This is a genomic window from Sinorhizobium sp. B11, assembly GCA_039725955.1.
Taxonomy (GTDB): domain Bacteria; phylum Pseudomonadota; class Alphaproteobacteria; order Rhizobiales; family Rhizobiaceae; genus Rhizobium.
This window is the reverse complement of the sequence record CP091034.1, coordinates 1-57,671: the sequence shown is the minus strand read 5'-3', so window position 1 is coordinate 57,671 and position 57,671 is coordinate 1. Positions and strand designations below refer to the sequence as shown.

Below are 57,671 nucleotides of genomic sequence, written 5' to 3'. Positions count from 1 at the left end.
CCTGACATCGCCGCTGCTCAGCGCCAATGCTGCGCGCGTCGTATTGCCCGTCATGAAGGATACGAAGTCGCCGGTCAGAAGCAGGCCGGTCGCATCCGTCATGCCAGCCAGAAAGGAAATCGAGCCGACCAGCGCCAGTCCGGTCGCGGTCCTGCGGGTTCTGATGATGCGGCGACGTCTTGCTCGTGTCATGGTCCGGGTCCGGGAGGCGCCGAATCGGCCGGCGTCAACGATGGATATGAAAACCCGTTTCCAGCTGTTGGCAAACCGGCAACTGAACAATCCTGACAGATGTCAGTTATGCTGACCTAAAATGCTTTTTGAAGTGCAATCTGGAAAGATTTGGTGGAGCTAAGCGGGATCGAACCGCTGACCTCTTGCATGCCATGCAAGCGCTCTCCCAGCTGAGCTATAGCCCCATCAAGATGGTCCGGTCTGGCCGGTCCTGGGATACTCCGGAGGGCGTTTCCTCTGGAGTGGCGGCTTCTTACTTGCGGTTTTCGCAGATGGCAAGCCTAAAAAATCCGGCCCGGAATATTTTTGTCATCCGGGCCGGTATTCGTTCGATCAGACTTCGTCTTCGTCGCCGGTGACGCCGATGATGTCGCTCATGTCGTCATCTTCGTCATCTTCGTCGGCTTCGAGGAAGGTATCGTCGTCATCGCCTTCGATTTCGACATCGTCATCGCCCATATCGGGGATGTCGTCGCCGCCGGAATTGTCATCGGCGTCCTCGAGCGAAACCAGTTCGACTTCGGTGTTTTCGGTATCGACCTCGGCAACCTCGTCCTCATCCTGAACTTCGGCGACTGCCGAGGTTTCTTCGAAGAAGGACAGGGGGTAAGATTTACCGGTATAAGGAGAAACGATCGGGTCCCGGTTCAGATCGTAGAACTTCTTGCCGGTTTCCGGATCGGTGCGCTTGGTTCCAAGTTCCGCTTTCGCCACTATAAGCCTCGTGAGAATGGCCGAATGCAAGATTCGGCAAATGCCGTCAAACCGGCGTTCTATTCGGAATTTATAAGCCGGTCCCCTTAATCGGTACGGCTTCCCGTGTCAAAGCTAAACTTCACGGGGGGCCTCAGGCTTTCGCCCAGCCTGCCGGATGACCGCTCGGCAAGTTTGTGCTAACCAACCGCGATTGCCGCAAGGCCGACCGGAAAGACATACCGGCACCAAGCCGTGAGTGGCGCGAATATATCGCCTTTGCAAGGGATTAACCCATGTCGCAGGGTTCCGCATCGAAGCCGGCCATCGCCCGCAAATCCTCCGGGCTTTCCGGAACCGTCCGTATTCCCGGCGACAGGTCGATCTCGCCTCGCGCACTGATACTCGGCGGACTGGCATCGGGCGAAACGCGTATTACCGGGCTCCTCGAAAGCGAGGATGTGCTTAATATTGCGAAGGTGATACAGGCCATGGGTGCCGTGATCCGCAAGGAGGGCGACACGTGGATCATCAACGGGACAGGCAACGGCGCATTGCTTGCGCCGGAGATTCCGCTCGATTTTGGCAGTTCCGGCACTGCCGTACGCCTGATCATGGGCCTTGCCGGCGTCTATGATTTCGACACCGTCTTTACCGGCGACGCCTCGCTTTCCCGGCAGCCGATGGGCCGCGTGCTTGATCCGTTACGCCGCATGGGTGTTCAGGTGAAGTCAGTTGAGGGCGATCGCCTGCCGGTTATGCTGCGTGGGCCGGAAACGCCATCCCCGATCCACCACACCCTGCCCCTCGCCTCCGCGCAGGCGAAGTCGGCGATACTGCTGGCCGGCCTCAACATTCCGGGTGTGACGACGGTTATCGAACCGGCGATCACGCGTGACCATACGGAAAAGATGTTGGCCGGCTTCGGCGCAGAACTGTCCGCTGAGACCGACAAGGAGGGCACTCGGACGGTTCGAATGCAGGGACGCGGCAGGCTGATCGGCCAGAAGATCGATGTACCGGGCGATCCCTCCTCCGCCGCTTTCCCGCTGGTGGCGGCTTTGCTGGTGCCAGGCTCCGACATCGTCATTTCCAATGTACTGATGAACCCGATGCGGGCAGCACTGATCCTGACACTGCGGGAGATGCGTGCAGATATCGAGATCCTCAATCTGCGGGTTTCGGGCGGCGAGGATGTGGCGGATTTGCGGGTGCGTCATTCCGAACTGACCGGAACCACCGTTCCAGCCGAGCGGACGCCATCGATGATGGACGACTATCCTGTTCTTGCTGTCGCCGCCGGCTTCGCCAAGGGCCGGACGGTCATGAATGGGCTGCAGGAACTGCGGATCAACGAGCCGGAGCGGCTCTCAATCATTGCGGAAGGGCTTAAGCTCAACGGCGTCGATTGCGAGGAAGGCCTGGACTGGCTTGCGGTCACCGGCCGGCCGGACGGAAAGGGGCTCGGCAATGCAGGCCTTGTGCCGGTCTCTACGCATCTCGACCATCGCGTCGCCATGAGTTTCCTTGTCATGGGATTGGCTTCGGAGCATCCTGTCAGTATCGATGACAGCAGCATGATTGCGGCCCGCTTTCCGCAGTTCATGGATCTGATGAAAAGCCTTGGGGCAGAGATCGAACGGGCCTGACATGTACCAGCCACCGCATTTTCGCGAGGATGATCTCAATGTGCAGCATGCGCTTATCCGCGCACATCCGCTTGGCCTGCTGATCATGGCGGGCGCCTCCGGTCTGATTGCCAATTCGGTGCCATTCCATCTTGATGCTGAGGCTTCCGGCAAAGGAACCTTGCGGCTGCATCTGGCGCGCGCGAACGGTCAGTGGCGCGATATCGCCGCCGGTACACCCATACTTGCCGTCTTCCAGGGGGTCGATTCCTATATCACGCCGTCCTGGTACCAGACCAAGACCGAGACCGGCAAAGTGGTTCCGACCTGGAACTATGCGGTCGTGCAGGCGCGCGGGCCTGCACGGGTGATCGAAGATGCCGCCTGGCTCCTGGCGCAGATCAACGCGCTCACCGGTCAGCAGGAGGGCCTGCGTGAAAAGCCGTGGGCCGTCAGCGATGCACCTGACGATTTCGTCCGTGCGCAACTGAAAGGCATTGTCGGCATCGAAATCGAAATCGCCGAGATCGACGGTAAATGGAAAGTCAGCCAGAATCGGCCGGTTGCCGACCGCGAAGGTGTTGCCAAGGGCCTCACCGAAATGGCAGAGCAGGCCGAAATGCAGGAACTGGTGCGCCGCTATGGCGGCCTTGGCACGGAATGACGTCATGACGGACAGTTTCATCATCGCCATCGACGGTCCGGCCGCGGCGGGCAAGGGCACGCTTTCGCGAGGGATCGCCGAGCAATACGGCTTCCATCACCTCGATACAGGTCTGACCTACAGGGCGACGGCCAAGGCGCTCATCGATGCCGGACTGCCACTTGATGACGAGACTGTCGCCGAAAAGATGGCACGTGAGGTTGAACTCGCCGGACTGGATCGCGATATATTGTCGAGACACGAGATCGGTGAGGCCGCATCGAAAATTGCTGTCATGCCGGCAGTGCGCCGGGCGCTGGTCGAGGCGCAAAGGCGGTTTTCTAAGAAGGTGCCAGGAACGGTTCTCGACGGGCGCGATATCGGCACCGTCGTCTGCCCTGCGGCACCTGTGAAACTCTATGTGACGGCATCGCCGGAAGTGCGCGCAAGACGCCGCTACGACGAGATTATCGGCAAGGGGGGTACAGCAGATTTCGACGCAATCTTCGAGGACGTCAAACGACGCGACGATCGCGACATGAACAGGGCGGACAGCCCGATGAAGCCGGCCGTCGATGCGCACTTGCTTGACACGTCGGAAATGAGTATAGAGGCCGCGTTTCAAGCTGCTCAGTCGATTATCGACGCCGCCTTGAGCCGAAATGCCTAAATCAAGCGGTTTCCGTGTTCGTGCGCGGGACGCTCATGCGAAAGCAAGCCTGAAATTCCGTCCAAGCGCCGGATTGCCTTCTTGAAAGAGGGCGGACTGGGTTCAGGCCCATTCAACTCGAACCAACCGGCGCATACGTGAGCCTTGACGCTATCGAAGGCCACGCAGGAGATTTTATGTCAGTAGCAACTCCCTCTCGCGAGGATTTCGCGGCCCTTCTCGAAGAGTCCTTTGCCAAGAATGATCTGGCTGAAGGCTATGTTACCAAGGGCATCGTCACGGGCATCGAAAAGGATGTCGCCGTTGTTGACGTCGGCCTGAAGGTCGAAGGCCGCATCGCGCTCAAGGAATTCGGCGCCCGCGCCAAGGACGGCCAGCTCAAGGTTGGCGATGAAGTCGAAGTTTACGTCGAGCGTATCGAAAACGCGCTCGGTGAAGCCGTTCTGTCGCGCGAGAAGGCTCGCCGCGAAGAAAGCTGGGTCAAGCTCGAAGCCAAGTTCGAAGCTGGCGAGCGTGTCGAAGGCGTTATCTTCAACCAGGTCAAGGGCGGCTTCACGGTCGATCTCGACGGTGCGATCGCCTTCCTGCCGCGTTCTCAGGTCGATATCCGCCCGATCCGCGACGTTACCCCGCTGATGCACAACCCGCAGCCCTTCGAAATCCTCAAGATGGACAAGCGTCGCGGCAACATCGTGGTTTCGCGCCGTACGGTTCTGGAGGAATCCCGTGCCGAACAGCGTTCTGAAATCGTTCAGAACCTCGAAGAAGGCCAGGTTGTTGACGGCGTCGTCAAGAACATCACCGATTACGGTGCGTTCGTTGACCTCGGCGGCATCGACGGCCTGCTGCACGTCACCGACATGGCATGGCGCCGTGTGAACCATCCGTCGGAAATCCTGAACATCGGCCAGCAGGTCAAGGTTCAGATCATCCGCATCAACCAGGAAACCCACCGCATCTCGCTCGGCATGAAGCAGCTCGAGTCCGATCCGTGGGATGGCATCCAGGCCAAGTATCCGGAAGGCAAGAAGATTTCCGGTACCGTTACGAACATCACCGACTACGGTGCGTTCGTCGAGCTGGAGCCGGGCATCGAAGGCCTGATCCACATCTCGGAAATGTCCTGGACCAAGAAGAACGTTCACCCCGGCAAGATCCTGTCCACGAGCCAGGAAGTCGAAGTCGTCGTTCTCGAAGTCGATCCGTCCAAGCGCCGTATTTCGCTCGGCCTCAAGCAGACGCTGGAAAACCCGTGGGCAGCATTCGCCCGCAGCCATCCGGCTGGCACTGAAGTCGAAGGCGAAGTCAAGAACAAGACCGAATTCGGCCTGTTCATCGGGCTCGACGGCGATGTTGACGGCATGGTGCACCTCTCCGACCTCGACTGGAACCGTCCGGGCGAACAGGTCATCGAGGAGTTCAACAAGGGCGACGTCGTCAAGGCTGTCGTTCTCGACGTCGACGTCGAAAAGGAACGCATCTCGCTCGGCATCAAGCAGCTCGGCAAGGATGCAGTTGGCGAAGCCGCTGCTTCCGGCGACCTGCGCAAGAACGCTGTCGTTTCGTGCGAAGTCATCGCTGTCAACGACGGTGGTATCGAAGTGAAGCTCGTCAACCACGAGGACATCACTTCCTTCATCCGTCGCGCCGACCTCGCTCGCGATCGCGACGAGCAGCGTCCGGAACGCTTCTCGGTCGGCCAGACCGTTGATGCCCGCGTTACCAACTTCTCCAAGAAGGACCGCAAGATCATGCTGTCCATCAAGGCTCTGGAAATCGCGGAAGAGAAGGAAGCCGTTGCTCAGTTCGGTTCGTCCGACTCCGGCGCTTCCCTCGGCGACATTCTCGGCGCGGCTCTGAAGAACCGCGGCGGCGAATAATCCTTCGCTGATCCATTGAAATGAAGAACCCGCCGGAGCAATCCGGCGGGTTCTTTCGTTTTGGGAGGTTTCTTAAATTCCTTGCTCCCACGCAAAATCGTCAGGCGCTTTGCTGGAATTGCTCCGGATTACTCCCAGCCGACCATGCGCTGGTAAAGAGCATAGACCGGGTCAGCGACGGTTGCCGGTGCAGTCGACGGATCGGGATCGAACATCTTAGGCTGGCGCCGCTCCTCACGCGGGGCTTCCCCTTCCTCGGCCTGCTGCGCTTCACCGCCCTGACCGGATTGCGCCTCCTGCTGTTGCTGCTGATCCTGAGAGCCGTCATTTTCATGTTGCCTATGAGGCGGCTCATCGGCCTTGGTTGCCTTATATTCGTCGCGAGCGAACTGGTAGGGCGTCTGGGCGTAGGGCAGACCGTCCGGCATACGTGCCGCGAGCGGGACATAGGAGGGCGGCTCGACAATGGCGCCGGGCACCGGCATCTGAGGCTGTGCGGCAATCTCGCGAACCGGACGCGCCGCTTGGGCCGCAACGGCGATTTCCGCCTGGGACGGGCGAGAAGCCTGTGCAACTTGGGCGGAAGCAGGCTCGACGACGTCTTCCGGGGTTGTGCGAACCAGGCTCTCTTTCGCCTCACTGATGACGGCCTCGTCCAGCATGGCATCGATTTCGACGGCGGCTTCGACAGGTGTATCCGCCAACAGGGCAGTTGCCTCCTGCTCGCGGATGATCGTTGCGATCATCTGTGAAACCTGCTCGGTCATGGAACTGGCGATGCCGGTCCAGTTGCGCGGGATAACCGGGTCAGCCCTGGCGGAGATTGTCTGCTGCTCGGCAGCGGGTCCGGCCTGTTCCGGTTCGACCGCTTCCCCATCCACGGATGCGGCCGGGGCTTCTTCTGTCTCTGCCTGCGCGGCTGCCTGCGGTGAAGCTTCATGCGCCGCTGTCGCGGACTGACTGCCGGTCTGCCGATCTTCAGCAGTCAGATCGGTTGTCACGACAGCGGCTGCCTCGGCCGGAGCGATTTCATCGGCAGGAGGCATTGTTGCAGTTTCAGCCGGCTTTGCTGCAGACGGACGTGTAGCGGGGAGGTTTTCTTCCTGAAGCCTGATTTCCGGCCGCTGCTCGATCCGCGGCGGTGCGGCATCGTTCTGGCGATAGGAGCGGACCACGGCACGGGCTGCGAGATCCCTGTCCTTGTAGTTGATCATCTCGACATAGGTGATGACACGGGTCGCCTCCGGCCCGGTGGGGTCCCTGAGGGCAGCGGCGATCATTTTCAGCGGCAAGCTATGTCCGTCATCGGAAAGCTGGCGCTCGACCGCGTCGATCTGGGCATCGGGCATGCGACGGATGGCATCGGCGACACGGGTGGCAAAAGCCTGATCGGATTCGCCTTCACCGCGTTGCAGCGCGATGGTGCGCCCTGTTGCATTGATGATGTCGAGAAGTGCTTCAATCATGCGCTGGCGCGCGGCGATGAGCAGAATATTGAGCTTGCCGGCAATCGCGGCATTCAGATCGGCCGCTTCAACTGCATTTACCGGGGTGGGGGCGACCACCGAACGGCCGAGGCCACCGGCAACGATTGCCGCCGTCTGACCCTGAGAAGAAAGGCTTGCATTGGACGCTGAACGAATGGGAGACAACACAGGCACGCTCCTTTCGCAAAGTGGCTATGAAAGCAGGTCGTACAACGAGACCGCGCTCATCCGGCCCCGTGCATCCCGGCAGATCCTCCTGTCCGCATCGGCGCGTTTTGCACCGTCGAATGCATAAAAATTGAAGAGAATGTTAGTGAAAATATCTTAACGAACGGCTAACGGCCGCAAACGCCAGTCTACGGCCGTGCGCGCATGTCCGATTAAAGGCCGATGTCAGCTATGGGCGAAGATGTCTGCCTCTTCCCAGCCGAGAAGATCGAGCTTGGCGCGCGTCGGCAGGAATTCGAAGCAGGCCGTCGCGTGCTCGAGGCGGCCGTCGCGAATCAGGCGCTCGTTCAGCTTGTCGCGCAGCGCATGCAGATAGAGGACATCAGAGGCGGCATATTCGAGCTGCGCCTGCGAGAGCGTTTCGGCAGCCCAATCGGAGGATTGCTGTGTCTTGGAGATATCGACATCGAGCATCTCCTTGAGATTGTCCTTCAGGCCGTGGCGATCCGTGTAGGTGCGGATGAGGCGCGAAGCGATCTTCGTACAGAAGACCGGCGTAGTGGTGACGCCGAACGTGTGGAAGAGCACGGCGATATCGAAACGGCCATAATGAAAGATCTTCTGGCGCGACGGATCGGCAAGCAGCGCGACGAGGTTCGGCGCTTCCTTCTGACCGGCCGCTATGCGGATCACATCGGCAGAACCGTCGCCCGGCGAAAGCTGTACGACGCAGAGGCGGTCCCGGCGCGGCACGAGACCGAGCGTTTCGGTATCGATCGCGATCGCGCCGGTGTAACGGGCGGCGTCCGCCGCGGAAATATCGCCTTGGTGATAACGGATGATGGCCGCCATGGGATGTCTCTCGTTCAGCTTCGTCTTTCCGGGCTATATCGCAAAGGCGGGAAGCGCGAAACCGCTTTCCTTCTGCAGGTCGGCCATCGGCTCCGCTGCGCTGCCCGCTCAGTAGTGCGGCGGTTTGGTGATTGCCGGCGCTTCCAGCGATTGTTCCTCCAGGCTCAAAAACCGCTCGGTCAATCGATCGAGCTTGGCGCGCGTCTGCTCCATCACTTTCCATTGTTCGGCAAGCTGATCGGAAAGCTCATCAATCGTCTTTGCCTGATGGGCCAGCATTTCTTCCAGCTTCGTGATGCGGGCTGCCTCGTCGGACATCGGTTTTCTCCGGGGAAATCAGGTGGCATTCCAAAGCCCAAATAGGCCGAAGCGTCAATGGTTTCGAGGCCTCACGAAAACGATTCCGAAATGAACCATTTGGTTACTAAAAGCCCTTGCCGCATTCCGTCTTGTGGGGTAGGCCCTTATCCCATCAGGGAGGATAACTGATGGATGTAGGCAATGGCTTTCTTCATCCGGACCGGCTCTTTCCCGCCGATCCGGCAACGCGGACAATAGCACGCGATCTCTACGAGACCGTACGCGCCCTTCCGATCGTCAGCCCGCACGGGCATACCGAACCATCCTGGTTCGCAGACGACAAGGCCTTCGAAGACGCCGCTTCGCTGCTCGTCATTCCCGACCACTATCTCTTCCGCATGCTGCACAGCACCGGCACCAAACTCGATGAGCTCGGTGTGCCACGACTCGACGGCAAACCGGTGGCGAGCGGCCGGGATATCTGGCGTGCTTTCGCCGCCAAATATCATCTTTTCCGCGGAACGCCGTCGAGCCTTTGGGTCGACCATGCCATGTCGGCCGTGCTCGGCTGCACCGAGCCGCTGACGGCTGAGAATGCCGATGCGCTCTACGATCATATCAATGCGCAGCTGAAACTTCCGGAGTTCAGGCCGCGGGCGCTACACCAGCGCTTCGCCATCGAGACGATCGCCACAACCGAAGGCGCGCTCGACCCGCTTCCGCACCATCAGAAGATGGCGACCGACGGCTGGATCGGCAAAGTGCGCACCACTTACCGACCGGACAGCGTCACCGATCCCGATGCCATCGGCTTCCGCGACAATCTCATCAAGTTCGGTGAGATCACCGGCTGCGACATCACCAAGTGGGATGGGCTGATCGAGGCGCACCGCAAGCGGCGCGCCTATTTCCGCCAGTTCGGCGCAACGGCGACCGATCATGGCGTGCCGACGGCCTTTACTGCCGATCTGCCGCTTGCCGAAAAGCAGGCGCTGCTCGACAAGGCGCTGAGGGGTCCCCTTTCGGCCGCCGATGCAGAGCTTTTCCGCGGCCAGATGATGACGGAAATGGCTGGGCTCTCGGCCGAAGATGGCATGGTGATGCAGATCCATGCCGGTTCGCGCCGCAACACGGACCGTGAACTTTTCGAAACCCGTGGACCGAATATGGGCGCCGATATTCCGACGCGCACGGACTGGGTCGGCGGCCTCAATGCCCTGCTTTCGAAATACGGCCATGCGCCTGGCCTGCGCATCCTGCTCTTCACGCTCGACGAGACGACCTATGCCCGCGAGCTTGCGCCGATGGCCGGCCACTGGGCCTGCCTGATGATCGGGCCGCCCTGGTGGTTCCACGACAGCCCGCTCGGCATTCGTCGTTATCTCGACCAGGTCGTCGAGACGGCCGGTTTCGCCAATCTTGCCGGCTTCAACGACGATACGCGCGCGCTCCTGTCGATCCCCGCCCGTCACGATGTCTGGCGCCGCGAGATTTGCCGCTTCCTGGCGCAGCTTGCGGTCGAGCATCGGATTTCCAAAAAGGAAGCCGAGACCGTGGCGCGCGAACTCTCCTATGATAATGCGAAGAAGGCCTACAAACTGTGAGCGACAGATTACAGAACGTGACCGGCCTTGCGCCGACGGCGAAGCTTCCTGCCTATGACAGGAATGCGCTAAAGGCCGGCATCCTGCATCTCGGTCCCGGTGCCTTCTTCCGTGCGCATTTCGCGCCTTTCACGGACGGCGCGCTGGCAGCCGCCGGCGGCGACTGGGGCATCGAGGTGGCGAGCCTGCGCACCCCCGATGTCGCGGATAACCTCTCCGCCCAGAACGGGCTCTATACCGTGCTGATCCGTGATACATCGGGCACGACGGCTCATGTTATCGGCTCGATCCTGGGGGCACATGTGGCGCCCCGCGATCCGGCAGGCCTGCTGACACGGCTCGAAGATCCTGAAATCCGCATCGTCAGCATGACGGTGACGGAAAAGGCCTATGGTTTCGATCCGGCAACGGGAGGGCTTGACCTCAAGCATCCCGATATTGTCGCCGACCTCGCCAACCGGCATGCGCCGCGTGGCGTCATCGGCTATCTCGTCGAGGGTCTGAGGCGGCGCCGGGAGAAGGGTATCGCTCCCTTTACGCCGCTCAGCTGCGACAACCTGCCGAGCAATGGTGCGGTGCTGAAGCGTCTGGTGCTGGAATATACCGCCCGCATCGATGCGGATCTGCATCGATGGATCGAGGCGAATGTGCCTTTCCCTTCGACGATGGTCGACCGCATTACGCCGGCAAGCACCGATGAGACCTATGCCGATGCCAAGCGGCTGACGGGCCGCACAGACCTGGCGGCAATCGAGACGGAGCCCTTTACCCAGTGGGTGATCGAGGACCACTTCGTCAACGGCCGTCCGGCGTGGGAAAAGGTTCATGGCGCGCTGATGGTCGAGGAAGTCTCGGCCTATGAGAAGATGAAGCTGCGTATGCTGAACGGCGCGCATTCGCTCCTCGCCTATCTCGGCTATATAGCAGGCTATGAATTTGTCCGCGACGTCATGGATGATGCAGGATTGGCGGCACTGGCACGCCGGCACATGAGTGCGGCGGCGGCGACCCTGGATCCGGTACCCGGCATCGATCTCGATGCCTATGCGAACGAATTGATAGCACGCTTTGCAAACAAGGCGATCGCCCACCGTACCTATCAGATCGCCATGGACGGCACACAGAAACTGCCGCAGCGCCTGCTGGAACCGGCAACGGAAGCGCTTGCCAAGGGTAGCAAAGCGGAGACCTATGCGATCGCCGTTGCGGCCTGGATGCGCTATGCGACGGGTCTCGATCGGAATGGCGAGCGTTATGAGTTGCGTGACCCTCGCGCCGGGGAGATTGCGGCTTTGATCGCCGATGTGCCGCGCAACGGCGCGGCGGTCTCGGCTGCACTGTTCAAGCTACCAGGCCTATTTCCGAAGGCGCTGACCGGGAACATCGCCTGGACGGAGGACGTGGCGAACAAGCTGGAGATTCTTATCCAGGACAATAGGCTGCCCCTTTATTGAAGCACTTCGCGCCGTTCTCATCCCGTGGCTGCCACGGGATGAGAAAGCGTCAAGGGAAGCCGGTTCTCGCCGCAGTCGTCCAAATCGCGTCGTCATCCCGAGGTTTCGCTTGCCGAGCTTTAGGTCTTTGCTTTTACGCACTTCGTCATCGCAAAACCGCTGCGCACTTTGGCGCGACATGCTTTAGGCCTTGATCCGCTTCATTTCGGGGTCATAGAGCGGCTTTAGCGAAACCTTGCAGGGCACGCGTTCGCGCGCGACATCCAGCTCATAGACGCCGGAGAGGACAAAATCCTCCGTTACGCCATCGCTATGACGCACATAGCCGTAACCGATTGGCTTACCGATGGTATAACCGAAGCCGCCACTGGAAAGCCAGCCGACGCGCTGTCCGTCACGGTAGATGGTTTCACGGCCAAGCAGCACGATATCGGGATCATCGGGCACAAAGCAGGCGAGCATCTTCTTCACACCGCTTTCGAGCTGCCGCTCGATCGCCGCCCGCCCCTTGAAAGGCGTGGTCTTGCGTGTCTTCACCGCCCAGCCGAGCCCAGCTTCAATGGGCGTGTGATCAGGACCGATGTCAGAACCCCAGGCGCGATAGCCCTTTTCCAGACGGCAGCTCTCGATCGCGCGATAGCCGGCGTTGACGAGGCCGAACTGCCCGTCTGCGGCCATCAGCGCATCATAAACGGTCGTCGCGTATTCGATCGGCACATGCAGTTCGTAGCCGAGTTCGCCGACATAGGTAATGCGCAACGCCCGCACAGGGCAGCCGGCAATGCCGATGGTCTTGACCCGACCGAAGGGGAAGCCAGCGTTGGAGGTGTCACTTGTCGTGACCCTTTCCAGGATGGTGCGGGAATTCGGGCCCATCAGCGAGAGCACGGTATAGGCGGAAGTGACATCGACGAGTTCGGCGTGGAGGCCATCGGGAATGCTGCGCGAGATCCAGTCGAAATCGTGCGTGGCGAAGCCGGTGCCGGTGACAATGTAATATTCGTTTTCGGCAATGCGCGCGCAGGTCACGTCGCATTCGATGCCGCCCTTGTCGTTCAGCATTTGCGTGTAGATCAGTGATCCCACAGGCTTTGAGACATCGTTGGCAGCAATCCATGACAGTGCCGTGTCGGCATCCCTGCCCTTCAGCACGAATTTGGCAAAGGAGGTCTGGTCGAAGATGACGGCTGCTTCGCGCACCGCCTTGTGCTCGCGGCCGACGGCCTCAAACCAGTTCTGGCGGCCATATGTGTAGATATCCTTCGGCTCTTCATTGGCGAAGAGATCGGCAAACCAGTTCGGCCGCTCCCAGCCGAGTTTTTCGCCGAAGCAGGCGCCCTGCGCCTTCAGCCGTTCATAAAGCGGCGACTTGCGGCAGGGACGGCCACTTGAGTATTCCTCGAAGGGAAAGGCCAGGGTGTAGTGTTTGCCATAGGCCTCCAGGGTTCTCGTGCGAACCCAGTCCGTGTCGAAATGCGGGCGGCCGAAGCGGCGGATATCGACCGGCCAGAGGTCGTAGGGCGGCTCGCCCTTCGTTACCCATTCGGCAAGCGCCATGCCGGCGCCACCGGCAGACGCGATGCCGAAGGCGTTGAAGCCGGCACCGACGAAGAAATTCTTCAGTTCCGGTGCTTCGCCGAGGATGAAGTTGCCATCGGGCGTAAAACTCTCCGGGCCGTTCAGAAGCTGCTTGATGCCCGCGTTTTCAAGAGCGGGCACGCGACCGAGCGCCTGCTCCATGATCTGTTCGAAGTGATCGAAATTGCTGTCGAGCAGCGTGTAGTGGAAACCTTCGGGTATGCCGTCCATAGCCCAGCCGATAGGATTCGGCTCATAGCCGCCCATGACCATGCCGCCGACCTCTTCCTTGTAATAGGTGAGGCGATCAGGATCGCGCAGCGTCGGGAGATTGGAAGGCACACCGAAGGATTCGGTGATGATGTATTGATGTTCGACGGAGACGAGCGGCACGTTGACGCCGAAGCGGGTGGCGAAACTGCGGGTCCATTGGCCAGCGCAGACCACGACACGCTCGCATTCGATACGGCCTTGTGCGGTGATGACGGCGCGGATCCTGCCCTTGTCGATTTCGAGATCGAGTACTTCTGTGTCCTCGAAGATCGAGACACCGGCCATGCGAGCGCCTTTTGCCAGCGCCTGGGTAATGTCGGAGGGATTGGCCTGGCCATCCGTCGGCAGATAGGCGGCGCCGACAAGATCGTCTGTCGTCATCAGCGGCCAGAGATCAAAAGCCTCTTGCGGATTCAGAAGATGCATTTCGAGGCCGAAGGACTGGGCCGTCGTCGCCTGACGCTTGACCTCGATCCAGCGCTCCTCGTTACAGGCAAGCCGCAGGCCGCCATTCATCTTCCAGCCGGTGCCGAGGCCGGTCTCGGCTTCGAGCTTCTTGTAGAGGTCGACGGAATATCCCAGAAGCTGGGTGATATTGGCGCTGGTACGCAATTGCCCGACGAGGCCGGCGGCGTGGAATGTCGTGCCGGAGGTCAATTTCTTGCGCTCCAGCAGCACCGTGTCGGTCCAGCCGAGTTTGGCCAGATGATAGGCGGTCGAGCAGCCGATGATGCCGCCGCCGATGACCACGGCCTTTGCCGTCTTCGGTAATTCCTTCGTCATTCAATGATCCTGTTCAAATGCCCGATAGGCGCGCTCAAAACGTGCACGATTTTCGGCGGTATAGGTGGCGTAGTCGAAATCGATGGTCGAATGGATCTCGGAGATCATGCTCCAGAGCGTCTCGCGCAGCAGCGAGGCGCATTTCATGGCCTGGTAGCGGCGGCTCAAATCATCCGTCAGCGGCCGATCGAAATAGGTTTCCAGCATCATGCGCTCCGCCTCTTCAGAAAACTCACTGTTGGACGCAAGACCGCCGAGATCGAACAGCGGCGTATTGAAGCCGGCATAATCCCAGTCGATCAGCCAAAGCCGTCTGCCATCGTCGAGGAAGTTGGCGGCGAGCAGGTCGTTGTGACCGAAGGCAATCTCGAAGGGGCCCGCGGCTTCTTCGAGACGCTCGGCTTTGGCAAGCAGCTCGTCCAGCAGCGGTGCATAAGGACTGCCGGCAGCCTTCAAGTTTGCGATGTAATCGCGGATCACATGGAAAACCCAAAAGATCAGCGCCTGACCGCGAAAATGGCGGGCCATGTCGCGGTGGCAGGCGCGGATCAGTGGAATGAGACGGGCAAGCGTTTCGGGCTTCCTGACATCATCGGGCGACAGTGGTTTGGCATCAATGAAATCGAGAACCAGCACGCCTGGCGCATGATGGATAACGGCAGGCGAGATGCCGGCCGCATGGCCTGCACGGCTTGCCGCAAGCTCGTTCTGCCTGTTGATGTGGTGGACCGGGATATCGTCGCCCAGGCGGACAACGCGACGCTGCGCGCCATCTCTCACCAGATAGTTCCGGTTGGTGAGGCCGCCGGTGATCGGGACTATGTCGATCGGACCTTGCCAAATGCCAAGCGCATGGATCCTCTCTTCAGGCGTCACGCCTATCCCCCTCGTCACCCTCAAGGAAATGATGGGCTTGAGAGGGATCGGCTGTCAAGCGGCGGCTTTTTCAGATCGTCTTGCCGCTGGCGTCGAAAACGTGACAGCGGGCGGGATCGAAGGATGCCTTCACATTGGTGCCGCGCTCGACCTTCTGCTGACCATCAAGCGCTATGGTTAGCGCCTGGTTGTCCGGCGTCGTTGCGTAGAGCATGGTGGCGCCACCGAGATTTTCGACGAGATCGACATTGACGGTCGAGAGCACGGTGCCGCCTTCCGTCACGGCAAGATGTTCTGGGCGGATGCCGAAGGTAACGTCCTGGCCCGGCTGACCGGCAAGCCGACGGCCGAGCTGGATGGAGCTGCCGCAGACGTTAATCGTCGAGCCGGTGTCGGTGACACTTTCGATCCTGGCATTGAGGAAGTTCATCTTCGGGCTGCCGATAAAGCCGGCGACGAAACGGTTGGCGGGATTGTTGTAGAGGTCGAGAGGGGCGCCAACCTGCTCGATCCGACCGGAATTCAGGACGACGATCTTGTCGGCCATCGTCATGGCTTCCACCTGGTCGTGGGTGACGTAGATCATCGTGTTGCCGAGGCTGCGGTGCAGGCGGGAAATCTCCACGCGCATCTGGACGCGCAGTTCAGCATCGAGGTTGGACAGCGGCTCGTCGAAGAGGAAGATGCGCGGCTCACGCACGATGGCACGGCCGATTGCAACACGCTGGCGCTGGCCACCCGAGAGTGCCTTCGGCTTCCGTTCGAGCAGCTTCTCGATCTGCAGGATCTGCGCGGCGCGGCGTACTTTCGGTTCGATTTCCGCCCGCTTGTAGCCTGCGGTTTCGAGACCGAAGGCAAGGTTCTTGTAGACCGACATATGCGGATAGAGCGCATAGGACTGGAAGACCATGGCGATGCCGCGCTTGGCGGGCGTCACCTCGTTCATGCGCTCGTTGTCGAGCAGCAGCGCACCACCGGAGATTTCCTCGAGGCCGGCGATCATGCGCAGCAGCGTGGACTTGCCGCAGCCAGACGGGCCGACGAAGACCGCGAACTCACCGGGATCGATCGTCAGGTCGATGCCGTGGATGACGTCGAGCTGCCCATAGCGCTTCTCGACCTTCTGAAGAACGACACTCGTTGCCATGTTCCGAAATCCCCTCTTATTTGGTTCTTGCACGCCAGTCGGCGTATTTCGGGCTGTCAGGACCGATCGGCAGGGCAACATCGGCGCCGCTGTCGGAAGATTGGTAGATGGCCGTGACCAGCTCCAGCGCGCGCCTTGCATCCGCGCTCGTCACCGGAAGCGGTCCCTTGCCCATCAGATAATCGTGGAAGCGCAGCATCTGCGTGTTGAAGCGCAGCGGTACGGGCTGCCAGTCAGCGATGACGGCATCGATCTTCGCCTGAACTTCGTCATCGGCAGCAATAATCTGCCAAGGATCCTGGCCGGGCGCATAGGCCTCGTGATTGCTCTCGAATGTGATGTTTTCGAAGTGAAGCCTGAGCCGGCTGATCTCGTTCTGCGAGCCGAGCGTGCAGGACAACGAAACGAAGGCGCCGTTCTGCATCTCCAGGCTGATGGAGGCGCAGTCTTCGACCTCGATCTCGTTGACGCGGGTCGCCACGCGGCCGAAGACGCGGGTTGCCGGACCGGCGAGATAAAAGAGCATGTCGTGCAAATGGAGCGCATGGGTGACGAGTACGCCACCGAGTTCGGTAGCCCATTTGCCGCGCCAGGGTACTGCGTAATATTCCGGCTTGCGGCGCCAGAAGGTCTCGACCGAGCCCATATAGAATTTACCGGCAAGCCCGGCATCGATGATGCGCTTTGCCTTCTCGACACCATCGCCGTAGCGATATTGGAAGATCGGCATCAACGTGCCTCTGGCGGTCTTCTCGGCAGCGATGATTTCGTCGACCCCGGCGAGCGAACCGGTGAGCGGCTTCTCGCAAACGACATGCTTGCCGGCGGCAAGTGCGGCAATGACCTGTTCCTTGTGGATGCCCGGCGGCGTGCAGATATCGATGATGTCGATGCCGTCATCGGCAAGCAGCTCGTCGAAGGAGGTCGTGCGCCGTTCGATGCCGAATTCGTCGCCGATCGTCCTCAGGCGATCTTCGTTCAGGTCGCAGATCGCTACGACCTTGAACTTGTCCGGATGCGGCAGATACCCCTCGACGATATGGGAGCGGCCGATACCGCAGCCGATGATCGCGACTGTCTTGATGCTCATGTCACTTTATCCTGTCTGGCTTTTCCGCCCGATCCATCAACGCTTCATGCCAGTCGTGGCGATGCCCTCGATCAGCAGGCGCTGGAAGAACAGGAAGAAGAAGAACACGGGCACGAGCGTGAGCGTCGACATGGCGAACAATCCGCCCCAGTCCGATGCGCTGGTGGAGTCCACGAAAGTGCGCAGGCCGAGCTGGATTGTGTAGGTGTTCATGTCGTTGAGGTAGATCAGCGGACCGAAGAAATCGTCCCAGGTCCAGATGAAGGAGAAGATGGCAGCTGTGGCCAGAACCGGCAGCGACAGCGGCAGCATGATCTTCCAGTAGATGCGCCAGGCGCTGCAGCCATCCATCATCGCGGCTTCATCGAGTTCGCGCGGGATGCCGCGGAAGAACTGCACCATCAGGAAGATGAAGAAGGCGTCGCTTGCCAGGAACTTTGGCACGACCAGCGGCAGGATGGTGTTGACCCAGCCGAGATCAAGGAAGAGCACATATTGCGGGATCAGCGTCACGTGATAGGGGATCATCAGCGTGCCGAGCATGATCGCGAACCAGAAGTTCCGGCCGGCAAAACGCAGTCGCGCGAAGGCGAATGCGGTCAGCGAACAGGCAATGACGTTGCCAGCGACAACCAGCAGCGAGATGACGAGCGAATTCCAGAAGAAGCGGCCGAAGCTGATGTCGAGGCCGGTCCAGCCGCGCACGTAGGACGAAAAATCGACCGAGGACGGAATGAGCGAGGTCGACGAGAAGATCTCGTTTTCCGGTCTGACCGATGCCGACACCATCCACAGCAGCGGATAGAGCATCAGGAGCGAGGCGGCGATCAGCAGCGCGTGGATGACGAGCGTTGCCGGCAGGCTGCGTTTGGTAATGTCCGATGGCGGCCTGGCCGCGGTGACGGAAGCGGTCATCTCAGTCATCGTAGTGTACCCAATAGCGCGAGGTCAGGAAGGAGAAGGCCGTAAAGATCGCGATGATCACCACGAGGATCCAGGCGAGCGCCGAGGCATAGCCCATGCGGAAATTGCCGAAAGCTTCCTGATAGAGATAGAGCGTATAAAACAGCGTCGAATTGATCGGGCCACCCGTGCCGCCGGATATGATGAAGGCCGGCGTGAAGGCCTTGAAGGCGTCGATCGTCTGGACGACAGCATTGAAGAAGATCACGGGCGTCAGCAGCGGCAGGGTGATCTTGTAGAACTGGCGGAATTTCGATGCACCGTCGAGGCTTGCAGCCTCATACATATCCTGCGGGATCTGGCGCAGGCCGGCCAGGAAAATGATCATAGGCGAGCCGAACTGCCAGACGGAGAGTGCGACCAGCGTGTAGATCGAATAGCTCGGATGCGAAATCCAGCTCGGGCCGACGATACCGAAATGCGAAAGCGCGGCGTTGACGAGACCGTCGCTGGCGAAAAGCTGGCGCCACAATACGGCGATCGCCACGCTGCCGCCAAGAAGGGACGGAAGGTAGAAGATCGCGCGGTAGATCGGCAGGCCGCGCAAGCCCCGGTTCAGGGCAAGCGCAACAAGAAGCGCAAAAGTCAACTTGAAGGGCACCGACAAGACGACATAGGTCAATGTGACGGACATGGCCGATGCAAATTTCGGATCGGCCGTCGCGATGCGCACGTAATTTGCGGCTCCCACCCAACCCGGCGCCCTCAACATGTCGAAGTCGGTGAAGGAGAGGTAGAGCGAAATCAGGGCCGGGCCGAGTGTCAGGCCAAAAAAGCCTATCAGCCACGGAAGCAGAAAGAGATAGCCGGGAGCATTGGCATTCCACAGCCGCCGGAGGCGTCCGTCAGCCCGTACTCCCTGATATCTTTCCACGGTTACCGCCCCTGCGGACGTGCGCATCGCATTGGTCATATAAGATCAACCCCGCGCGAGAATTCGCGTGATTTCATCCACGAGCTGTTTACCGGCATCAGCCGGGGTAAGTTGGCCGAAAGCGACCTGCTCCGAGATAGTGCGGAGCACGACCTGGCCTTCGCCGGCGCCGGTTGGCGGCGGGGGCGGAAGCGGGCCTGCGAGATCGCCGAGACCGCTGACATATTCGAGCGGGACCTTGCCGGTTTCATCGAGCGTGCCGGCAACGACGTCACGCATCGCCTTCGATTCCGGAATACCGCGCTCAACATCGAGGATCTTGGCAGCATCGGGGTTCTTGACGAAGAAGTTGACGTAGTCGACAGCCTGATCGATCGCCTTGGACTGGGCGGAAACCGAGAAGAACATCGAAGGCTTGCGGTAGTGTCCACCCTTCGAGTCCGGCTTGATCCTCATATAGTTGCTGAGCATAAGCTTGTCCTTGACCATCGCCTGATAGCCAACGAACTGGTTGGAGTGGGCGTAGTCGCAGGCAGCCTTGCCGACGGTCAGCGGGCTGGTGTCGATCGTATCCTTGTAGAGCGCCTGAATGTCCGGCGTTACGCAGGCGCCGGCCTCACGGAACTTGGCCCACATGTCGAACCATTCGGACGCATCCTCGGCACCGAAGGCAATCTTCGAATCCGTCGTGTAGAGCGCCTTTCCGCGCTGGCGCAGGTAGTTTTCGAAGAGCGGCTCGCCGCCACTGCCATCGGCAAAGCCGAAATAGCCCTTGCGCTTGCCGGCCTTGGTGATTTCAGCACCGATCTTGCCGAATTCTTCCCAGGTCGTCTTGTTGGTCGGCACATCGATGCCGGCTTCCTTGAAGGCAACCGTGTTGATGACGGTCGCTGCCGAGTTCGCGCCGAGGCTGACACCATAGAAATGGCCGTCGACCTTGCCGCCTTCGATCTGCGCCGGATCGAAATCATCGAGCTGCAGCTTCGAGGGCATATAGGATTCCAGCGGAGCAAGAGCGCCGCGTCGGGCATATTCGACGATGTAGCGATAATCCATCTGGATGACGTCAGGGGCGTTGCGGCCGGCCACCTGCGTAGCGAGGCGCGGCCAGTAATCGGCCCATCCGAGGAATTCGCCGGTGATGGCAACACCGCTGTTTTTCGTCTTGAAAAGGTCTGAGACCTTGTTGGTGCGGTCAGCGCGCGGCTGAGAGCCCCACCAGATGAGACGCAAGCGGTTTTCCTGGGCAAAAGCGCTGTTTCCGAGCGCCGAAAGCGAAAGGAGCGTTGCTCCGCCCGCCATGAAATTACGTCTGCTTACACGAAAAGACATATTGGTTTCCTCCTCCCAACAGGAAGCGCCTCCACACGCTTCCGAATTAGCTATCTTGCAACAAATAACTAATTGGTTACAAGTTATGTTCAAAGTCTTCGGGCTGTCAAGCGGTGTTGGTGACCCGATTGCGCCGACCAATTCGGGTTTTTACATTCTCCCGCTTAAGCCTTATGAGCGCAACATGGGGAAGATAGGGGAAATCGTATGAACGACACAGGGGAGAGCGCAAAAAAGAAGATCAAGCGTCCATCCACCGAACGAACCGCCCAACGCGATCCGGAGCGCACACGTGCGGCCATTCTTGAAGCCGCCACACGGGAATTTGCCGAAAACGGCATGGGCGGCGCGCGGGTCGATTCCATTGCCGAGCGCGCCGGCACCAACAAGCGTATGCTCTACCATTATTTCGGCGACAAGGAGCAGCTCTATCTTCGCGTCCTCGAAGAAGCCTATGTCAGCATCCGCACCGCCGAGCGCGCCCTGAACATCGGCACGCGCAGCCCTGAGGAAGGCATTGGGGAACTCGCCCTCTTCACTTGGCGCTACTTCCTGCAGCATCCGGAGTTCCTCAGCCTGCTCGGCACGGAAAATCTGCACCGCGCCCGCTGGCTGCGCCAGTCCGTGCGGCTGAAGGAACTGCACTCGCACCTGATCGGCGAGCTTTCGCAGGTCCTGGAAGAGGGCAAAAAGGCTGGCGTCTTCATCGAGACCGCCGATCCGCTGCATGTCTATCTGACAATCGCCTCACTTGGCTATTTCTACCTTTCAAACCAGTACACACTTTCGACGATCTTCGGCCGCGATCTCATCACGCCAGCGAGTCTCGAGACCTGGGAACGCCACATCGTTCACGTCACGCTCGCTTCGATAAAGCGCTGATTTTCAAAAAACCGAATTGGCTATTGACAGCAATATTCCTCTTCTGCCATCAAGTAACTGTTTAGTTACCGGCTCGGGAGGGCCGGGCCTGACTGCCCGCTCCCGACGCATAAAAGCTTCCAGGGAGGAAAAAGTGGCACGTTTGGGGATCATTTTGCACGGCGTTACCGGCCGTATGGGTTACAACCAGCACCTCGTTCGTTCGATCCTCGCCTTTCGCGATCAGGGCGGCATCACGCTGAAATCAGGCGAGAAACTGGAAATCGATCCGATCATCGTCGGCCGCAACGGCGCGAAGATGGAGGAGCTTGCCCGCAAGCATAACATCAAGCGCTGGTCGACCGATCTTGATGCTGCGCTCGCCAATCCCGATGACGCCATCTTCTTCGATGCCGGAACGACGCTGATGCGTGCAGAGCTGCTGTCCAAGGCGCTCGATGCCGGCAAGCACGTCTATTGCGAAAAGCCCATCTCCGACGACCTGCAGGTTGCGATCGACCTAGCCCGCAAGGCGCGTGCCTCCGGCCTCAAGCACGGCGTGGTGCAGGACAAGCTCTTCCTGCCCGGCCTGCGCAAGCTTGCGCTGCTGCGCGATTCCGGCTTCTTCGGCAAGATCCTCTCTGTGCGCGGCGAATTCGGCTACTGGGTCTTCGAAGGGGACTGGGGCGTGCCGGCCCAGCGCCCGTCCTGGAACTACCGCAAGGCCGATGGCGGCGGCATCATCCTCGATATGCTGTGCCACTGGCGCTATGTGCTCGATAATCTCTTCGGCGAGGTGAAGGCCGTTTCCTGCCTGGGTGCAACCCATATTCCCACCCGTATCGATGAACAGGGCAAGCCCTACAACTGCGATACCGATGATGCAGCCTATGCGACCTTCGAGCTGGAAGGCGGCGCGATCGCGCAGGTCAATTCATCCTGGGCCGTGCGTGTTCGCCGCGATGACCTCGTGACCTTCCAGGTGGACGGCACGCATGGCTCGGCCGTTGCCGGGCTGACGAAATGCTGGAGCCAGCATCGCGTCAATACGCCAAAGCCTGTCTGGAACCCCGACCAGCCGCAGACGATCGACTTCTACAAGACCTGGGACGAAGTGCCGGATACGCAGGTCTTCGACAATGGCTTCAAGGCGCAGTGGGAAATGTTCATCCGTCACGTGGTCGAAGACGCTCCGTGGCCCTATGGCCTGGAAGCCGGCGCCAAGGGCGTTCAGCTTGCAGAACTCGGCCTGAAATCCTGGGCCGAGCGCCGCTGGCTCGATGTCCCCGCCCTGGAGTTTTGAGCCGTGACGACGATCAATCTTCCTCTCGACGGCAAGATCGCTCCTTATACGCTGACCGGCACGCCGATCGAACTCAAGAAGCGGGACGCCAAGAGCTTCCCGCGCATCGCTTTTGCCGCGGCCCATGTCGTCGCCGATCCGCTGGCCGACAACGATCCCTGGTTGACGCCGGCGATCGACTGGGAACGCACCCTCGCCTTCCGCCATCGCCTCTGGGATCTCGGTCTCGGCGTTGCCGAAGCTATGGATACGGCGCAGCGCGGCATGGGGCTTGGCTGGCCGGAGGCCCGCGAGCTTATCCGCCGCGCACTTGGCGAAGCCGCCTCCCGCAAGGACGCGCTGATTGCCTGTGGCGCCGGTACCGACCATCTGACGCCCGGCCCCGACGTGACGATCGACACGATCATCCGGGCTTACGAGGAACAGCTCGAGACGGTGGAAGCCGTCGGCGGTCGCATCATCCTCATGGCAAGCCGTGCCCTAGCCGCGGCAGCCAAGGGGCCGGACGATTATATCAAGGTCTATGACCGCATTCTTCGCCAGGTGAAGGAACCCGTCGTCATCCACTGGCTCGGCGAAATGTTCGACCCGGCGCTGGCCGGCTATTGGGGCAATGGCGACCACATGAAGGCCATGGAAACCTGCCTGCAGGCAATTGAAGCCAATGCCGCCAAAGTCGACGGCATCAAGATCTCGCTTCTTTCCAAGGAGAAGGAAGTGACGATGCGCCGGCAGCTGCCGAAGGGCGTGCGCATGTATACTGGCGACGACTTCAACTACGCCGAACTGATCGCCGGCGATGAGCATGGCCATTCGGACGCGCTGCTCGGCATTTTCGACGCCATCGCACCTGCGGCTTCGGCCGCACTCGACGCGCTTGGCCGCAAGAGTAACCACGAATTCTTCGACCTGCTCGAGCCGACCGTTCCGCTGTCGCGCCACATCTTCAAGGCACCGACACGCTTCTACAAGACCGGCGTCGTCTTCCTCGCCTATCTCAACGGTCTGCAGGACCATTTCACGATGATCGGCGGCCAGCAGAGCACACGTTCGCTCACGCATCTGGCGGAGCTTTTCCGCCTTGCCGACAAGGCCCGGGTTCTTGCCGATCCGGACCTTGCAACTGATCGCATGAAGCAGGTGCTTGCCGTTCACGGCGTTCATTGAGCGCCGGCGCGGCAATGGGAGGGGAATGACATGCAGATCGAAGGACTTTCGATCAACCTTGCGACGATCCGCGAGCAATGCGGCTTCGCCGAAGCCGTCGATATCTGCCTGAAACACGGCATCACCTCGATCGCACCCTGGCGCGATCAGGTTGCCAAGGCCGGCCTCGACGAGGCTGTGCGGATCGTCAAATCGAACGGGATCAAATTGACGGGGCTCTGCCGCGGCGGCTTCTTTCCGGCGGCAAACGAGGCGGACTGGCAGAAAAACCTGGACGACAACCGACGTGCCATCGACGAGGCGGCAGCCTTTTCGGCCGATTGCCTCGTGCTCGTCGTCGGCGGATTGCCGGGCAGTTCGAAGGATATCGTCGCGGCGCGCCAGATGGTGTTCGACGGCATTGCCGCCGTGTTGCCGCATGCTCAGGCTGCGGGCGTGAAGCTCGCAATCGAGCCGCTGCATCCGATGTATGCCGCCGACCGCGCCTGCGTGAACACGCTTGGCCAGGCGCTCGATATGTGCGAGCAACTCGGCCAGGATGTCGGCGTCGCCGTCGATGTCTATCACGTCTGGTGGGATCCCGATCTTGCCAACCAGATTGCCCGCGCCGGACGGATGAAGCGCATCTTTGCGCACCATATCTGTGATTGGCTGGTGCCGACCAAGGACATGCTGCTCGACCGCGGCATGATGGGCGATGGCGTTATCGATCTCAAAGGCATAAGACGGATGGTGGAGGCCGCCGGCTTCTTCGGCGCACAGGAGGTCGAAATCTTCTCCGCTGAAAACTGGTGGAAGCGCCCTGCCGACGAGGTGATCGCCACCTGCGTCGAGCGGTTCAGGAGCTGCTGCCAGATCTAGTTTTAAAATCCAATCCGTTTCATCACGTATGAAGGAGGAATCATTCGATGGAGAAACGCCGTTTTGCCCTGATCGGCACCGGTAACCGCGGCACCACGATGTGGGGCAAGGATCTGCTTTCCGGCTGGCGCGAGCATGTCGACCTGACTGCGATTGTCGAGAAGAATTCGCTGCGCGGCGAGCGCGCCCGCACCATGATCGGCAGCAACGCGCCGCTTTATGAAAACATCGATGCGATGCTGGCAGAGCAGAAGCCGGATCTGGCGATCGTTTGCACGCCGGATCATACACATGACGATATCATCGTGCGGGCGCTGGAATCCGGCATTGACGTGATCACCGAAAAGCCGATGACGACGTCGGTGGAAAAGATTCGCCGGATTCTGTATGCCGAAAAGCGCACCGGCCGCCGGGTCGACGTTTCCTTCAACTATCGCTATGCCCCGACGGCTGCAAAGATCAAGGAACTCCTGAATTCCGGCGAGATCGGCCGTGTTACCTCAGTCGATTTTCACTGGTACCTCAACACCAAGCACGGCGCCGACTATTTCCGCCGCTGGCATGCCTATACGGAAAATTCCGGCAGCCTCTTCGTTCACAAGGCGACGCACCATTTCGACCTTCTGAACTGGTACCTGGACAGCGACCCCGATGCCGTAACCTCCTTTGCCGACCTGCAGAATTATGGCCGCAAGGGACCTTTCCGCGGCCCGCGCTGCAAGCTCTGTCCGCACAGCCATGAATGCGATTACTATCTCGATCTCGAAAAGGATCCCTTCCTCGACACGCTTTACGAGGATCCCTCGAAGATCGACGGCTATTTCCGCGACGGCTGTGTCTTTCGCGAGGATATCGACATTCCCGATACGATGGTCGTTTCCATTCGCTACCGGAACAACGTTCACGTCTCCTATTCGTTGAACACGTTCCAACCGATCGAAGGTCATCATCTGGCCTTTAACGGCACAAAGGGACGCATCGAGATTCGCCAGTATGAGGCGCAGCCCTGGGAAGAGCCGCGGGAAGACACGATCCTGCTGATCCGCAACTTCCCGCATGGAAAGGAAGCGGTCGAGCGCATCAAGGTACCGCATTCTTCCGGCGGCCATTACGGTGGTGACGACCGGATGCGCAACATGATCTTCAAGCCAGACATGCAGGACAGGCTGGCGCAGCGGGCTGGCACCCGTGCCGGAGCCATGTCCGTGCTCTGCGGCATCGCGGCACTGACGAGTTCGCGCACCGGCCGGGTCGTCAATATTTCCGATCTGATGCCGGAGCTTGCCAACGACGGTTCACCGAATTCGATGAAGGCGTCCTAAGGCCTCAGGCTGTATTTTCCAGACCTTCGAGGGTGAGCCCGTAAAGCATGGGCTCGCCTTTGATGAAGCGTTCGGCCTCGCCTGCCGCCATTTCGCCGAGGCGGCTGCGCTCAAGGCCGACTGCGCCGGCTATATGCGGTGTCAGGAAGACATTGGACAGATCGTAAAACGCCGATTCCGGTCCCGGTATTTCGGGATCGGTCACATCGATGACGGCGTCGATGCGGCCGGTCTTCAGAACGGCCAACAGAGCATCCTCGTCGATCAGTGCACCACGGGCCGTATTGATCAGGGTTGCGCCGTCCTTCATCAATGCCAGCTTCGACGCATCAATCATGTGCCGGGTGGAGGGCAGAGACGGCGCGTGAACGGAGACGATGTCCGACCGGCGCATCAGGTCGTCCAGCTCGACTTTTTCTGTACCCAGAGCGCCCGCCTGCTCCGCGTCGACGGTCGGATCGAATAGCAGCACCTGATAATCGAAAGGCTTCAGGAGTTCGATGACGCGTCGGCCGATGCGTGAAGCGCCGATGATGCCAACCGCGCGGCGATAATTGCCGATGGCTTCATGCTGCATCGGGTGGGTTCGGTCCCGATGACGGTCCGCGACGTAAAGGTCGCGAAAGCGGAAGACATGCTTACCGGCAAAGATGATTGCGGCGAGCGTAAACTCGGCGACCGGGACGGCGTTGGCCTCGGCCGCATGGCTGACGGCAATGCCGGCGTCAAAAATGCAGGCATCGACGATGCCCTTCACGGTTCCCGCTGCGTGGACCACGAGCTTCAACTTCGGCGCAAGCGTCAGAACCTCCCGACCGACATAGGGCGCGCCCCAGCCGGTGATCAGGATTTCCGCCTCGGACAGCAGACGTCTCGCACGTTCGTCATCGAAGTGCTGAAGCGGTTCGGCATCGAGCAGACGCCCGATGCCATCCAGCCGGCGAAGGACCGCCTCGGGCAGCACATGCTCCGTGCGCGATGGCTGCATGGCGAGGACTATGGCAGCACGGTTCATGGCATATGCCCTGGCGCTTCTATGGCGCTGACGGTCACGCCCTTCTCACCGACCAGCTTCTGCAGTGCGTCGATATCGGGTGCTTTCGGAGGCGTGGTCCATGCCCCCGATACGGCAGCCGGATCGTTCAACGCCAGTACAGCCGTAACCAGAACCGTTTCGCCAGCCGGAATCTCGCCCCGGAGTTGGGGAACGAGTGTCTTGGACACGATCATGTTGGTATTCGGCAGCGCCTTCTGGGCAAGGCCGTTTCGCCTGATCGACGAACCGAGGTCGACGATACCGGTGAAATCTGCCTCGCCGATCGCATGAGCCGATCCCTGCTCTGCGAACAGCGTATCGGCATCGAGATCGCGTCTGGTAATCGCGAAACCGCCTTCTGCGGTCTGTAACGGGCGTGGTGTCGTGATGCGGTGAACGCGTATATGCCAGGGAGCTGCCGGCACGAGCCAGGTTTCCACCTTCACGTCCTTGAAGGCCGACCAGCGGGAATAAAGAACGTCGCCAGCGATCTTCGCCGCTTCGTTGGTTTCACGAACCCGGTAGTGCAATCCGTCATCACTGAAGGCGAGCGCGGAATCGAAGGCGCCAAGCGCAAAGGCGCGCTCGTCGGCCTCGACACTGAAACCAAAGCGGGCCGAATAGGCGAACTTTGCATATTTCTCGGTGCCAAAGCGCATCTGCAGGTTTTCCTGACCCGACGATAGCGCCACGACATCATTGCCCGCACGCATCATAACCATGCCGGGATGACGCTGCGGGACCACTGCTGGTGTCTGCTCGGGCGCTTTTTCCTCTGCGGTCCAGAAAGGATGATCCTCGGCAATGGCGAGCGGCAGGAAGGCCTTGAAGGCCCAATAGGGTGAGCCGGCTGAATTATAGCTTTCCGACATCAAGAGGTTCGGGTAGCCGAAGCCGATGGAAAGAACGCCGTCGTGACTGGCGATCGGCTTATCCCGCCACCAGCGCAGATGCTCGAGGCAGAGATGCTTGACCTCGCCCCAGGGCAATGCCTCCAGATCGGCGAAGGCGAGCGCCGACCAGAAACCGGCACAGGCGAATCGATAGGTGAGGCTGCGGCCGAAGGGGATTGTCGCGCCATCGAGCGCAAACCAGTGACGGAAATCCCTGGCGAAGAGCACGGCGCGCTCGCGATAACGCTTGGCATAGTCGTCATCGACCAGCTTCGAATAGATCAGGCCATAAAAATGCATGGCGAAGGGAATGTAGTGGTCGATGCGACGGATATTGCCGTCCCGGTACCAGCCATCGCCAATGTAGAAACCTTCGAGCTCTTCGAGATATTGCCTGGTCAGGCTGCGGTCGAAATCGGCGCCGAGGCGGTCGAGGGCGATATCGACGAAGATGCGAAAGAACTTCCAGTTATTGTCAGCATAGTCGAACTGCCGGACATGCTTGAAATAGGCGATGATGTTATCGCGGGCGCGTTTGTCGAGCGGCTCCCAGATCTTTTCCGGCACCAGCGCCAAGGCAAAGCCGAGGGCTGCCAATTCCACCATGCGCTGGTCGCGGGCATTGACCGTACCCCAATATTCGGGATGCGCCGGATCACAGCCATTCGCAAGACCTTCGGCAAATCGGTGCCAGTGATCGAAAGCGTTCTTGCCGGCGCCGAGCGGTGCAAGGCCCCAGAGTGGACGAGCGAAACCCTCAAGATCGGCGGCGGCCCGGTCGAAATGGGCGCCTGCGCCATCGAGGCGAACACGGGCATTGCCGTCGGAGAAGAAAGGAAGCAGCGGATTGAAGAGGTCGTTGACGGCGCGGATCATGTCGTCGCGGGTCTTCAGCGGATTGCCTGCAAGCGGATTGGCGCTGGCGGGATCATAGGTCATCGGCATCACTCACAGCTTGTCGGTATCGGGAACAGTGCCTCCGGCAACGGGAACGACAGCCTGGCAGATGTGGCGGGCCGGGGCGGTCCTGTCGCGGTAGCGGGAGATCATCAGAGAAACGGCCTCGCGGCCAAGGGCCGCGCGGTCGACGCGCATGGTGGAAAGCCTGGGATTGGTCATGACGGCACAGGGCAAATCGTCGAAGCCGACGATCGCGAAATCCTCGGGAACGCGAAGGCCCGCTTCGGTAACGGCTTCGAGCACGCCGACGGCAATGAAATCATTCATGCAGAAGGCGGCCGTATAGCCGGGATCTTCCGCGAGCATTTCGACCGTGCGCTCATGCGCCTCGCGGCTGGCACTACCCTCGAAAGTGAGCGGAACGAGCCGGCCCTCGGCATCAGGAACGGCAGCAATCGCCGCCTCGAAGCCGCGCACACGTTCACGGATCGTATGACGATGCGAACCGGTGAGATGCAGGATACGGCGATGGCCGGCTTTCGTGAGCCGGCTCGTCGCCTCATAGGCGCCGAAGAAATTTGAGGGAGAGACGCCATCAAGGCGCAGGCGGGGATCAGTGCCATTGACGAGAACGGTCGGTGTTCCCGTCTCTTCCAGCCAGACCCGCAGCGTATCGCCTGGATCGATGCCGACGAGGAAAAGTCCTTCGGCTTGCGCCGTCTGCAGATATTCGCCGACCACATCGGGTGTCGTTCGATCTTCACGCACCAGCCGTACTTCAAACGGCATGCCGGCATCCGCGGCACCGGCACGAAGGCCTTCGACGATCGATTCGTAGAAGACGCTGAGGCCGCCGGTGGCCCCATCGCTGGCAATCAGGGCAAGCCCGCCCGGAACGCTTTCCGAAACAGTCTTCACCGGATAGCCGTTCTCGGCGGCAACTTTCAAAATGTGCCGTCGTACGGTTTCGCTGATACCAGGCTCGTTGGCGAGCACCCGCGAGACCGTGGAAACGGAAACGCCGGCCAGACTGGCAATATCGGCCTGGCGCGGCTTTCTGATCCTGGTCTCGTTCATTTTGACCTCATTCATACAGCAAAGATTATGCAAATTATGCAAATTTGCAAGAGAACTATAATTTCTTGCAAAGAGAAATTTTTTGCGTACTCTACCTCCCGAACGCTCGAAAAGACCATTGGAGGATGGCATCGGGCATCAGACAAAGGAGGAAATCATGCAGGTCAATCGCCGTTCATTCTTGATGGGAACCGCAGGTGCCGCGGCCGGTCTCGCCTTCGGCGCCGGCAGCGCGATTCCCGCACTCGCTGAGGACACCTCGCTTCGTGCAATGTGGTGGGGCTCCAACGACCGTGCGAAGCGCACACTCGATGTCGCCAAGCTCTACCAGTCGAAAACCCCGGGCGTTAGCATCGTCGGTGAATCACTTGCCGGCGACGGCTATTGGACGAAGCTCGCAACGCAGATGGCCGGTCGCGCAATCGCTGACGTCTTCCAGCTCGAGCCGGGAACGATCTCGGATTATTCCAAGCGCGGCGCCTGCCTGCCGCTCGACGAATTCGTGCCTTCGACGCTGAAGGTCGATGATTTTGGCGCCGACATGCTGAAACTGACGACGGTTGACGGCAAGCTTTACGGCGTCGGCCTCGGCCTCAACTCTTTCGCGATGTTCTATGACAGCGTGGAATTCGAAAAGGCCGGCATTCCGCTTCCGACGCCTGATCTCACCTGGGATGAGTATGCCAAGCTCGCCGTAGAGCTCGGGAAATCCTCGGGCAAAAGCGGCCCCTACGGGGCACGTTATACCTATGTCTTCGACGCCTGGCTGCGGCAGCGCGGCAAGAGCCTCTATGCCAAGGAAAGCCCGACCCTCGGCTTCACAGTCGATGATGCCAAGGAATGGTTCGATTACTGGGAGAAACTGCGCAAGGCCGGCGGCACCGTTGCTGCGGATGTACAGACGCTCGACCAGAACAATATCGACACGAACTGCCTCACCCTTGGCAAATCGGCCATCAGCATGGCCTATTCCAACCAGATGGTCGGATACCAGCTGGTCATCAAGAATAAGCTCGGCATTGCCATGCTGCCGCGCGAGAAGACAGGCGGCCCGTCAGGCCATTATTACCGCCCGGGACTGATCTGGAGCGTGGGCGCTACCACCAAGCAGGGCGAGGCGGCCGCAAAATTCATCAGCTTCTTCGTCAATGATGTCGAAGCCGGCAAAATCCTCGGCGTGGAGCGCGGTGTGCCGATGTCGCCGGCAGTGCGGGAAGCCATCCTGCCGCAGCTCAACCCTACGGAACAGGAGACGGTCAAATACATCAACTTGCTCAAGGACCAGGTCGGCGAGTATCCGCGGCCGGCGCCGATGGGTTCCACCGAATTTGATCAGCGCGTTCTTCGCCCGACCTGCGATGAGCTCGCCTTCGAGCGCGTCTCGGTGGCAGATGCCGCCCAGCAGCTTGTCGAAACCGGCAAGGCGACAATCAAGGGGTAATCATATCCCGCAGGAACGAATTCAGGCCCGCCATCGGCGGGCCTTTCTTTTTCAGCAACCCCAGCTTAGTTGCTTGCGTCTTCAATGACCCGCCAGTCGGGCCGGCCGAGATCGAACGGCCAGGCATGGACATCGCGGTCATTGAAGTAGACGACTTCCTGCAGCTCGGGAAAGTCGCTCTGCTTGAGCGTCGCCGTCTCCATCCACGGCTTTATGTATCCGTCACTGCCCTCATAACCCAATTCGGCCACCCAGATCGGCTTGTGATACCGGACGACGAGATCGTAACCCGGCCTCAGTGCCTCGGTGAAGGTCCGGGGGCCGTTGTGAGCGATACGGTCGTACGGTTCGAGACCAAAGACTGACAGGCCGACGAAGTCGACATAAGTGTCCCCGGGATAATAGGCATTGAGGCCAGTCAGACCCTTCGGCGACCACATGAGCTTCGTACCGGGCGCCTCCCGCCGCACGATATCCATCATGCGCCTGTAGGCGGCTATATAATCGGAAGGATTCCAGCCGGACCACGAAAAGCGGCCGGAATTGTCCTCCATTTCCTGCCCCCAGCGGACGATGACCGGGCTTTTCAGCTGAGCGATCATCCTGGCAATCGCCCGCATGTTCACATCGTAGTCGCCGTGAAACAGCTTCCAGCGAAGTTCGTCTGACGTCAGCCGCCAGTCCACGTCCCATGACCAGGGCTCGATCGTGATCAACAGGTTGCGACCCCTCGCCAGCGCATAGGCATCCGCCACACGCAGAGTTTCAAGATCGACGTCTTCCCATGGAAGGAAGAGGTGTTCCGTTGTCACGCTCTGTTGCGCGCCGAAATCGCCATGCGGATCATAGGCACCGAACTTGATGCCATCGGCATGAATGGCGGGCCGCTTGTCTGTGATCGTCTTGTCTGTAATGGTCTGGGCACCCGCATTCATGACGGTGGCGGCGCCCTGCGCCACGCTTTGGTGCGACACGTCGGCAACGCCGAGCAGAAGCATGGCGATCGTTACCGTCGAGATTTTCTTCGCCAGGGTTTTCATGGTCTTGTCCTCCCCTTCGGCTATTTGTCGGTCGCCAGAACCTGCTTCAGCTCCTGCGCTTTCAGGCTCACCGTGTCTGCCGGAACCAGCTTCCGGAACTCATCATCGGCTTTCGTGGCAGCGTGCCGGAACACGTACCAGTCCCCGCTCGGTTGACGCCGCTGGTAGATCGTGTTGCCGATCTTGCGGTGGCCGAAGCAGGTACTGGCACGTGCCGCCCCCTCATTATTGGTCCAGATCGCGCGCATGCACATCTGACCGAGGTCATCGACGACCCAGCGGCCTTCGGCGAAAGACTGCTTGCCGCCATTGTCGACCCAGGCGACGAAACGCCTGTCCTCGCCGATGAAGCGGCCGCCGCCCGTATTCCAGGTCCAGGTCTTGTCGGCGTAGATCACGTAGAGTTCGGCGGCGGTGAGTGGTGTCGGTGCCGGTGCCCTATTCTTTTCTGCTGCGAATGCGCCGATCGGGAGGATAAGGCCGAGGCACAGAGCCAGCGCTCCTCCCGTCAATCGTTTTGCCATGCTCATTTTATCCTCCTCACGCATTTCTGCTCTCCCCAACGTCCTTTCGTGCACGGCCGGCTTCGGCAAAACCGTGCCATTTGAGACTGAATTTCACGATCCTGGTCTTGCCGCCGCCGAGCCCCGCACCCGCCACGGCAAATTGCGACCGGGTAAAGGTGACGAAGGGCTGGCCGTGCGAAAGCGCTTCCATGGCGGTCAGCCCGTGATTGCCGAGCTGCGCCCCGCCGACCAGGCAGGCGACGAGACAGCCGGCGGCGGAAAACCGCAGACCATACGCTTGCGGCAAAAGGGATTGACCGTTCTCGAGGGCGTGACGGGCGACAACCAGGATTACGAGCGATACATAGATCAACAGGTTGATCGCCGCGAAGATCTGGAAGCCACGCGCACCGTCGCCATCGTCGGCAAATGCCATGGCAGCAGCACAAATGCCTGCCAGCGCGATGTAAGGTGCGATAATCCGCGCCGGCAGTTTGCGCAGCCCCTGATCACCCTTCGGGGTGATGCGGAAATCCACAAAGGAGCCGGTCATATGATCGCGCACGGCCGCGAGGCTGCCGGCAAGCGACCAGGGCCAGCGCAACAGGATGAAGACCACCCCTTCCCACCCGAAAAGCCTCGCATCGTATGGCCGGAATGTGCCTGATGCACGCCAGAAGATGGCGAACACCGTCAACACGAGCGAAAGCGGCAGAGAATGCAACAGGAATGCCGGATAGCTGACATTGGCGAAGACATGGCCCGTGAGCAGGGCTGCGACGGGCAGCAGGAACATCGACGCCATGAACGCCGAAAACAGCGGATACCAGATCTGCGAAAACAGGAACTGGAACTTCAGCTTGAGCGGCAGGCGGGCGACATGTCGGCGAGAATGCCGAAGCAGGATGGTAACCAGGCTGCGTGACCACTGGAATTCCTGAACAACCAGATCGGAAAAGGTCGCCGGCCCGTCGCCGTGTGCTATGGCATTGACCGCATGGATCCCGCGCCAGCCGCCGGCATTCATCATCAGCGTGGTCGAATGGTCTTCCGCGAGCTCGGGACCGAGGCCGCCGATCTCCCTCAGGGCCGCTGTGCGGACGGCATAGTGCGAACCGATGCAGAGCGGCGCCCAGCCATTATTATAGCCCGCCTGCAACGAACCGTGCAGGCTGGCTTCCGCATAGAGCCTGCCGCGGGCGGCCCAGCTTTCGGCCCCATTGGCATCGCAGATGCTGGGTGCCGAGACGTAGCCGACTTCGGGATCGGAGAAGGGTCTCAGGACTTCGCGAAGATAGGTCGGCGTCGGCACGTGATCGGCATCGAACTGGGCGACGAAATCATAGCGCTCATAGCCGAAGTGATCATAGAAATAGGCGAGATTGCCCTCCTTGCAGCGCGTGCGGCGCGGCCAGACAGGACGGTGATATTCGCTGACACCCTTGCGCGTGGAGATCATGATGCCGTGCTGCCCGCACCATCTCCTCGCCTCTTCGGACGGATCTTCGTCGGCGAGCCAGATATCGAACTCGACACCCTTCTGATCGAGCATTGCAAGAAGCGTCCTACGCACGACGGCAAAAGGTTCTGATGGCGCCTTGGTGACCACCATGGCAACGCGACCCTCCGGCAGGGGCGCAGCCGATCTGACCTGTCTTGCATCCAGGAAGATGAGGATGAAATAGGCCGGGATCAGGGTGACCCAGGCGAGAATGAGCGTGACGAGCAGGTATGCCGGCCATGAGACGACGTGAATTGGCGTTGCCCACCAGAGCCAGAAGTAGCCAAGGGCTGCCAGCCAGCAGACGATGCCAAGACCATAGGCGGCTCGATTCCATCCGGTAAAGACGGGCTCGAAGATCCCGGATCTGCTCGCCGACGACAGACGTGCGCGGTCGATTTCGGCTGTGGTGCTCATGCGATCACCTCCAGTCCGAAAGTCGGGCCAGCCGTGCGAATGATCGTATCGATATCCGAAAGTGTCGGCATGAAGTCGAGCTCCAGGCGAGCCCTCTTCGTATCGGCGAAAAGCACCGGCGGATCGCCAGCGCGGCGCGGCTGACAGCGGATCGGCACCCTGTGGCCGGTCTTTCGTTTGACGGCATTCAGGATCTCGCCGACGGACGTGCCGCGGCCGGAGCCCAGATTGAGGCTCAGGGAATTGCCGCCAACCAGAAGGTGACGAACGGCCGCAAGATGCGCCTGGGCAAGATCGCTAACATGGATGTAATCCCTGACGCAGGTGCCGTCATTCGTCGAATAGTCGATGCCGAAAATATCGAGGCTCTCGATCCGGCCGCTTGCGGCGAGAAGGGCGCGCGGGATCAGATGGGTTTCGGGATAGTGCCGCTCGGCAAGCTGGCCTTCCGGGTCGGCGCCGGCTGCATTGAAGTAGCGGAGCGCGGCGAAGCGGGTGCCATAGGCGGCCGCATAATCCTCCAGTGCCATTTCGAAGATCAGCTTGGTCCTGCCATAAGGATTGACAGGCTGTTGCGGCGTTTTCTCGCAGATCGGCAGCATCTCCGGAATGCCGTAGGTCGCGCAGCTGCTGGAAAAGACGATCTTGTCGATCCCGCAATCGAGACAGGCATCCAACAACGACAGGCTGCCGATGACGTTGTTGCGATAATAGATGCTCGGCCTTTCGACGGATTCACCGACATAGGCATTGGCGCCGCAATGGATCACACAATCCGGCGAGTACTCGGCCATGACGTGCCGCAACCTTGCGCCATCGGCGATATCCGCCTGGATCAGCGGCCCCCACCGGACACTGTCGATATGTCCGGTGGAAAGATTGTCATAGGTGACCGGAACCATGCCGGCACGCGCAAGCGCCTTGCAGATGTGGCTGCCGATGAAGCCGGCGCCACCCGTAACCAGGATGTAGCGGGGCATTTCATACGGCCTCCACCACTTCCTTGCGGGCAAGCAGCGCGTCGAAATAGGATATCGTACGCTTCAGACCGGTCTTCAGCTCGGTCGTCGGCCACCAGTTCAGCTCCTCCCTGGCTCTGGAAATATCCGGACGGCGCTGTTGCGGATCGTCTGCGACGGCAGGCAGGTAAATGATGCGCGAGCGCGAATTGGTCAGATCAAGGACGATTTCTGCCAGATCCCGCACCGTGATCTCCGTCGGATTACCGAGATTGATCGGACCGGTGCAATGTGCGCCGGTTTCGGCGAAACGCAGGAAGCCGCCGACGAGATCGTCGACATAGCAGAAGGAACGGGTCTGCCTACCGTCACCGTAGATCGTTATATCGGTGTTGGAGAGTGCCTGGACGATGAAGTTGGATACGACGCGTCCATCATCTAGGCGCATGCGCGGACCGTAGGTATTGAAGATCCGGCCAACCTTGATATCGACGCCATACTTGCGGTGATAATCGAAGAACAGGGTTTCGGCCGAGCGCTTGCCCTCGTCGTAGCAGCCGCGCGGACCAATCGGATTGACATTGCCGAAGTAGGTTTCGTGCTGCGGATTCTGATGCGGATCTCCGTAGACTTCCGACGTCGAGGACTGCACGACCGTGGCGCCGCTACGACGCGCTGCATCGAGCGTATTGACGGCTCCAAGCACGTTGGTGAGCAGGGTGCCGACGGGATCGCGCTGATAGTCCGGAGGTGAAGCCGGCGAGGCAAAGTTGAAGATGACGGATGCCTCGACACCAAAGGGCTGGCGCACATCATGTTCCAGAAGCCGAAAACGGTCGTTCTGCAGCAGATGTTCGATATTGACGCGGCGGCCGGTGTAGAAGTTGTCGAGACAGATGACCTGATGGCCCCGCTCGAGAAGGCGCTCGCAAAGATGCGAGCCCAGGAAACCGGCGCCTCCGTTGACCAAGACGGTTTTTGACCCCGGTGGTGGCGATGCGAATCCTGAACGTCCTTCGGTGGGAATACTACGCATTACAAAACCCTTCCCATGTCACGTGGTCTTCTTAGACCCTTCTATACTTTGGTATCCCTCTTCTCCGTCACACTAAATTCAACGGGAAGTAGTACACTTGAAACAACCTCCTCTGTCATTCTTCGGATAATTGTATTCATGACTCAAATGATAGGAGGATATCAGGGAAGGTCAACTTCAAAACATGGGAGCAATTCTAAATAGCTACAGTATTAAACTCCGGAATTCGCTTGATTAATCCCCCTCAATGGGTATGGTGCCATGCTCTCCATCCGGCCACTCCAGCTTCACCCAATGAAGCCGATGTACCGAGATGGGCCAGCTATTGGTGTGCGAGGGCGCGTCGCGACTGCCCTGATGATCGAGGGGTTATTCAATGACGGTTCATGATCGCATGCATGGCCGAGCGCCATGCAGTTTCAGCTCTCTGGCTTTGGCCGCGACAGTTGTTCTCTCGGCCATTGGACCGATCTCGTGCGCGGTCGTCGATACGGCAATCGTGGGAAGTACCAAGGCGAATGTTGTGGCGGCAAAGGTGCCGCATGCCGCGAAGGACTTCGCCTATGCTGCCGAAGCGAAGACCGCTTCGGCTGAGATAAACGCTACGGTCTATCCGGGTTCCGCACCTTACATCTGTTCGCCGAGCGGTTTCGGCCAGAAATCACGCTGTTTTGCCCGCTCGTCCCGGACGGATTGATGGCCTAGTGTGGCCATCTGCCGGAGAGATCGCCGTTGTCCGAGGTATCGTTGAAGAACCGCGAGGCCGCTTCCGTGCGATTTCTCACATTCATCTTCTTATAGATATTGCGGACGTGGACCTTCACCGTATTTTCGGACAGGTGAAGCTTGTCGGCGATGATCTTGTTCTGCGTCCCCTTGCAGATGAGGTCGAGAATCTGGACCTCGCGAGTGGTCAGAGCCGCCATGCTGCTGCGACGAAGCTTCAGCGCATTGGCGCGTGCTGCGTCGACAGACTTCGTCTGATACAGCGAGGGCTCGAGCTGCGCCGTAGCACGGTTTGAAAGTCGGCCCAGAAGCGCGGATGGAAAATGTTCGCCGCCCTTCATCAGCAGATCGATTGCCGCCATGAAGACGTCCAGGCGCAGATTGAGCGGCAGGACGCCGTCGACGACGCGGGCCTCGACCAGCCGACTGATATAGGGCTCCATCATATCGATGGCTTCGACGACAAGACCGATGGATGCGTCCGGACGGTTTTCACGAACGATCTGCAGCGCATCGTGCAACTCGGCGCCGGCGACATGATAGAACAGAACAAGCCGCATATCGTGAATATCCTTTTCGGATATGGACTGCGCGCTCGATACGCTTACGACATCGAAATTCGGGAATTTCTTTGCCAGTGCTTCAACCATGCACTCGGAGAACAAGTCTGCCTTGGCGATTACCAGGACTGTTTCTCCATTCGGGCTCAGTCTTCTTGCCTGATCCGAATCTCCTACTTCCGACCCAACCATGAACATATACGCCTCCCCTAGCGCTACACTATACTAAAACTCGGAGCATCTACTCCCATTGGCGCGGTGGCGGGTATTACATGCCGACGAACATTGCCCCTAGGCATGCGGCCGCCTTATCTTTTAGGCATTTCTTAATTATGGTAATATGGATTTCAAAGGAAAGAAATGGCCCAAATGGGTTAGTTGTCACGAAGTTATATTTATTTTTTGCCACTTTATGGTTGCATTTCAGACAAGAAACATACTAGCGGGCGGTATTTCGACTAGATCACGGTATAAAGCAGCATGTATTAGTTCGAGACATACAAAAGCAAAGCGGTAATGGGCAGACGATATTTCAAAATAAGACGGAGAACCTTCCGAGCTTAACTTCACGATATCATAATCCGTCGACTCCCCCGGATTCCGAGGTAGAGGACGCGGTCCCCAAATCTTACAGAGCTTTCTTCGATGCCTGCGATCCGGCCCTGACTTAAGCGGATTATCGAGCTGGGCCTCCGATGTCTTAGCCCGAATTGGTATCTATCGGGGGCCTGCTTTTTCCATCAATCTGTGACTGTCGCTGAAAGTGGCGACGTGAAAATCGAGTATCAGCATGTGTTTTTGATACTTGGTCTTCTTTCGAGGGAACTCAAAAAGAAGTTCGAATGCCTTGCTCGCGCTCATATCGAGTCCGGGACTGGATTAGTGCGTCTTTGTACTGAGTAAGCACGATCCCAATACAGAATTTGGTCAACAAATCACGATGAGGCTGCAGATGAAAAGGTACCGTGTCCATCTGCCGACATTAACGTATTGGAGCAAGCGCGAGCAAAGATCCCATTTGAGATGAGAGGGACTTCGAAAGCTGCTCCAGTTTTTTTCTGGAGGAAACCGAAATGCCTTATGACCCCAAGCCCGGGCCGGGCTCTGATGACGACACCGTCAAGGTGGGCGCCTTGGCCGATGGCCTTTCCAGCGCTATAAATTCAACAGAAATCGATGACAATTCAACTGGTTACGTCGGTGGCATCGCCAATGGTGACAATCGCAACAACACCGACAACAGCACGGACGTTGATGTCAAGGCAAACGTCGATCTCGATGTGAAGACCGACAACGGCGACAACCGCGACAACGACTACGACTGGAGCTACAAGTCGGACGACGACACGAACATCAAGACGACCAACATCAACGATAACGACACGACGACGACCACAAAATCGGACTACGACTGGAGCTATGACGCCAAGTCGTACAGTGACGACGACGTCGACATCAAGACGATCACCGACAACGACACGACCACCAAGACGGACACGGATATCGACACCGACATCAAGACGATTACGGATACCGATACCAAGACGACCACCGATAGCCACAATACCAGCGACAGCTTCAACAAAACGGACACAGACTTCGCCGTTATTGATGATGTCAAGGACTTCGGGAACCTCGGCGTAGCCGGCCACGACCTCACCTTCGACATCGGGGATGACTTCTCCTTCACCCTCAACATCGACAATATCCTCAACGGCTCGCTCTCCGGCGAAGGCGCCGATTCCGTCTTCAGCACTGTCCAAGCCAACCATCTCGCAGACCAGGATAAGGCCTGGAACATCACGATGGAGAATGGCGGCGCTCAGAACCACCTGAGTGCGAATGCCGGCACGGCGAACGGTGCTGACGGCATGGATATGGACAGCAAGGGCTGGGACCTCAAGGCGGGTGACGACGTCGCAGGTAATTCCACGGCAGATGCTTCGGCAATTCTTGCCAATTCGGGCTTCCATATGGAGCTCGTTCAGGGCGCGAACATGCTCAGCAACGCAGTGGACTCCAGCGTCATCGGCGGTAACTCGCATGTTTCCGATGTCGGCGAAGATTCCAGCGGACACTGACCTCCAAGACCAAGAAAAGACTGCACCGGCTTCCGCCGGTGCAGTTTGAATGCTTGCGTGCGAATTGACGAACAGCGCGGCTCCAGCAGAAGGGGATCGCATGGCCGGTCGTTTCTTCGAAAGGGAGGGCCAAGGCAATGCAAATCGAGAAATTCTCAGAAATTATCGCCCATTTCATCGGCATATTCGAAACGACGACCGAAGAAATGAGACTGCGTGCAGAGCTGACCGCGGGCACGGGTCCTGTTGAAAATGAGCCCACGCTCGACGACCTCGTCGCCAACACTCCCGCCTTCGCTTCCGATCTCATGCTCAAAGACTACGATCCCGACGTCGACTACAGAAGCGTCAGTTATGAGATCGTCTATGGTGGGGCCCGCCGCTTCGGCCGCCCCTTCGAGGAAAGCATCGAAAAGCTCTCCGAGATTGCGCACCGCGATGTGTCGTCGTTGCCTCGGTTCGGCAGTCCGCAGGACATCAATGTCGAGGACGACGAACAGCTGCAGGTTTTCAATGGCCCCGGATCGGTGATCGGATACGCTACGCAGGTCAACGTCCTCTTTGACGACGACTATCTCGATATGACGGATGGCTACCATGCCCCCCGCGACACCAGCTTCGTCACCGAACGGCTGGCAGAGTTCAATGACCAAACCGAAATATTCACTCCCTTTGCCAGTCTGCAACGGACCGACACTTTCGAAGGTGTCAAACATATCGCCAACGATATGGAATCCTACATTCAGGTGGTGAAGGATTCCGGCCAGACATCGCTCGGAACGAACGAACCGCCGGCAGACAATCCAAACGACCAGGCGCATGATTTCGTCCTGGCGGGGTCCGAGATCACCGGAACCCACATGAACGGCAAGCTTGTTTCAGAAATACCGGCGCTGGACGATCTGCTGCCGGACCGTGGCCTTGCCAAACTGCCGGAAGATCCCGACGAAACCCAGACCTCGGTCGAGCAGCATGACCCGGCTTCAAGCAGCCTGGAGGTCACTGCCGGCGCAAACCTCGTCGCAAATATAGCCTCCGTCATCAATACCGCGGTAATCTCTTCCGTGACGGCCATCATGGGCGACTATCACCAGATCGATGCCATCACGCAGGTTTACGCCTACAGCAACGATGACGATATCGCCTCGATGTTCCACTCCTCGGCCGATGCTGCCGATGACGCCGGTGTCACGGCCTACAATATAGCCAGCTTTGAACGCAGCACGTATCAATCGCCCCAACCGGAGACGACCGTCGATGCACATGGCGACCCCATCTTTCCGATGGCCTGGCGGGTCAGCATCGTCAACGGCGACGTATCCTTCGTAAACTGGATCGAGCAGTATCATTTCGTCAGCGATAACGACACGATGACCGTCACGACGAGCGGCTCGCAAACGACCGTTCTGACCGGCGGCAATACGACACTGAATTTCTCGTCGTCCTTCCAGATGGGCCTGCAATACGATCTGGTGATCGTCGGCGGCAGTGTCTACGACATCAATAGCATCACGCAGATTTCACTTCTCTACGACAACGATTGGGTTCGCGCCGAGGACGGCGCGGACGGCAATGCCACCGTTCAGTCCGGCAACAATCTCATCTGGAACTTTGCAGCGATCCACAATGTCGGGGCCAACGACCGGTTCGAGACCATGCCCGACTATATGCATCAGGCAGAGAAGGGAATTCTGGAGCGCGATCCGTCAATGCCTGAGGGCTTGTCCACCGATCTCAATTTCCAGGGCTATGTCGGCCTGAATGTTCTCTACATTACCGGCAATCTCTTCGACATGACCATCATCAAACAGGTCGCCGTGCTCGGAGATTCCGACGACGTGACCCAGGCAGCAGGCGAGCTCCTTAAGAATAACCAGGACGCCGTGATCACGATCGATACGGGCAGCAATACCGTCGCCAATATCGCTCAAATCGTCGACTATGACAGCTTCGGCAATACTACTTACGTTGCCGGCCAGCTCTATTCCGATGCCATTCTCATCCAAGGCGGGATCATAGAACACGATGCCACTGCGCCCGAGGCGGCAGGCGCAAAGCTTGCCAATGAAGTCATTGCCTTTCTCGATGACGATGGTCCCCATGGCACGGACAGTGGCGATGGCATCATCAACGGCGGCCATGACCTTTCATGGTCGTCCGCCCACCCCTCAGATGTAATGCAAGTCGTGGTCGCGTGACCTGGTATTGGGAGAGACCACGATGAACCAGATCTCAAAACAGATTTTTGCCAATGGCAGCGCGCTGGATCTGCGTGGCGACAAGCCGTCCCCCACAGCGGCGGATCCTCAGGATTTCATGACGCAGGCCTGCGTTTCGGCAATCGATGATGCGGTGGATCATCTTCGCCAACTGACACACACGGCGCCCTCCCATCCAGATGAAGCCGGCACTGTCGCCGAAGAGAAAGTGAACGAAGTGCAAGCGATGCCTATCGTACGATCTGAAAGGCAGCTTTCCGGTCATGATGTTCCCGCCGTCGATACCGTAGAACCAGAAATAAAGCCGCAGTCCGGCGAAGAACTGCGAACAATGCCCGATATCGAGGCACGGCGGGCGCCTGGTGACGCCGACGAGATGAAGGCCAAGCCGGATATTCCCTTTGCCAAGACGATCGACGGCAACACCGGTCCGCTGAAGGAAAATGAGCGCCGCCCGCGGACTGGGGACGGTGGCGGTGGCGGCAAGGAACCGGATCTCGGTGGCGGTGGCGGCGGTGGCGGCGGCGGAAACAGCGGCTTCCACAAGCGCAGCGAGCCGGTGAATTTCGCCTTGAGCCTTGCGCGAGGTATCGCGGTCATCAGGCGCAACCTCGCCATCGTGATGGTCTTCACGGTCGCGATCAACGTGCTCCTGCTGGCGATCCCACTCTACCTCTTCCAGATTTCGGACCGCGTCCTGACCAGCCGTTCGATCGACACATTGGTGATGCTTTCGATCGTGGTGGTGGGCGCGGTCCTCATACAGGCTTTCCTGGATTCTGTCCGCCGCTTCATCCTGATGCGGACCGCTGTGGAACTGGAGGTCCAGCTGGGCGCCCCGATCCTCAGCGCGGCGGCTCGCGCCTCGCTGCATGGAAGCGGCAAGGATTACCAGATCCTGCAGGATCTTCAGCTTCTGCGAAGCTTCCTGACGTCAGGCACGCTGATCGCCTTCCTTGATGCGCCGTTGATGCCGCTCTTCGTGATCGTTGTCTACCTGGTGCATCCGCATCTCGGCATCATCATCATGGTCTGCTGCGCGGTCCTGTTCCTGATCGCCTTCCTGAACCAGAAGCTTACGGCCAAGCAGTTCGCCGAATCCAACAGCTATCTCAGCCGCGCGAACTTTCATCTCGATTCCATGTCGCGCAATTCGCAGATCATCAATGCGCTCGCCATGATTCCGGAGGCAGTGAAGATGTGGGGCCGGGAAACGGCCGGCTCGCTGAAATCCCATGTGCAGGCGCAGGACCGCAACATCGTCTTCACCGGCGTTTCCAAGGCTTGCCGCATGATCACGCAGGTTGGGCTTCTTGGCTGGGGCGCCCATCTGTCGCTATCGGGCGAACTGACCGGCGGCATGGTCATCGCAGCTTCGATCATTTCCGGTCGCGCGCTGGCGCCGATCGAAGGGGCAATCGAAGGCTGGCATCAGTTCAACCGCTCCGCCGCCGCCTATGGCCGCATCAAGAACCTGCTGCTCACCTCGCCGCTCAACTTCCCGCGCCTGCGACTTCCCAATCCGGAAGGGCGGCTGGACGTTGAGCGAGTCCTCTTCGTCCCTCCACCTCAGAAGAAGGTGATCCTGAACGGCATCTCCTTCTCGCTGAAGAAGGGTGAATCGCTGGCAATCATCGGCAATTCCGGTTCCGGCAAGACGACGCTCGGAAAGATGCTGGTAGGCTCAATCCTGCCGACCTCGGGCAATGTCCGCCTCGACCTCATGGATTTGCGCAACTGGGACCAGCGGCAGTTCGGCGAAAGCATCGGCTACCTGCCGCAGGATGTGCAGCTGTTTCCTGGGACGATCAAGGCAAATATCTGCCGGATGCGTGACGACGTCGAAGACCGGCAGATCTACGAGGCAGCTGTCCTGGCCGACGTGCACGAGCTGATCGCCGGTTTCCCGCAGGGTTACGAAACCGTCGTCGCCGCCGACGGCGCGCCGCTTTCGGGCGGCCAGAAGCAGCGCATCGCACTGGCCCGCGCCTTCTTCGGCGACCCCAAATTCGTCGTCCTCGACGAACCCAATTCCAACCTTGACACGCAGGGCGAAGCCGCTCTGGCAAAGGCGCTGATCCACGCCAAGAAACAGGGGATCACGACCGTCACGATCACGCAGCGCCCGGCGCTGCTGCAATGCGTGGACAAGATCATGGTCCTCAAGGACGGCACGGTCGCCATGTTCGGCGAACGTACCGAAGTGCTGCAGGCAATCTCAAAGGGCAATGGCCGCAACGGCCAGCAGCCCCCGCGTATCGAAGGGTGACGGCCATGGGAAAGAAGAAACAGGAAACGGCCGGCCCAGCGCAGCTCGAGTGGTACGGCGACGTGCCGCGGTCGATCCGTCTGCACAGCTTCGTTGGCCTAACGGTGCTTTTCGCTTCGTTTGGCGGTTTCGGATATTGGGCCGCAACCGCGCCGCTTGCCTCTGCAATCATTGCCCAGGGCAGTTTCGTTGCGACCGGCAACAACAAGGTTGTCCAGCACCTTGAAGGCGGCATCATCAAGGAAATGATGGTTGGCGAAGGCGCAACCGTCAAGGAAGGCGACGTACTGCTGACGCTCGACCAGACAGCCGCCCTGACCAACGAACGCATGTTGAACTTGAGGCGTCTGCGCCTGGAGGCGGTTGTGGCGCGGTTGAGGGCGGAAGCACAGGGAACAAATGAATTCAAGGCTCCCGAGATCGTCATGGCAGAGGCCAGCGATCCAGACGTCAATGCGATTATCCAGAGCCAGAACGTGGTCTTTCACAGCAAGCGGGTCAAACTCGAAGAACAGCTGAACCTCATCGAGAAGAACATCAAGTCGCTGGAATATCGCTTCGATGGCTACAAGGGACAGCGCGAATCCTTCGAGCGGCAGCTGTCATTGCTGTCGGACGAGCGGGACTCCAAGGCGCGACTCGTCAAGGTCGGCTATATGCGCAAGACCGATCTACTGGCCATAGAGCGCGCCATTGCCGATGCGATGGGCGATATTTCGCGCCTGAATGGTGAGCTGAACGAGAGCGAGGCAGAAATCGCCAAATTCCGCCAGGAGGCAGTCATTGCGGTCAATTCCAACAAGCAGGCGGCACTCGATGCGCTGGAGACGGCCGAATCCGATCTCGACAGCGTTCGCGAACAGGCTCGGGAAGCAACCGGCGTCCTGGAGCGTACGGTCATCCGCTCGCCTGTGACAGGTACGGTCGTACGCTCCTATTACCACACTGCCGGCGGTGTTATCACCACCGGAAAACCGATCATGGAGATTCTGCCGGCCCATGTGCCGCTGATCCTGGAGGCGCAGGTATTGCGTACCTCCATCGATCAGCTTCACGAGGGCCAGACGGCGGCGATCCGCCTCACTGCCCTCAACAGACGCACGACGCCGGTCCTGGAAGGAAAGGTCTTCTATGTTTCGGCAGATTCGGTCGAGGAAAATTCCGGCTTGTCCGTCAAGGACGTGTACATCGTGCGTGTGCAAATTCCCGACTCTGAAATTGCCCGCATTCACAATTTCCACCCGGTTCCCGGCATGCCGGCCGAAGTGCTGATCCAGACCTCGGAGCGTACCTTCTTCGAATATCTGAGCAAGCCAGTTGCCGATAGCATGTCGCGCGCGTTCAAGGAGCGCTAAACACAGAAATGGCCGAAGCACTCAACGAAATGATCTGATATAATCCATGTATCATCAACGTTGAGCCGAGGGAGTTCAGCATGACGGCCATGTCCGATGTGTTATTAAGGGTTGGCCGGCTAAACTATGTTTGGACGAATACAGAAAGCCTGCTGATCTATATTATCGCCCATCTTCTCAACGTGGAGAAGGAAGCTGCAGTGGTTGTCTTTCTGACACTCAACACGACGCGCGCGCGCATCGATCTCGTCGAGCGTCTCGCAAAGCTTCCTTCGACTCCGGCTGCGGACCGCAAGGCCGTTCTTTCGGCCATGTCGCGCCTGAAGAAGGAATCGAAGATGCGCAACAAATACAATCACTGCATCTATTCCTTCGATGAGAAGGGCGAAATTTCCAGCACGCAACTCATGCGCCTGGTGGAGGACGACAAGGAAATCCGCTACGGAAAGATCGAGCAGATGAATGACCGGGAAATAGAGCTTCTTGAGAAATCGATTGCTGAGATCGTCAATATCAGCAAGGCGCTTTGGACCTTCATCCACGCAAGTCCGCGGATCGTGGCGCTCTGATATTGTTGTCTGAAAACAATCGCTTCGGGCTAATCCGATTTCGTCTCAAGGAATCACCCGGACGGTTTATTTGAAGATCGATGTTTCTCACTAGACTGGATTCTCCCGAATTACGTATGGGGTATTGGGAGGGGGCATGCGCATCGATATCATTGATACGGTAGCCGGCTTCGATGCCGTACGCGATAACTGGGATCAGGTTTATCGGGACGATCCGGACGCCCAACATTTCCTCTCCTGGACATGGCTCAAAGACTTTCTTGCGCACCGTGGCCGTTGGTTTGTCCTGGCGCTGCGCGAGCGGCAGCGGGATGCTCGCTATGTTGCCTTTTTGCCGCTCAGGTTGCTGACCAAACTCGATGAGCAGAGCGGGCTTTTCTATGACGAAATCGTCATGGGCGGAAATTATTCGGCCGACTATACCGGCCTCCTTGTCATGCCCGGCTACGAGCAAAAAGCCATTGACGGCTTTGCGGCCTACCTCAAACAGCAGAACTGGACGCATCTTCGGCTAGAACATTTCAGCGGGCCGGCGGAACGCCGGGAGAAGATGATCACGGCGCTGCAGGGGCCGCTCGTCATGTTTCGTGATAATGCCCCGACCAGCAAAGACAATATCGACAATACGATCTGCCCGGTCGTCTTTTTGCCTGAGAGCTGGGACGATTATCTGGAGCAGAAGATGAGCAGTCAGACGCGCCAGAAGCTGCGTCGCTTCCTGCGCAAGCTCGATAGCGACGAGGGCTACCGGATCACCATGGCGACGCCCGACACCATCGATCGGGACCTTGGCATTCTCTTCGATTTCTGGCGCACACGGTGGACGGAGCGCAAAGGAGCGGAGCGAACGGAGCGGCTCATCAATTCCACCCGCGAAATGCTGATGGACTGCTTCAGGAGCGGCACGCTCGACGTCCCGGTCTTCTGGTTCGGTGAACAGCCGCTCGGCGTCCTCGCCAACATCATCGACCGCCCGAAAAAGACGATCCTCTTCTATATCACCGGTCGTGACGAGAACTGGAGGACGCCATCTCCCGGTCTGGTGCTGCATGGCTATTGCATCCGCCGGGCCATCGAGGACGGCTTCCGTTTCTATGATTTCCTGCGCGGAAACGAAGCTTACAAGTATGCCTTCGGCGCTGACGAGCGACGGATCAGTTATACGCTCTTCAGGACCCGCAACGGACACAATCTCGGCGGCGTCCTGCATCCGCGCAGCGTCAACTATGCCTACCAGCAGGCGCTCGAAATGTATCAAAAGGGCGAAAAGGGAAGGGCCGAGATTATCTTCTCCCAGGTTCTGCAATCCTCGCCGGGCCATGTGGGCGCCGAATTCGGGATTGCCAACCTGCTCTTCGACCGGGGGAAGCTGACCGAAGCCCTTGCTGCCTACCAGTCGCTGCTGGAGCGCACCGCCGAGCCGCTGCCGATCGCGCTTCGCCTTGGAGATACGCAACTGGCGCTGAAGCTCTATGAGGATGCGGTCGTGACCTTCCGTCGCGTCGGCGAGCAGGCACCCCATGTGGTACAGGCCCGCTATAAGGAGGGTATCGCGCTCATCGCAGCTCGCCATCTCCCACAAGCCGAGACAGTCCTCGCGGCGATCCAGGATATCCATACCGACGATCCGGCAGCCATTCCCTATACCCAGCTTGCTTCCGTCGCGCTCGAGCGCCTACGCCAGCATAATGCGGCACTGGCAGCCGACGAGCAGGTCCCACAAGGTATGATGGGACTGCCGCGAAAACGCGGCGGCGAAAAACGCCGCCCTCGTATGCACTAAAATCCTTGGCAAGCATGTCGCTCAAAGCCGCAACGCTTCGGGCCTGCAGAGTTCAGGCACCCATCTCGGTCTGGTGCCTGATATCATCAGCGAGCGGATGCAAGACATCGGCCGGCAGGGTGCCGACGAGGCTGTAGCCCATGCCGCCGGATGCCCAGCTCCAGCCTTCAACATTTCCCTCAGCATGCGGCGCCATGGGCTTGTTCTGATCGGCGAGCATGGGCCGCGTCAGCACGACGAGACGCGTTCCCCGATCATCGTCATACATCAGCATCAATCCGGCACCATGCGACGTCGAGATCATCCTGCCACCCATCAGGCGATAGCCCGATCCGGAGAGATTCGGCACTACCGGCTTGCGGCCCATGCGCTCCGTCGCCCAGTCGACGAGTTCGGCCATATTGTCGGCACGAAGCTCGACCGGCCTTATCCTGTCGGGCGCGTAAGTGGCGAAGCTGTCGGCTGCTTCATCAGCCAGCGCCACTATGCCTTCGCCTGGATGCCGATACATTCCATGCAGCATCCAGCCCCCTGAACCGCCTGCGACGAGAAGAACGACCGCGGCAGCCGCCATACGCCACAAGGGCAGCCGGCCCGGCTTGCGCGATTCCAGCAGATGGCTGAGGTTCAGCCGGCTCGGGATCGGTTCTTCGGCGACGGCGCTGAGCGCAGTCCGCAAATCGAGCCGCTGCCTGCCGTAACTATCGATTCGCGCGGCGATATCAGGATGGGTTTCAAGATAGGCGCAAACCTCGGCTTCACGTGCCTCATCCAGCGCACCGTCCACAAATCCGTGGAGATCATCCTCGGTGATCGGTTTTACGCTCATTTTATTCTCCGAAGATGGGCTGCTGCCCCCTGTGTTGCCTGCCCAGGGTTCTCCAACATCTGCCTTAGCCGCTCACGGGCGCGCGACAGACGCGACATGACGGTGCCGATCGGGATGGCCAGGACCTCGGCTGCCTGCGAATAGGACAGATCCTCAACCGATACCAGCAGCAACACGCTGCGCTGCTCTTCGGGAAGCAGCTCCAGCGCCTGAAGGATATCGCGGCTCATCAGGCTGTCTTCCTGTGTCGGCTGTCGGGCAAAAGCACTTTCATCCACCTTCTCAATGGGCAAATGTTCGCCACGGCGTGCGTTCTGCTTCAACCAGTTGACGGCAAGATTATGAAGGATGGCGAATACCCAGGTGCGCGGATCGTCGTTTCGGCGATGATGCCAATGAGCAATGACCCGCTCCAGGCAATCCTGAACGAGATCGTCGGCTGCCGTTCCATCTTTCAACAATCCGCGGGCATAGCGGCGGAGCGCCGGTATGATCGGTTCGACAAGCTGCAAAATATCACTCATGAGAGGCTTACCTTCAGGAGCTTTCGCCCGCCACCCTATCACAGGCGGCGGGCGAGAGGGATTTACTTCGCTTCGACCTGGACGACTTCGGCTGGCCCCTTATCCCCCGAGGCAGTGATGACGAGATAGCGGCGCTCAGCCTTCTCGCTGCTCTGGACGATCTGCCGGATGGGGCCAACGGCATTGACGATCGCCGAACCAGCCGGGTTTGTCATGAATGAAGCCAAGGGTTGAAGATCACCAGAACCGTCAGCCCGCGTGGAGAGTGCGAGGATGTAAGGTTTCTTGGGCTGCAGGCCGGTCACGGATGCCTGCAGCACCTGTGACAGACCTTGGTCGAAAAGAGAAACACTCGTTGGTGCAACCTCGCCCTGGCTTGCCTTCGGTGCGTGCAGGGCAAGATGCGCCACCTGGCCCGCGATGCCAAGCGGCTGGAGATTCTGCATGCCATCGCCCTCAGGGACTGCATCGGGGACATAGTTGACAGCCTGCGGCGCCTGGCCGATCGGTATCGTCGCGATGACCTTGTTTGTCAGTGTGTCGATTGCTGCAAGCGCATCGGCATTTTCGAGACCCACATAGACGCGCGTACCATCGCCGGATGGCCAGACGCCGTGCGGAAGATTGCCGACAGGAATTGTCGCGACCTGTTGGAAGTTATCCGTGCGATAGACCTTCACCTGATTGAGTCCGCCGACCGAGACATAGGCAAAGTCGCCATTGGCATTGTGAACGATGTTGACGTGATTGGTGATCGGCCCGGTATCGAGCGTCTTTATGAGATCAAAGGGTGCTTCGGCGTTGAAGACCTGCGTCTTGCCGGTATCCTTCAGGGTAAACCAGACCTGCTTGCCATCAGGCGTTGCCGCAATATTGGGGCAGAAAGGGCTTTCCTGCTTGATGTGGCCGACGATCTGGTGATCGGCGACGGAAACGACTACGGTTTCAGGGTTGAACGAGGAGCAGATATAACCGTACTTGCCGTCCGGCGAGAAGATCTGCATGCCCGGACCAGCCGGCACCTTGATCTGCATCTTCTCCTCATAAGTATGCGCATCGATGACGGAGATGTAATCCTCTCCGCGAACGGTGACCCAAACTTCGTTGCCGTCGGGTGTAAAGAATGCCTCATGCGGCGAGCGGCCCACATAGGTGGTGTGCTTTACCGTATTCGTGGCCGTGTCGATGAAAGTCACCGAATTCGAGCCGATCGAAACGACAGCCAGCGTTTTGTGGTCCGGCGAAAAACCCATGCCATGGACCAGGACCTGCCCCCGATAGAGCGGGCTCAGATTGCCGGGCTGCGGATCGCCGAGACGGATGACGCCGAGCAGTTTGTTTGTGGATGGATCAGTAACTGAAACCGTATTGGAGAACTGTTCGGCAGCATAGACGCGATCCCTGCTGCTGACCGGGATATCCGGATCGGAGACCGCGCCCGGCGCCTGGCCGGCGAAGCTCACTGAGGGCGCCAGCATCGTGCCGGCGAGAAGGCTGAGGGCGAGAAGGCTAGACTTCATGACAGGGTCCTTTCAGTTGCCCATTTTCATATTCGGATCCATAGCCGGCATCATCGACATGCCGGCGCCGGAGGGAACGGGAGTTTGCGGGGGAATTTGAGTTGGCGCCGGATCCGAAGGCGGAAGAGGATCACCGAGAGCCAGTCGCATCGCAGCAATTTCCTGCTGCTGATCGACGATGATTTCCTGGGCAATGCGCTTGAGCTGCTCATTGCTGCCGTAGCGCAGATAGGTCTGCGCCATATCGATCGCCCCTTGATGATGAGGGATCATCATCTCCACAAAATCCCTGTTGACGTCGCCCGTCGGTCTCACCGCCATGTCGTTCATCATCTTCGCCATGGCGGCGTCATTTTCCGACAGAAACGGGGCCTCTTCCGTAACCGCGGAGGTGGCATGTTGATGCGATGCAGGGTCGTCGGCAAAGGCAGAAGCGGACAGTATCACGAAGATCGGCGCTGCCAGCGGAAGGAATCCTTTTCGGGGAAAGACGTTCATGCGGGCTCCTTTTTCATGCAGAGCGGTTTCATGAACGTAGACAACAGCACTGTTGTTTTATTCCGATTGGTCTGGATATTTTTCCGCGAGCAGAAGGCCCTTGTTTGTGGCTGGCCGAGCGCCTCGCTTCGTCCTGACGGTGAGGGAAGAGAGCGCCGCGGGAATGCACGGCCATTCCGCGCCGTTACCTTTTCCGACTCGGAAGAGGCCGAAGACGCCGAGCATCAGGCTCGCGACGAACTTCAGGCTGTTTTCCGGACCGTCAACAGGGGCTTGTGGATGAATATGCCGATATTGAGAACCAGGACGCCAGGCTCCGAGGCTGGCGTAGCTCAGCATCCCAAGTGGCCCAGTAGCGATGACGACGAAGACCATCGGTCCGATGACTACCGCTCGCAGCTTTGTCGGAATGCGTCTATCACAGGCTTGAGCGGCGTATGGCCACGGCTGGGCCGGACGCGCGCAACGGAACCGGGTGCGTCTCGCTCCACAGACGTTCGTGTTTTGCGCGCGGAGCAGGGCTGCCCAGGGAACTCCAATCGAGACGTTTTTGCCGACCGTCACGCGAACCGATTGTGACAACCTTTGTTCCAGGTTTCGTAAACTTCCTTGTCGTCATCCAATCCCTTCAGCTGCGGCAGAACTTCAGCCCCTCTCTTCTGGAGGGCCTGCCGGGGAGATCGAGCGAAGCTCACACAAATTGGAAATCCGCCGACTGCAGGCTCGACACGGCCACGTTCTTCAGCGTGATGGTGTTGTCAGCATCGGCTGTGATGATCGTGTCGTTGCCTGACAGGGTCGATACGGCGAGCAGCGATGCCCAGTCGGCAAAGATCGTGTGATCGATCCTGATCGTATCATGTGCCCCGCCAGCCACCTCGAAATACATGATCGTGTCGTGCCCCCAATTCGGCTCGTAGACGAAAAAGTCCGCGGCCATTCCACCGATAAGGACGTCGTCTCCGGCGCCACCTGTCAGCGTATTCGACCCGAAGGCATTGCCCACAATCCGATTATCGAGTGCATTGCCTGTTCCGACAAAGGCTTCCCAGCCGTCGGCACCCGAGCTCAAGTTTTCGATGTTTTCTCCCAACGTATAGTTGGCGAGGGACGTTTGCACCTGGTCGATCCCTTCACCGGCATTTTCGATGACGGCGTCTCCGGCGCTGTCGACGATGTAATAGTCGTTGCCCTTGCCGCCGATCAGCGTATCGCTACCGTCTCCGCCATTCAGCGTGTCGTTGCCGGCACCCCCGGTGATCGTATTGGAGAGCGCATTGCCGATACCAGTAAAGTCGCCGGTGCCGGTGTAGGTGAGGTTTTCGACATTGGCAACAAGTGCCAGGCGGTCGAGCCCGGTCTTCACCGTGTCGGTGCCTGCACTTGCATCTTCAGTCACCACGTCACCGGCGACATCCACGATGTAGGTGTCGTTGCCGGCGCCGCCGATCAGCGTATCCTCACCGGCTCCCCCGTTGAGCGTGTCGTCACCGTCGCCACCCGACAGCCGGTCGGCCGCAGCTCCCCCGGTGATCGTGTTGGCAAGGCTGTTGCCTGTTCCGGTGAAGGCTGCCGACCCGGTGTAGGTCAGGTTCTCGATATTGTCGGCAAGCGTATAGGCCGACGACCCAGCCTTGACCGTATCGATGCCCGCATCGACACTTTCGGTGACGACGTCACCGGCATTGTCAACGATGTAGGTGTCGTTACCGGCGCCGCCGATCAGCGTGTCGGCACCTGCTCCGCCGTTCAGTGTGTCGGCGCCTGCACCGCCGGTGATCACGTTCGCCGCAGCATTGCCGGTGCCGGTGAAGGCTGCCGACCCGGTGTAGGTCAGGTTCTCGATATTGTCGGGCAAGCGTATAGGCCGCAAGCGCGGTCTTGACCGTATCGGTGCCCGCACCTGCTGCCTCCGTGACAACGTCGCCCACGACATCCACTATATAGGTGTCATCGCCGACGCCACCAATCAGCGTGTCGGCACCCGCCCCACCGTCCAGCACGTCGTTGCCGGCACCGCCGGTGATCGTGTTGGCCAAGGCATTGCCGGTCCCGGCAAAATTGCCGCTGCCGGTGAAGGTCAGGTTCTCGACATTGGCAATGTTGGTCAGCGCATAGGCAGCAAGCGCCGTCTTGACCAGATCCGTGCCTTCGTTGGCGGCTTCGGTCACGACGTCACCGGCGACATCCACGATGTAGGTGTCGTTGCCCGCACCACCAATCAGCGTATCGGCGCCCGCCTTGCCGTCCAGCGTGTCGGCACCTGCCGCACCCCTGATCGTGTTGGCAAGATCGTTGCCCGTTCCGGTGAAGGCCACTGTGCCCGTATAGGTCAGGTTCTCGACATTGTCGGCAAGCGTATAGGCAGAAAGCCCGGTCTTCACCGTGTCGGTGCCTGCATTTGCAGCCTCGGTGACCACGTCACCCGCGACATCCACGATATAGGTGTCGTCACCGGCTCCGCCGATAAGCGTGTCGGCGCCTGCTCCGCCGTTCAGCGTGTCGTTGCCGACACCCCCGGTGATCACATTCGCCGCAGCATTGCCGGTGCCGGTGAAGGCCGCCGACCCGGTGTAGGTCAGGTTCTCGATATTGGCGAGGGCAGCAATCGAATAGGCAGCAAGCGACGTCCGGATCTCGTCCGTGCCCGCACCTGCTGCCTCCGTGACCACGTCGCTTGCGACATCCACGATATAGGTGTCATTACCGGCTCCGCCGACCAGCGTGTCGGCTCCCGCCCCACCGTCCAGCACGTCGTTGCCGGCCCCGCCGGTGATCGTGTTGGCCAAGGCATTGCCGGTCCCGGCAAAATTGCCGCTGCCGGTAAAGGTCAGGTTCTCGACATTGGCAATGTTGGTCAGCGCATAGGCAGCAAGCGCCGTCTTGACCAGATCCGTGCCTTCGTTGGCGGCTTCGGTCACGACGTCACCGGCGACATCCACGATGTAGGTGTCGTTGCCCGCACCACCAATCAGCGTATCGGCGCCCGCCTTGCCGTCCAGCGTATCGGCGCCTGCCGCGCCCCTGATCGTGTTGGCAAGGCTGTTGCCCGTTCCGGCAAAGGCAACCGTGCCCGTATAGGTCAGGTTCTCGACATTGTCGGCAAGCGTATAGGCAGAAAGCGCGGTCCTGACCGTGTCGATTCCAGCGTCCGCATCTTCAGTCACCACGTCACCCGCGACATCCACGATGTAGGTGTCGTTGCCGGCGCCGCCGATCAGCGTATCCGCACCGGCTCCGCCGTTCAGCGTGTCGTCACCGTCGCCACCCGACAGCCGGTCGGCCGCAGCCCCTCCGGTGATCGTGTTGGCAAGATCGTTGCCCGTTCCGGTGAAGGCCACTGTGCCCGTATAGGTCAGGTTCTCGACATTGTCGGCAAGCGTATAGGCCGCCGACCCAGCCTTGACCGTATCGATCCCCGCATCGACACTTTCGGTGACGACGTCACCGGCATTGTCAACGATGTAGGTGTCGTTACCGGCGCCGCCGATCAGCGTATCCGCACCGGCTCCGCCGTTCAGCGTGTCGTTGCCGACACCGCCAGTGATCACGTTCGCCGCAGCATTGCCGGTGCCGGTGAAGGCCGCCGACCCGGTGTAGGTCAGGTTCTCGATATTGGCGAGGGCAGCAATCGAATAGGCAGCAAGCGACGTCCGGATCTCGTCCGTGCCCGCACCTGCTGCTTCCGTGACCACGTCGCCCACGACATCCACTATATAGGTGTCATCGCCGACGCCACCAATCAGCGTGTCGGCTCCCGCCCCACCGTCCAGCACGTCGTTGCCGGCACCGCCGGTGATCGTGTTGGCCAAGGCATTGCCGGTCCCGGCAAAATTGCCGCTGCCGGTGAAGGTCAGGTTCTCGACATTGGCAATGTTGGTCAGCGCATAGGCAGCAAGCGCCGTCTTGACCAGATCCGTGCCTTCGTTGGCGGCTTCGGTCACGACGTCACCGGCGACATCCACGATGTAGGTGTCGTTGCCCGCACCACCAATCAGCGTATCGGCGCCCGCCTTGCCGTCCAGCGTGTCGGCACCTGCCGCACCCCTGATCGTGTTGGCAAGATCGTTGCCCGTTCCGGTGAAGGCCACTGTGCCCGTATAGGTCAGGTTCTCGACATTGTCGGCAAGCGTATAGGCAGAAAGCCCGGTCTTCACCGTGTCGGTGCCTGCATTTGCAGCCTCGGTGACCACGTCACCCGCGACATCCACGATATAGGTGTCGTCACCGGCTCCGCCGATAAGCGTGTCGGCGCCTGCTCCGCCGTTCAGCGTGTCGTTGCCGACACCCCCGGTGATCACATTCGCCGCAGCATTGCCGGTGCCGGTGAAGGCCGCCGACCCGGTGTAGGTCAGGTTCTCGATATTGGCGAGGGCAGCAATCGAATAGGCAGCAAGCGACGTCCGGATCTCGTCCGTGCCCGCACCTGCTGCCTCCGTGACCACGTCGCTTGCGACATCCACGATATAGGTGTCATTACCGGCTCCGCCGACCAGCGTGTCGGCTCCCGCCCCACCGTCCAGCACGTCGTTGCCGGCCCCGCCGGTGATCGTGTTGGCCAAGGCATTGCCGGTCCCGGCAAAATTGCCGCTGCCGGTAAAGGTCAGGTTCTCGACATTGGCAATGTTGGTCAGCGCATAGGCAGCAAGCGCCGTCTTGACCAGATCCGTGCCTTCGTTGGCGGCTTCGGTCACGACGTCACCGGCGACATCCACGATGTAGGTGTCGTTGCCCGCACCACCAATCAGCGTATCGGCGCCCGCCTTGCCGTCCAGCGTATCGGCGCCTGCCGCGCCCCTGATCGTGTTGGCAAGGCTGTTGCCCGTTCCGGCAAAGGCAACCGTGCCCGTATAGGTCAGGTTCTCGACATTGTCGGCAAGCGTATAGGCAGAAAGCGCGGTCCTGACCGTGTCGATTCCAGCGTCCGCATCTTCAGTCACCACGTCACCCGCGACATCCACGATGTAGGTGTCGTTGCCGGCGCCGCCGATCAGCGTATCCGCACCGGCTCCGCCGTTCAGCGTGTCGTCACCGTCGCCACCCGACAGCCGGTCGGCCGCAGCCCCTCCGGTGATCGTGTTGGCAAGATCGTTGCCCGTTCCGGTGAAGGCCACTGTGCCCGTATAGGTCAGGTTCTCGACATTGTCGGCAAGCGTATAGGCCGCCGACCCAGCCTTGACCGTATCGATCCCCGCATCGACACTTTCGGTGACGACGTCACCGGCATTGTCAACGATGTAGGTGTCGTTACCGGCGCCGCCGATCAGCGTATCCGCACCGGCTCCGCCGTTCAGCGTGTCGTTGCCGACACCGCCAGTGATCACGTTCGCCGCAGCATTGCCGGTGCCGGTGAAGGCCGCCGACCCGGTGTAGGTCAGGTTCTCGATATTGGCGAGGGCAGCAATCGAATAGGCAGCAAGCGACGTCCGGATCTCGTCCGTGCCCGCACCTGCTGCTTCCGTGACCACGTCGCCCACGACATCCACTATATAGGTGTCATCGCCGACGCCACCAATCAGCGTGTCGGCTCCCGCCCCACCGTCCAGCACGTCGTTGCCGGCACCGCCGGTCAGCTTATCGGCGGCCGCTCCGCCCTTGATGATATTGTCCAGCTCATTGCCGGTACCGGTGAAGACGGCTGACCCGGTATAGGTCAGGTTCTCCACATTGGCACCCAGCGTGTAGGCCGCCAGGCCCGTCTTTACGGTATCGATACCCTCGCCGACATTCTCGATGACGATATCACCGGTGCCGATGATATAGGTGTCATCGCCTGCCGCACCCTTCAGCGTGTCGATCCCTGCCCCGCCCGTCAGGATATTGTTCAGCGCATTGCCGATGCCGGTGAAAGTCGTCGTGCCGGAGACGGTCAGGTTCTCGACATTGCTG

Annotated in this window: 45 protein-coding genes and 1 tRNA gene (1 of these 46 running past the window's edge); 19 read left to right on the top strand and 27 right to left on the bottom strand. The window is 59.6% G+C overall.

Features of this window, described 5'->3' with window-relative positions; genetic code table 11:
- The 3 genes from LVY75_10020 to LVY75_10010 form a co-directional block, all read right to left on the bottom strand.
- Positions 1 to 192: the 5' end (the start) of a DUF1275 domain-containing protein gene (locus LVY75_10020; GenBank protein XAZ23585.1), read on the bottom strand. 534 nt of this gene lie to the left of the window's left edge; only the first 192 of its 726 coding nucleotides appear in the window; the start codon lies at positions 190 to 192; its stop codon lies beyond the left edge, outside the window.
- 151 nt (positions 193 to 343) lie between these two features.
- Positions 344 to 419: transfer RNA gene (locus LVY75_10015), tRNA-Ala, on the bottom strand.
- A gap of 148 nt (positions 420 to 567) precedes the next feature.
- Positions 568 to 948, bottom strand: coding sequence for a TIGR02300 family protein (locus LVY75_10010; GenBank protein XAZ23584.1), 381 nt, complete (start codon positions 946 to 948; stop codon positions 568 to 570).
- Between the two features lie 275 nt (positions 949 to 1,223).
- On the opposite strand from LVY75_10010, the gene aroA reads away from it, so the two are divergent.
- From aroA to rpsA, 4 genes are all read left to right on the top strand, one after another.
- Positions 1,224 to 2,576 carry a 3-phosphoshikimate 1-carboxyvinyltransferase gene (gene aroA / locus LVY75_10005; protein ID XAZ23583.1) on the top strand — a complete coding sequence of 451 codons (1,353 nt, stop codon included), beginning with the start codon at positions 1,224 to 1,226 and terminating at the stop codon, positions 2,574 to 2,576.
- A 1-nt stretch (position 2,577) separates the two neighbouring features.
- Positions 2,578 to 3,219 (top strand): FMN-binding negative transcriptional regulator, encoded by a 642-nt coding sequence (locus tag LVY75_10000; protein ID XAZ23582.1) that lies wholly within the window; start codon positions 2,578 to 2,580, stop codon positions 3,217 to 3,219.
- A 4-nt stretch (positions 3,220 to 3,223) separates the two neighbouring features.
- Positions 3,224 to 3,868, top strand: a complete 645-nt coding sequence (cmk, locus tag LVY75_09995) for a (d)CMP kinase (protein XAZ23581.1) — start codon at positions 3,224 to 3,226, stop codon at positions 3,866 to 3,868.
- Between the two features lie 176 nt (positions 3,869 to 4,044).
- Positions 4,045 to 5,748, top strand: coding sequence for a 30S ribosomal protein S1 (gene rpsA / locus LVY75_09990; protein ID XAZ23580.1), 1,704 nt, complete (start codon positions 4,045 to 4,047; stop codon positions 5,746 to 5,748).
- Positions 5,749 to 5,876: 128 nt separating this feature from the next.
- Here the strand turns inward: rpsA and LVY75_09985 are convergent, their stop codons facing one another.
- From LVY75_09985 to LVY75_09975, 3 genes are all read right to left on the bottom strand, one after another.
- Positions 5,877 to 7,403, bottom strand: a complete 1,527-nt coding sequence (locus tag LVY75_09985; GenBank protein ID XAZ23579.1) for a hypothetical protein — start codon at positions 7,401 to 7,403, stop codon at positions 5,877 to 5,879.
- A 225-nt stretch (positions 7,404 to 7,628) separates the two neighbouring features.
- Positions 7,629 to 8,255, bottom strand: a complete 627-nt coding sequence (locus LVY75_09980) for a ribonuclease D (protein XAZ23578.1) — start codon at positions 8,253 to 8,255, stop codon at positions 7,629 to 7,631.
- 108 nt (positions 8,256 to 8,363) lie between these two features.
- Positions 8,364 to 8,573, bottom strand: a complete 210-nt coding sequence (locus LVY75_09975; protein ID XAZ23577.1) for a SlyX family protein — start codon at positions 8,571 to 8,573, stop codon at positions 8,364 to 8,366.
- 170 nt (positions 8,574 to 8,743) lie between these two features.
- Here LVY75_09975 and uxaC point away from each other — a divergent pair, with 170 nt between their 5' ends.
- Together uxaC and LVY75_09965 are read left to right on the top strand one after the other, a co-directional pair.
- Positions 8,744 to 10,159: a glucuronate isomerase gene (uxaC, locus tag LVY75_09970; protein ID XAZ23576.1), complete on the top strand. Its 1,416-nt coding sequence runs from the start codon at positions 8,744 to 8,746 to the stop codon at positions 10,157 to 10,159.
- Positions 10,156 to 11,613, top strand: coding sequence for a mannitol dehydrogenase family protein (locus LVY75_09965; GenBank protein ID XAZ23575.1), 1,458 nt, complete (start codon positions 10,156 to 10,158; stop codon positions 11,611 to 11,613). The genes uxaC and LVY75_09965 overlap by 4 nt, the downstream gene beginning before the upstream one ends.
- A 183-nt stretch (positions 11,614 to 11,796) precedes the next feature.
- Here LVY75_09965 and LVY75_09960 read toward each other — a convergent pair whose 3' ends face one another.
- From LVY75_09960 to LVY75_09930, 7 genes are all read right to left on the bottom strand, one after another.
- Positions 11,797 to 14,247, bottom strand: a complete 2,451-nt coding sequence (locus LVY75_09960; protein XAZ23574.1) for an FAD-dependent oxidoreductase — start codon at positions 14,245 to 14,247, stop codon at positions 11,797 to 11,799.
- A complete protein-coding gene (locus LVY75_09955; GenBank protein XAZ23573.1) occupies positions 14,248 to 15,123 on the bottom strand; it encodes a phosphotransferase in 876 nt (291 codons plus the stop codon).
- A 70-nt stretch (positions 15,124 to 15,193) separates the two neighbouring features.
- Positions 15,194 to 16,270, bottom strand: a complete 1,077-nt coding sequence (gene ugpC / locus LVY75_09950; GenBank protein ID XAZ23572.1) for a sn-glycerol-3-phosphate ABC transporter ATP-binding protein UgpC — start codon at positions 16,268 to 16,270, stop codon at positions 15,194 to 15,196.
- A 16-nt stretch (positions 16,271 to 16,286) separates the two neighbouring features.
- Entirely contained in the window at positions 16,287 to 17,360 is a 1,074-nt protein-coding gene (locus tag LVY75_09945) for a Gfo/Idh/MocA family oxidoreductase (GenBank protein ID XAZ23571.1), read from the bottom strand.
- Positions 17,361 to 17,396: 36 nt separating this feature from the next.
- The gene (locus tag LVY75_09940; GenBank protein ID XAZ25884.1) at positions 17,397 to 18,275 is read right to left on the bottom strand and encodes a carbohydrate ABC transporter permease; all 879 of its coding nucleotides are present in this window, start codon (positions 18,273 to 18,275) and stop codon (positions 17,397 to 17,399) included.
- Between the two features lies 1 nt (position 18,276).
- Positions 18,277 to 19,236 carry a sugar ABC transporter permease gene (locus LVY75_09935; GenBank protein ID XAZ23570.1) on the bottom strand — a complete coding sequence of 320 codons (960 nt, stop codon included), beginning with the start codon at positions 19,234 to 19,236 and terminating at the stop codon, positions 18,277 to 18,279.
- Positions 19,237 to 19,242: 6 nt separating this feature from the next.
- Positions 19,243 to 20,529, bottom strand: coding sequence for an ABC transporter substrate-binding protein (locus tag LVY75_09930; protein XAZ23569.1), 1,287 nt, complete (start codon positions 20,527 to 20,529; stop codon positions 19,243 to 19,245).
- A gap of 207 nt (positions 20,530 to 20,736) precedes the next feature.
- Between LVY75_09930 and LVY75_09925 the strand changes: the two genes are divergently transcribed.
- The 5 genes from LVY75_09925 (at position 20,737) to LVY75_09905 (ending at position 26,043) form a co-directional block, all read left to right on the top strand.
- Positions 20,737 to 21,411, top strand: coding sequence for a TetR family transcriptional regulator (locus tag LVY75_09925; protein ID XAZ23568.1), 675 nt, complete (start codon positions 20,737 to 20,739; stop codon positions 21,409 to 21,411).
- Between the two features lie 133 nt (positions 21,412 to 21,544).
- Complete coding sequence (locus LVY75_09920) at positions 21,545 to 22,693, top strand: Gfo/Idh/MocA family oxidoreductase (GenBank protein XAZ23567.1); 1,149 nt, start codon at positions 21,545 to 21,547, stop codon at positions 22,691 to 22,693.
- Positions 22,694 to 22,696: 3 nt separating this feature from the next.
- The gene (locus LVY75_09915) at positions 22,697 to 23,860 is read left to right on the top strand and encodes a dihydrodipicolinate synthase family protein (GenBank protein ID XAZ23566.1); all 1,164 of its coding nucleotides are present in this window, start codon (positions 22,697 to 22,699) and stop codon (positions 23,858 to 23,860) included.
- A 30-nt stretch (positions 23,861 to 23,890) separates the two neighbouring features.
- Positions 23,891 to 24,721, top strand: coding sequence for a sugar phosphate isomerase/epimerase (locus LVY75_09910; protein XAZ23565.1), 831 nt, complete (start codon positions 23,891 to 23,893; stop codon positions 24,719 to 24,721).
- A gap of 47 nt (positions 24,722 to 24,768) precedes the next feature.
- Positions 24,769 to 26,043 carry a Gfo/Idh/MocA family oxidoreductase gene (locus tag LVY75_09905; protein ID XAZ23564.1) on the top strand — a complete coding sequence of 425 codons (1,275 nt, stop codon included), beginning with the start codon at positions 24,769 to 24,771 and terminating at the stop codon, positions 26,041 to 26,043.
- Positions 26,044 to 26,047: 4 nt separating this feature from the next.
- Here LVY75_09905 and LVY75_09900 read toward each other — a convergent pair whose 3' ends face one another.
- Genes LVY75_09900 through LVY75_09890 form a run of 3 tightly spaced genes read right to left on the bottom strand, consistent with a single transcriptional unit; the run spans position 26,048 to position 29,949 of the window.
- Positions 26,048 to 27,058 (bottom strand): hydroxyacid dehydrogenase, encoded by a 1,011-nt coding sequence (locus LVY75_09900; protein ID XAZ23563.1) that lies wholly within the window; start codon positions 27,056 to 27,058, stop codon positions 26,048 to 26,050.
- On the bottom strand, positions 27,055 to 28,911 hold the full coding sequence (locus tag LVY75_09895; GenBank protein ID XAZ23562.1) for a DUF2264 domain-containing protein: 1,857 nt from the start codon (positions 28,909 to 28,911) through the stop codon (positions 27,055 to 27,057). Before LVY75_09895 ends, LVY75_09900 begins: the two co-directional genes overlap by 4 nt.
- A 9-nt stretch (positions 28,912 to 28,920) precedes the next feature.
- Positions 28,921 to 29,949 carry a LacI family transcriptional regulator gene (locus tag LVY75_09890; GenBank protein XAZ23561.1) on the bottom strand — a complete coding sequence of 343 codons (1,029 nt, stop codon included), beginning with the start codon at positions 29,947 to 29,949 and terminating at the stop codon, positions 28,921 to 28,923.
- Between the two features lie 157 nt (positions 29,950 to 30,106).
- Between LVY75_09890 and LVY75_09885 the strand changes: the two genes are divergently transcribed.
- Positions 30,107 to 31,390 carry an ABC transporter substrate-binding protein gene (locus LVY75_09885; protein ID XAZ23560.1) on the top strand — a complete coding sequence of 428 codons (1,284 nt, stop codon included), beginning with the start codon at positions 30,107 to 30,109 and terminating at the stop codon, positions 31,388 to 31,390.
- Between the two features lie 65 nt (positions 31,391 to 31,455).
- On the opposite strand, the gene LVY75_09880 is transcribed toward LVY75_09885, so the two are convergent.
- From LVY75_09880 to LVY75_09860, 5 genes are read right to left on the bottom strand one after another with little or no spacing between them, the layout of a single operon-like run.
- Positions 31,456 to 32,430 carry a glycosyl hydrolase family 5 gene (locus LVY75_09880; GenBank protein XAZ23559.1) on the bottom strand — a complete coding sequence of 325 codons (975 nt, stop codon included), beginning with the start codon at positions 32,428 to 32,430 and terminating at the stop codon, positions 31,456 to 31,458.
- 20 nt (positions 32,431 to 32,450) lie between these two features.
- Positions 32,451 to 32,960, bottom strand: a complete 510-nt coding sequence (locus LVY75_09875) for a DUF995 domain-containing protein (protein ID XAZ23558.1) — start codon at positions 32,958 to 32,960, stop codon at positions 32,451 to 32,453.
- 10 nt (positions 32,961 to 32,970) lie between these two features.
- Positions 32,971 to 34,854, bottom strand: a complete 1,884-nt coding sequence (locus tag LVY75_09870) for a glycosyltransferase (GenBank protein ID XAZ23557.1) — start codon at positions 34,852 to 34,854, stop codon at positions 32,971 to 32,973.
- The gene (gene galE / locus LVY75_09865) at positions 34,851 to 35,834 is read right to left on the bottom strand and encodes a UDP-glucose 4-epimerase GalE (GenBank protein XAZ23556.1); all 984 of its coding nucleotides are present in this window, start codon (positions 35,832 to 35,834) and stop codon (positions 34,851 to 34,853) included. The genes LVY75_09870 and galE overlap by 4 nt, the downstream gene beginning before the upstream one ends.
- A gap of 1 nt (position 35,835) precedes the next feature.
- Entirely contained in the window at positions 35,836 to 36,849 is a 1,014-nt protein-coding gene (locus LVY75_09860; protein XAZ23555.1) for an SDR family oxidoreductase, read from the bottom strand.
- Between the two features lie 376 nt (positions 36,850 to 37,225).
- On the opposite strand from LVY75_09860, the gene LVY75_09855 reads away from it, so the two are divergent.
- Positions 37,226 to 37,546 (top strand): hypothetical protein, encoded by a 321-nt coding sequence (locus LVY75_09855; GenBank protein XAZ23554.1) that lies wholly within the window; start codon positions 37,226 to 37,228, stop codon positions 37,544 to 37,546.
- Positions 37,547 to 37,550: 4 nt separating this feature from the next.
- Here the strand turns inward: LVY75_09855 and LVY75_09850 are convergent, their stop codons facing one another.
- Positions 37,551 to 38,333, bottom strand: coding sequence for a response regulator transcription factor (locus LVY75_09850; GenBank protein ID XAZ23553.1), 783 nt, complete (start codon positions 38,331 to 38,333; stop codon positions 37,551 to 37,553).
- Between the two features lie 875 nt (positions 38,334 to 39,208).
- Here LVY75_09850 and LVY75_09845 point away from each other — a divergent pair.
- The 6 genes from LVY75_09845 (at position 39,209) to LVY75_09820 (ending at position 48,411) form a co-directional block, all read left to right on the top strand.
- Entirely contained in the window at positions 39,209 to 40,216 is a 1,008-nt protein-coding gene (locus tag LVY75_09845; GenBank protein ID XAZ23552.1) for an MSCRAMM family adhesin SdrC, read from the top strand.
- Between the two features lie 137 nt (positions 40,217 to 40,353).
- Positions 40,354 to 42,414: a hypothetical protein gene (locus LVY75_09840; protein ID XAZ23551.1), complete on the top strand. Its 2,061-nt coding sequence runs from the start codon at positions 40,354 to 40,356 to the stop codon at positions 42,412 to 42,414.
- A gap of 22 nt (positions 42,415 to 42,436) precedes the next feature.
- Complete coding sequence (locus LVY75_09835) at positions 42,437 to 44,704, top strand: type I secretion system permease/ATPase (GenBank protein ID XAZ23550.1); 2,268 nt, start codon at positions 42,437 to 42,439, stop codon at positions 44,702 to 44,704.
- Positions 44,705 to 44,709: 5 nt separating this feature from the next.
- Positions 44,710 to 46,059: an HlyD family type I secretion periplasmic adaptor subunit gene (locus tag LVY75_09830; GenBank protein ID XAZ23549.1), complete on the top strand. Its 1,350-nt coding sequence runs from the start codon at positions 44,710 to 44,712 to the stop codon at positions 46,057 to 46,059.
- A gap of 80 nt (positions 46,060 to 46,139) precedes the next feature.
- Positions 46,140 to 46,628, top strand: coding sequence for a hypothetical protein (locus LVY75_09825; GenBank protein XAZ23548.1), 489 nt, complete (start codon positions 46,140 to 46,142; stop codon positions 46,626 to 46,628).
- A 136-nt stretch (positions 46,629 to 46,764) separates the two neighbouring features.
- The gene (locus LVY75_09820; GenBank protein XAZ23547.1) at positions 46,765 to 48,411 is read left to right on the top strand and encodes a GNAT family N-acetyltransferase; all 1,647 of its coding nucleotides are present in this window, start codon (positions 46,765 to 46,767) and stop codon (positions 48,409 to 48,411) included.
- Positions 48,412 to 48,463: 52 nt separating this feature from the next.
- Here LVY75_09820 and LVY75_09815 read toward each other — a convergent pair whose 3' ends face one another.
- From LVY75_09815 to LVY75_09795, 5 genes are all read right to left on the bottom strand, one after another.
- Positions 48,464 to 49,240, bottom strand: coding sequence for an anti-sigma factor (locus LVY75_09815; protein ID XAZ23546.1), 777 nt, complete (start codon positions 49,238 to 49,240; stop codon positions 48,464 to 48,466).
- Positions 49,237 to 49,764, bottom strand: coding sequence for an RNA polymerase sigma factor (locus tag LVY75_09810; GenBank protein XAZ23545.1), 528 nt, complete (start codon positions 49,762 to 49,764; stop codon positions 49,237 to 49,239). The genes LVY75_09815 and LVY75_09810 overlap by 4 nt, the downstream gene beginning before the upstream one ends.
- Positions 49,765 to 49,826: 62 nt before the next feature.
- The gene (locus tag LVY75_09805; protein XAZ23544.1) at positions 49,827 to 51,284 is read right to left on the bottom strand and encodes a YncE family protein; all 1,458 of its coding nucleotides are present in this window, start codon (positions 51,282 to 51,284) and stop codon (positions 49,827 to 49,829) included.
- A 12-nt stretch (positions 51,285 to 51,296) separates the two neighbouring features.
- Complete coding sequence (locus LVY75_09800) at positions 51,297 to 51,782, bottom strand: DUF305 domain-containing protein (protein ID XAZ23543.1); 486 nt, start codon at positions 51,780 to 51,782, stop codon at positions 51,297 to 51,299.
- A 691-nt stretch (positions 51,783 to 52,473) separates the two neighbouring features.
- The gene (locus tag LVY75_09795) at positions 52,474 to 53,640 is read right to left on the bottom strand and encodes a calcium-binding protein (GenBank protein XAZ23542.1); all 1,167 of its coding nucleotides are present in this window, start codon (positions 53,638 to 53,640) and stop codon (positions 52,474 to 52,476) included.
- Positions 53,641 to 57,671: the final 4,031 nt, after the last annotated feature.

What these genes read in the sequence shown, in the direction of transcription:
- LVY75_09815 (XAZ23546.1), bottom strand. Translation starts at nt 49,240, where the DNA reads ATGAGCGTAAAACCGATCACCGAGGATGATCTCCACGGATTTGTGGAC.
- LVY75_09960 (XAZ23574.1), bottom strand. Translation starts at nt 14,247, where the DNA reads ATGACGAAGGAATTACCGAAGACGGCAAAGGCCGTGGTCATCGGCGGC.
- rpsA (XAZ23580.1), top strand. Translation starts at nt 4,045, where the DNA reads ATGTCAGTAGCAACTCCCTCTCGCGAGGATTTCGCGGCCCTTCTCGAA.
- LVY75_09895 (XAZ23562.1), bottom strand. Translation starts at nt 28,911, where the DNA reads ATGACCTATGATCCCGCCAGCGCCAATCCGCTTGCAGGCAATCCGCTG.
- LVY75_09855 (XAZ23554.1), top strand. Translation starts at nt 37,226, where the DNA reads ATGACGGTTCATGATCGCATGCATGGCCGAGCGCCATGCAGTTTCAGC.
- LVY75_09870 (XAZ23557.1), bottom strand. Translation starts at nt 34,854, where the DNA reads ATGAGCACCACAGCCGAAATCGACCGCGCACGTCTGTCGTCGGCGAGC.
- LVY75_09860 (XAZ23555.1), bottom strand. Translation starts at nt 36,849, where the DNA reads ATGCGTAGTATTCCCACCGAAGGACGTTCAGGATTCGCATCGCCACCA.
- LVY75_09825 (XAZ23548.1), top strand. Translation starts at nt 46,140, where the DNA reads ATGACGGCCATGTCCGATGTGTTATTAAGGGTTGGCCGGCTAAACTAT.
- uxaC (XAZ23576.1), top strand. Translation starts at nt 8,744, where the DNA reads ATGGATGTAGGCAATGGCTTTCTTCATCCGGACCGGCTCTTTCCCGCC.
- LVY75_09910 (XAZ23565.1), top strand. Translation starts at nt 23,891, where the DNA reads ATGCAGATCGAAGGACTTTCGATCAACCTTGCGACGATCCGCGAGCAA.
- LVY75_09820 (XAZ23547.1), top strand. Translation starts at nt 46,765, where the DNA reads ATGCGCATCGATATCATTGATACGGTAGCCGGCTTCGATGCCGTACGC.
- LVY75_09975 (XAZ23577.1), bottom strand. Translation starts at nt 8,573, where the DNA reads ATGTCCGACGAGGCAGCCCGCATCACGAAGCTGGAAGAAATGCTGGCC.
- LVY75_09830 (XAZ23549.1), top strand. Translation starts at nt 44,710, where the DNA reads ATGGGAAAGAAGAAACAGGAAACGGCCGGCCCAGCGCAGCTCGAGTGG.
- LVY75_09800 (XAZ23543.1), bottom strand. Translation starts at nt 51,782, where the DNA reads ATGAACGTCTTTCCCCGAAAAGGATTCCTTCCGCTGGCAGCGCCGATC.
- cmk (XAZ23581.1), top strand. Translation starts at nt 3,224, where the DNA reads ATGACGGACAGTTTCATCATCGCCATCGACGGTCCGGCCGCGGCGGGC.
- LVY75_09835 (XAZ23550.1), top strand. Translation starts at nt 42,437, where the DNA reads ATGAACCAGATCTCAAAACAGATTTTTGCCAATGGCAGCGCGCTGGAT.
- LVY75_09945 (XAZ23571.1), bottom strand. Translation starts at nt 17,360, where the DNA reads ATGAGCATCAAGACAGTCGCGATCATCGGCTGCGGTATCGGCCGCTCC.
- LVY75_09930 (XAZ23569.1), bottom strand. Translation starts at nt 20,529, where the DNA reads ATGTCTTTTCGTGTAAGCAGACGTAATTTCATGGCGGGCGGAGCAACG.
- ugpC (XAZ23572.1), bottom strand. Translation starts at nt 16,270, where the DNA reads ATGGCAACGAGTGTCGTTCTTCAGAAGGTCGAGAAGCGCTATGGGCAG.
- aroA (XAZ23583.1), top strand. Translation starts at nt 1,224, where the DNA reads ATGTCGCAGGGTTCCGCATCGAAGCCGGCCATCGCCCGCAAATCCTCC.
- LVY75_09980 (XAZ23578.1), bottom strand. Translation starts at nt 8,255, where the DNA reads ATGGCGGCCATCATCCGTTATCACCAAGGCGATATTTCCGCGGCGGAC.
- galE (XAZ23556.1), bottom strand. Translation starts at nt 35,834, where the DNA reads ATGCCCCGCTACATCCTGGTTACGGGTGGCGCCGGCTTCATCGGCAGC.
- LVY75_09925 (XAZ23568.1), top strand. Translation starts at nt 20,737, where the DNA reads ATGAACGACACAGGGGAGAGCGCAAAAAAGAAGATCAAGCGTCCATCC.
- LVY75_09890 (XAZ23561.1), bottom strand. Translation starts at nt 29,949, where the DNA reads ATGAACGAGACCAGGATCAGAAAGCCGCGCCAGGCCGATATTGCCAGT.
- LVY75_09885 (XAZ23560.1), top strand. Translation starts at nt 30,107, where the DNA reads ATGCAGGTCAATCGCCGTTCATTCTTGATGGGAACCGCAGGTGCCGCG.
- LVY75_09900 (XAZ23563.1), bottom strand. Translation starts at nt 27,058, where the DNA reads ATGAACCGTGCTGCCATAGTCCTCGCCATGCAGCCATCGCGCACGGAG.
- LVY75_09940 (XAZ25884.1), bottom strand. Translation starts at nt 18,275, where the DNA reads ATGACCGCTTCCGTCACCGCGGCCAGGCCGCCATCGGACATTACCAAA.
- LVY75_09810 (XAZ23545.1), bottom strand. Translation starts at nt 49,764, where the DNA reads ATGAGTGATATTTTGCAGCTTGTCGAACCGATCATACCGGCGCTCCGC.
- LVY75_09875 (XAZ23558.1), bottom strand. Translation starts at nt 32,960, where the DNA reads ATGAGCATGGCAAAACGATTGACGGGAGGAGCGCTGGCTCTGTGCCTC.
- LVY75_10000 (XAZ23582.1), top strand. Translation starts at nt 2,578, where the DNA reads ATGTACCAGCCACCGCATTTTCGCGAGGATGATCTCAATGTGCAGCAT.
- LVY75_09905 (XAZ23564.1), top strand. Translation starts at nt 24,769, where the DNA reads ATGGAGAAACGCCGTTTTGCCCTGATCGGCACCGGTAACCGCGGCACC.
- LVY75_09935 (XAZ23570.1), bottom strand. Translation starts at nt 19,236, where the DNA reads ATGACCAATGCGATGCGCACGTCCGCAGGGGCGGTAACCGTGGAAAGA.
- LVY75_09840 (XAZ23551.1), top strand. Translation starts at nt 40,354, where the DNA reads ATGCAAATCGAGAAATTCTCAGAAATTATCGCCCATTTCATCGGCATA.
- LVY75_09805 (XAZ23544.1), bottom strand. Translation starts at nt 51,284, where the DNA reads ATGAAGTCTAGCCTTCTCGCCCTCAGCCTTCTCGCCGGCACGATGCTG.
- LVY75_09850 (XAZ23553.1), bottom strand. Translation starts at nt 38,333, where the DNA reads ATGTTCATGGTTGGGTCGGAAGTAGGAGATTCGGATCAGGCAAGAAGA.
- LVY75_09845 (XAZ23552.1), top strand. Translation starts at nt 39,209, where the DNA reads ATGCCTTATGACCCCAAGCCCGGGCCGGGCTCTGATGACGACACCGTC.
- LVY75_09880 (XAZ23559.1), bottom strand. Translation starts at nt 32,430, where the DNA reads ATGAAAACCCTGGCGAAGAAAATCTCGACGGTAACGATCGCCATGCTT.